We start from the raw sequence: 55,675 nt of genomic DNA, 5'->3' as shown, positions 1-55,675 counted from the left end.
AAGTGTCCGGATCTAGATTCCCTTTGGGCTGTGCGCGTCGTGCGCGTGCGCACAGGAATAGGCAAGCGCAAACTCCTCGCCGCGTTCGGCTATGGCGGCCGTTACAAAGCCGATCTTTACGCTCGCTCCTTCGGTCGGATGGCTGATCTCAGCGCGCTTCATCGATCGTATTGGAAAGGGCATCCGGGGTGCACCGCGCAATGCGCTCGTCGCTGATATCAGCCCGGCTCATCTTCGCGACGCCAGCTTCGGCCTGCGCCAATCCCTCCGGTTCGAGCGGGTGATGGGAGCAAATATACCCCCTCGCCCGTGGAACCATTGCTCGGGCAAGAAATGCCCTTCCCTGCCCGCAGGACCGCAGCGATTTCGTGCCTCCTAGTTCGACGGACCTGCCGAAGTCCCGAGATGGCCGATGGCCAGTCCCCGAACCTTGACACGCCGTTTCCAAGGAGTATCTTGCGACACTTAGACCAACCGGTCTAGTTGCCAGATGGGAGGAGAAAGTCAATGCGAGTCGCCAAGGACGACGTTGATGTCAAACTGCAGCTTCCTGGTGCCATCCTGCGTCAGCGCACGGATTTCGGTGACGTGACCGGCTACGGCAGGATCAGCGGTGAATATTTCAGCCTTGCCGCAGGAGTGGATACCGCACCGCTCTTCAAGGGCCTTGAAGAAAACCTCTGTCAGTGTCCGCACTGGGGCTACGTGCTGAACGGCCGCATAACGACGACCGATGCTGCCGGACGCCAGGAGACCGTCGCCACCAGCGACCTCTTTTACTGGCCGCCAGGACATAATGTACGGGTGGATGAAGATGCCGAGATCGTCATGTTCAGTCCCCAACACGAACACACCCATGTCATCGACCACATGATCGAAAAGACGAGGGCTTAGAACCCCTCGACGGCGCCCGGCCAATTGCGAACCGGACGCCGAAATGTCGACCTCCAGAAGAGGCAGCCTTATCCCCGGGGTATGTGAAGCAGTGCATTCAACCAAGCGACGCCTGATCGATGCGGGACTGCGCATGCTCCTGGAACAGGGCTATAACAGTCTGGGAATCCAAGCCGTCCTCGACGCGACGAACACGCCGAAGGGGTCCTTCTACCATCACTTCAAGGACAAGGAGGACTTCGCCCTCAAGGTGATTGACGCCTATATCGGCGACGTCCACTCGGTTCTCGACGGATGCGTCCAGGACAGTGAACGGCAACCGCTCGACCGTATCCGGCATTTCTTCGAACTCGTGCAGCAGGGCTACAGGCAGGACGGCTATATGGGCTGCCTCATGGGCGGACTGGGGCAGGAACTTTCGGGCGTCAGTGACGTATTTCGGCAGAAGATCGAATGGTGCTTTTCTTCGATCTCGGAGCGTTTGGCGACATGTCTGGAGGATGCGCGGCAGCATGGTGATATCGCAAGGGAATGCAATGTCGGACTAATGGCCGACCTTTTGGTCGATTGCTGGGAAGGTGCGGCTCTGCGCAGCCGGCTGAGGCGAAATCCAGGTTCACTCGATGCAATGATCGACTTTTACCTCGGTTCACTCGCCATTGCCTGAAATGCATCGAGGGCGCTGACCTGCTTTGGTCTTAACCCCCTCGGTCGGCAAGGCGGACCTTGGCCCTGTTTGCAGCGCGAAAGTCCCAAGCCATCGCCTTATGCTGGCAAGCCGACACAGGCCTATTAGCGCGCGTTTCCTGCGCCCGTTGTCCTAGCGGGGAAGTGCTTCGCACGCCTTGGTGCACGCCTATGACTTGGGATTTCGCCGCCACTGCCTGTAGGATCTGCTCTCAGAAAACCTTGGATTGACAGTTCCACTGTGGGTGCGCTGCGTATCGAACATACGGGGATTCCCACTTAGGAGGGATGGGACGCCTTCGAGGACGAGGGCCTGCTGTGCTAGGATGGCCTTGAGCGGTCATTCGTTCGTTGGGAAGACGGCTTTGGGTGGGATTACCCCGAACGCCGGCGTCCGAGAAGGCTGCCAAGCAGTTTCCGCCCGCCCTTGCGTGGGATCAGATCGATATCGCTGACAAGCTTTGCGCCATCCTTGCGTCGCTCCAACGTGATCTTCCGGCTGTGGTAGGCTTCCAGCTCGACCCGGTGCGCCACGCTGATGATGGTAACGTTGGGCAGTTCGCGGACAATGGTCTCCATCATCGTGTCCTGGCTCTTCGAATCGCGGTGGCTTCATCCAGCACAATGATATCGGGAGCATGCAGGAGCAGGCGCGCAAATGCCAGGCGCTGCTTTTCGCCACCCGACAGGGTCTGGTCCCAGGGCGCATCCTCCTCGATCTTGTCACGCAAATGACCCAGTCCCACCTTGTCGAGGGCGGCCCTTCGAACCAGCCGATGAACGTCACAAGCAGCCGGTTTCACTTCGCAGTCCAACGCAAATCTATTGTTGAATCGCACCGATGTTCTGAAACTGACTGAAATCGTCGGCGACTGAAAGCATGCAACTCGGCTCGCGTCGCTCAAGTCCTCCATTTGACCGCCGGTACCCCTCCAGTCGGTCATAGGGCCGAAAGGCCCGTCGCCCGCTGGTTCCCGGCCAGCGGGCGTTTTTGCACAACAGACCCCTATTTGCGTATCCAAGTGTAGAAAGTTCTGCCCCTACAGCTATGGGTCAATGCGGGGCAGTGTGCAGCACATATCGGCACGACGGCGCGCTGATCTTCGAGTCAGCCATTCGGCCCGCAGCGCAACTTCTAGCTCGAATCGATCGAGCACGAAGACTGAACTCCTCCGGGTCCCACTTTCTACCGATCGTCGGCCGTTACCAACCGTAGCTGAAGGTGGCGCCGCTACCGCCATCGCTGTTCTGCACGACATTGGCGTCGGTGTACCTGCCGAACTGAAAAATGCCGTAGGCGTTGTCATTTCCGTTCTGCTGCAGGGTGGCGGAATGGCCGACCCCCTCTTGGCGGATAATGCCCAGATTGTTTCGGCCGTTCTGGGCGATTCCGGCAACATTGCGGTGTCCCGACTGGCGGATGCTGGCGCCGCGCAGGCCGTGATACAGCGAATAGACGCGCAGGCCGGTCGCCAGGGCGCCGGCGTCGCGGGCGTTGGCAGGGGCATAGGTCGCAGAAACCCAGCCTCCTGCGTAGGCCGGTGCGGACAGCGCTGCCTGGCCGATGCTGCCGGCGACGAGAGCAGCAGTAAGAGTGTGGAACATATTGCGGGCCATCTTGATCTCCATTTTCTGGCTGCCTCAGCCTATGGCTAACCTTCTCATTTCGCGGCTGAACCCTACCGGAATCCGTCGTTCAGCTGTCGTTCAGCCATTTTTCCCCTGCCTGGCACACAAACAAAAGGGCGCCGACCGCCGACGCCCTTCGTAAACTTGGCGATGCCATCAGGTTGCGCCACCGACCCGTTCGGCACACCCGATACTCTTGCCGCCGACGGTGACTTCGAGCTTGGCGTCGTAGATGCCGCCCTTCGCGTCGAGCGTGACGACGCCAAGGGTAGCAGGCCGGCCGGGCGCAGCGCTGAAGGCGCCGCCCTGCTCGATATTGGTGCCGCCGGTGCTACCGGCACTTTTGACATGGAAGGAATAGGTGCCGCTCACGTTTGTGTCCGTATGGGCGAGCGCCTCCAGCGAGACCATGCCGCCCTCCGGCGTGGCGCGGATCTCGCAGCGCACCGGCCCAAGAGGCTGGTCGGCGGTGGCCATAGTCGCCAGCGCGCCGGTCGAGACCAGGACCAGGGCGAGTGCCGCCATGACGCGGCGGGGATGTTTGACTATTCGTGGCATGGTTCGTCTCCTGGCGTTCGTTAGCCGCGGACGCTTTCCGCGGCCGCCTGGCCGGTGCTGCCGATTAGGGGCATGCTTGGACGAAAGCGGCAACGTTGTCGCTGCCGCCCTGACTGACATTGGCATCACAGCCATGGCCCACCTGTACGCCGGCAGCGATGTTGCCGTTGCCGTCCTGCGTCAGAATGGTGGTATGGTTCGAGCCGAACTGGCCGACCCCGGCCACGTTCCGGTTGCCGTTCTGATAGGTGGCGCCGTAGTTGCCGACGCCTTCCTGGCCGATGGCCGAAAGGTGGTGACGGCCACGCTGTTGGCCGATCACCTTGTTGAAGCGGCCGTTCTGGTAGACCCGGATACGATTTTTGAAGCCGTTCTGAGCGCCGCCGGCTGAGTTCGACCAGCCATATTGCTCGATGCGTACATCGTTTGCCATGGCCGGTGCGGCGGTAGTGATACCGACAAGAGCGGCGAGCGCGGTTGCGATAAATGAATTGCGGATCATGAGAGCGTCTCCTTTGGCGGACGGGCCGCGAGTTGAACGGCTTCTTTTTAGGCGATGCCGTTCGAACCAAAGCTGAAGACACCGTTCAGCCGGGGTTCAGGAGTGCTTGCGCTTGGGGGGTGGCTGGGATGGCCCGACCGGTATCCGCTAGCTACCTGATGTGCGATTATTAAGGAGCCATCGGGCGACTTACAGATTCGTAAACAATCGCCGCCGCCGTTTGCCTGGTCGTGCTTGGCCGCATGCCCTATTTTGAGTCGGCGATTGCGACATGGGGGACCGGAATGGTGGCCGGCGAACCTGATGACGTGCGAGTCAAAAATGGGGACGGCAAGTGGACTGTTCGCATTGCCGAAGGGGGCAAGGTAATCCTGCAGACGTTTGAGAACCAAGCCGATGCAGAGCACTTTGCCGAAAGCCAACGATCAAGGCTCGGCCTCCCCGGCAAGCCGCCCATTAATGATCGGATCGGTGCCGATTGAGAAGGGAGCTGATTGCCGAGGCGGCCGGCGAAGCGCCCGACTTCATTGTTAACGCCGTTCTCGATCTTGCTGAATATACTGATCTTGGGGTTATAGTTACATTGGCTGATGCGCAATCCGGTGCCTGCGTCTGCACCTTAAAATCGGCATGGGTGAGCTTCTATGCGAGCGAATTGCAAGCGCGCTGGAACGCAGGTACGGCCAGAATTCCTAGACAAGACATCTGGGCTAGCTCATCATGTGACGGCTAGGGGCTGCGGTACACAACCACAGCCGCAGCGTTGAAAGCTTAAACGCGGCATCAGGAATGATGAACCTGGCCTTGGCCCGTGCGCCAAGGACGACCCGCAAAATGGACTCACGTATCAGTCGTCACCGCCACCACCTCCGCCGCTATCGCCACCACCGCTACCGCCTCCGCCACCATTGCTCCCGCTACCACCACTATCGCCGCTCTCGTGATCGCCGCTGTCGCTGCTATCGCCGGCATTGTCACCTTGGTCGCCCTGCTGCGGACCTTCGTCGACGCCATCGTCATTCTGATCGCCGGTGCTGTTATCGCTTTCCACGGCACTATCATCGTTCTGATCGTCGGTGGTGGCATCCTGGCTGTCATCGTTTGGGATGGTCGCCGTCACCGGAGCCCCGTGATCGGAGACCTGGCTTGCAAACGCATTGGCTGTCATGAAAACCCCCAGCACACCGACCGAGGTCGCTACCAGCAAAGGGAACCTTTTCATCGTCGTCTCCGATTTGGGCACGCCAGCCACCGTGACTGACACCGGCTTTATCATCTGGCTAAATTACGACGCCTTAAATGCAGGGCGACAATTTTAGCAGTCTCTAATTTTAGTTAACTTCAGCGGTTGTGCGCCTGGCACTCTACCAGCGCCGGCTGACCAAAAAACGCGGCAAGCTAAACTAGGGTCGGATAGGGACACGATAGGTCTTCTGCAGAGCGCGAATGGGCCAAGGTCCGTTCCGTCTCACGGGAGAAACTGTGGCCGCCCGATCCCTCACCCTCACCCGCCAGACCAAATGCAGTCCTCGTCGCTCAGCTCGACCGACTCTCACGAAGCGGAACAATTGTGGCAGTGGTTAGTTTGGAAAGCGACGGGACACCACACGGAGAATTGAACATGACTTGCCGACCAAGGATTTTGGCCAGCACCGCACTGGGTTTGCTGATCGCTTCAGCACCGTTCGGGGCGTTCCCGTTGCTCAGCAGCGCCGCATTCGGTGCCGCACAGTCCGCCACATCTAAACAGCTGTTTCTGATCAAGTTGAAGTGTAAGGAAGGAGAGTCCTCCGAAGCCTGCGCACTGAGGAATCAGGCTCCGTCCGAAAACGCTGCCCCGCTTCCAGCGACCGAGCCACAGCCTGCTCTGGAACCGGAGGTGCAGCAGCCGACCGAGGCAGCGCCAGCATCTGAGGCAGCTCCTGTTCCTGAACCTGCCCCCCAGGCTGAACCGTCAGCGAAAGAACAGCCTGCTCCACCGCCCGAGCCTACGCCCGCGCCGCCGGCCGAGCCTGCGCCTGCGCCCGCCGACCAGAAGGCGCCAGCCCCCGACAACTCGGCTCCAGTCAAGCAAGTTCAGCCGCCCGCAGATCAGGCGCCTTTGGCGACCCCGCCCGCTTCGGCGCCTGCTGCGACCGATCAGCCTGCTCCTGCCCAGGGCGAACAGCCGGCGGAAACCACAAACAAACCCGAAAAGAAACCTGCCGCCGAACAGCCTGCACCACAGCAGCCCGTGACGGGAGAGCAACCTTCAACCGAGCAGCCTCCCACCAGCGGAAAACCAGCCGTTGGTGAGCCGGCGACACCCGTCCCAAGTGAAAAGCCGGTCCAGGGCGAGGCGCCAACTGATCCCAACGCTGCACCAATCCTGGACAGCCAGAAGGACGCGAAACGTCCAGGCAAGGACGGTAAGCCTGCGCAGCAGAGCGGTAGCGATCAGAGCACCGCGCCTGCGGCTGCCCCAGCTGACACCGGACCGCCGCCTGCCGACGACAAGGCGGCTCAGCAGGAGATCAAGCCGGAGAAGATCGCTCCGGTGACAGACGAAAAGGGCACTCGCCGTGACAAGGCGCCTGACATCCAGGCGCCAGAACGCCCCAAGGGCGCCGATGTCCTTACGGAAATTGGCGGGCGCATCATCATCCAGTTCAACAACCAGACGATAGTCGAAAGCAACGAAGCTCCGCGCATGAACCGTGGCGCTAAGGATGTCTATTATGAGGATCTGCCGGGCGGCCGCACCCGCGAAACGATCGTTCGCGACAATGGCAACCAGATCGTCACCATCCGCAACCGCTATGGCGACGTCATCCAGCGTTCCCGCATCACGCCCGATGGCCGCGAGTATGTGTTGAGCTATGTCGACGAGAGGTACTACCAAGACTTGCACGACTGGCGCGACCCTGGAGATGACTTGCCACCGATCCGGCTCACCATCCCGCGCAACCAATACATCCTGGATTCGGAGCTGGTAGAGGATCCAGGCGACTACTACACCTTCCTTGAACAGCCGCCGGTGGAAAAGGTCCAGCGCCTCTATTCGGTCGACGAGGTCAAGCGCTCGGCCCGTGTGCGCGACATCGCCCGGCGCGTTGATCTCGACACGTTGAATTTCGAGTTTGGTTCGGCATCGATCTCGGATAGCGAAGTCAAAAAGCTGCAAGGGGTCGCGGACGCAATGGAGCGGTTGCTGAAGAAGAACCCGGCGGAAACGTTCTTGGTCGAGGGCCACACTGATGCTGTCGGTAGCGACAACGCCAATTTGGCCTTATCCGACCGGCGAGCCGAAGCAGTCGCCGAGGCTCTCACCAACGCCTTCGGCATCCCGCCGGAGAACCTGACGACCCAAGGCTACGGCGAGCGGTACCTTAAGGTGAACACGACAGAGCCGGAACGCCAGAACCGTCGCGTCGCAATTCGCCGCATCACGCCGCTGGTGGCGCCTGTCGCCAGTTCTAACTGACAACGGCATCTCGCGATTCGGGACAGCGTGCCGAGTTGCGAGACCCTTCGACCCTTCTATCAGTTACGAGGGCCTTTGGCGGGCGTTTTGGGACGTTTCCGCGGCACCTTACCAATGCCAGCGTTGCGGACGGTATCCTTGAACTGCGGCGGTCCCGGATCGGATCAATTCACAATCGCCGCGGCTATCGGATTGGAGTTCGCGCTGCCTGCCGCCCAATGCGAGAGCGAGCTCCTACCATCTCACTGGATAATTGAGAAATTTGGTTTCAATGGAACGACGCTTTGCTTAGAGCGTTTCGCCCGGATAGGGACACTCTCAGGAGAGTCGCTATGATATGGAAACTAGTTCTCTCATCAGTGATTGCGGTCACTTGTGCTGAGGCCGCCATGTCTCCGGCGAATGCGGGTCGGCTCGTTATCGGCGTGGGTAGTGGTTATGGCGACGATTATGGGGACAACTACGACTACTATCGCGATCGATACCCCGATTATGATCGATATCCCGATTATCATGGGCAGGGATACTCTGACGACTACTACGACATGTATGACAACGGCTATCGGCCCCGCTACTATCGGCATCATAGACATCATTGCCGTGTTGCGCTGATCAAGCACTGGCGTCATCACCACCGCGTTATCGAGCGGGTTCGCATTTGCAGGAATTAATCGACTAGGTCCGGCCAATTTGGCCGGACCTAGTTCATATAGATGAGCGCCTTTTCGCCTGGCAGAGTGAACGCTTGTTGACCTACATCTTGGGCAAAAGAACCTTGTCGATGACGTGGATGACGCCATTGGACTGCTCGACATCGGCGATCGTCACATTGGCGACATTGCCGTTCTCGTCGGTGACGGTGACCTTGCCGCCGTCGGCCTTGAGCGACAGCTCGCAGCCGCCAACCGTCTTGACCTTGTGGGTGCCGCCGTCAGCCTTGGCCATCGCGGCCACGTCCGCCCCCATCGCCTTGGCGCCGATGACATGACAGGTCAGGATCTTGGTGAGCTTGTCCTTGTTCTCGGGCTTGAGCAGCGTCTCGACCGTGCCGGCCGGAAGTGCCGCGAAGGCGTCGTTAGTCGGTGCGAACACGGTGAACGGACCGGCGCCCTGCAGCGTTTCGACCAGGCCGGCGGCCTTGACGGCGGCGACCAGCGTCGTGTGGTCCTTCGAGTTCACGGCGTTCTCGACGATGTTCTTGTCGGCATACATGGCGGCGCCGCCAACCATCGGGTTTTCGGCATAGGCGGCGGTGGCAAGAGCGGAAACGGCGATCGTACCGGCGAGCAAAAGGGTGGCGAATCTACGCATGATGTCGAACTCCTCGGGTTATCGTTTCCATCTTTTGGGGACGCGACGGAGTTACGAACTCGATGATGAGAAGTTTCGTGACGACTACCTTTTATACCCTTTTTAGCAGAGCTTCGTTCTGCCCCGTCGCCGTTAAAGCACGTGTCGCATTCCGACCCAGGAACTTGAAACTTTCCCTTCGATGCCTCGTAACTCTCCTCGACAATCGAATGAACAATTGTCGCACCAGAAGGGTTCTCCAATGGCAAAGTCCATCCTCAAAGCATTCTGCATTTCCGCTGGCCTGGCTCTGTCCGGCCTCGCCACCACGACGACCTATACGCTCGCCAATCCCGCCGTCGGCGGCGCCGCGATGCTGACCTCGAAGAACATCATCGAGAACGCCGTCAACTCGCCGATCCACAAGACCCTGGTCGCAGCCGTCAAGGCTGCCGGCCTCGTCGACACGCTGGAGAGCGCTGGTCCCTTTACCGTATTCGCGCCGACGGATTCTGCCTTCAAGAAGCTGCCCGCCGGCACCGTCGCCACACTGGTCAAGCCTGAGAACAAAGCCCAGCTCACCAAGATCCTGACCGCGCATGTCGTTGCCGGCAAGATCTCTGCCAAGCAGATGATGAGCAAGGCCAAGGCGATGGGCGGCAAGTATGAGATGAAGACGGTGAGCGGCGATACGCTGACCGCCGAAGTCAAGGGCGGTTCGCTCTACATCGTCGACGAGTCCGGCGGCGCCGCCAAGGTCACAGTCGCCGACGTGAACCAGTCAAACGGCGTCATCCATGTCGTCAACAAAGTTCTCTTGCCGAAGTAACGGCAAATCGGAAAGGCCAAGTCCGCGGGGCATTCTCGACCTGCCATTCCGACCTACTTGCGGGAGTCGTAACGGGCCGAGCTTCTAGAAATCCGTTTTTAGGATCTCGGCTCCATCTACCCCTTAGCTCTCCAATTTGGTCAGCGCCGCGAGCGCGTTTACCGGATCAGTATTCCGGGTACGCTAGTGATTGGCATCGCGGTAAAAAGCGAAGCATGTTCTCATGGTCGGCCGCAAGAAGCCGGCAGGTCCCGGTGCGCCAATGCGCCATGTGTCACCCTAGGCGCCCGGGCCATTCGACTCCTCCGTTTACAATTGTTAGCGCGGGTCAGTTGATTAGGTCTTGCTTTCCTAGTCACACAACTCCCCGTCCCTTCACACAGCAGATTTGCCCTTGTCCTTCTGGACATCTGCCTGACGAGCCACCACGCCGTGGAATTATTGGCGCGCTCCTGCGGGCAGCGCGGCTTCGACGTCGGCGCGGCCCCGGCACTCTCAAGCATATTCGATGGAACTTAGGCTTGCCTCAAAGCGTATAGAGCTCCACAGACTGAAGGGGCTCCATGAATCAATCCGTCGTTCTACTCGTCGAAGACGAAACACTTATTTTGCTTGACGTCGAGGGGGGGCTCGTCGAAGCGGGATTTGAGGTGGTTGGCGTTGGCAATGCAGCTGAGGCGTTTGCGAGTTTCGACGCCGAGCCAGAGCGATTCAGGGCTTTGATAACAGACATTGGACTTGGAAAGGGAAAGACAGGCTGGGATGTCGCTCGCCATATGCGCTAGGCAATGCCAGCCATTCCGGTGATTTATGTGAGCGGCGACAGTGGCGGCGATTGGCGTGCTCAAGGCGTCCCCGAGAGCATCATGATCACGAAGCCATTGTCATGGCTCAAATCATTACAGCCCTTTCGACGCTGCTCAATCGGCCGCCGGCCGCCGATCTAATTTCTGATGGATCGCCCACATAGGCTTCATGTGATCGAATGCGCGGCGGTTGTCCACCTTCACAGACCCAAGGACGACAAGCAAGCGATCGCCAGCGCGGTTCCTCTGACGACATAAAAAAAGCCCGCCCAGTTAAGAAGCCAACGGGCAGCAGTGCACTTGGTTGCCCAAGGCAGGTACCCGTCGCCCTTTGGGGGAATGAGAGCGACGGGCTGCGTTGCCTGAAAGTGCGGTACTGTAACTTAGCCGCAGGGTGGATGCTGAGGCCGCACGGTAAATGAATCATTAAGAAGCCCGCCGCCTGCGGGCAAAATGGATACGGAATAATAGCAGCTCGAGTGGTCCCCGTGATCCAGCATCTGCTGCCAGCGATAGGCGCGAGCGATGGCCTTGACGAGTGTGTTGTCAACGCGGTCGAGGACAGCCCCTCAATGGCAGCCTGTCAGCTCACGCCAGTGGATTTTACTTGACAGTCCCGCGACATGCCCACGCGACCGAAACGAATGAACGAGGTCCATCTGGGCGGCCCGCTTCGTAGGCGTCACGCACGGCAGCGTCTGCCTTGGCTCGCATCCCGGGTTCCAGGCCCGCAGCGTACTTCCCAAGCGGCCCCTCTCCCGAAATGATTGGTCCCCAATAATCATCGAAGGATTTATAATCCATTCGGATCAAAAGCTGGGTTTGCTCAACATCGTGAAGCCCTTGTTCGATGAAGCTCTGCTTCATTTCATTCGGTTGCATCATGGGTTGGAAGCAATACCGGCTCCGCAACGCCCGCGCGTTTTCATCGAGTACCGCGAGTGTGTCCAACATCATACGCATAACCGGCATGCCGCCTAGATGATCCCACACTGCGGCAGCGACGACTCCTCCTGGGCGGACTACCCTGCGCATCTCACCGATGGCCCGGCCTGCTTCCGGAACGAAGTGCAACACAAGCAGCGCAAGTGCCCGATCGAAATATGCATCTGGGAACGAAAGCGAGGTCGCATCGCCCTGCTGAATGTAAATTCGCGAGTCTGTATTCAGCCTGTTAGCCTCGTCGACGAACACCGGTGAGAAATCGATCGCAGCGACCTCACGTACATTTGCCACTTGCGGTAGCTCGAACGTTAGGCTGCCTGTGCCGCAGCCGACGTCCAGAATGCGTTCTCCATCTGCCAACCCAGCGAAATTGATGAACAGCGGGGCGAGCTGTTTGCTCCACCGGCCCATAAGCTGCTCATAGCCAGCGGCTTTTCCGACATTGAACGTGGAAGTCATGGAAGCTCCCAATGAGGTACAAGTTTTCTCGCCCGACATTCGCGGAGCAAAGGCTATTGGAATGCCTGACGTTTGGATAGTGGCGGCTGCCCAACACTATTTGACCAGCTACTACTGGGGGAACAGCATCATGACGAGCGCTGTCGCCTGCTATCGGGTCTCAACCCGGCGTCAAGGGCGCTCGGGATTGGGCATCGAGGCTCAGCGCGCTGCCGTCGTACGCTTTGCCGAGGCTGAAGGCATGAGCCTCCTCCATGAGTTCACCGAGGTCGAGAACGGAAAAGGGTGCGCGGACGCGCTTGATCGGCCGTATTCGATGACGACGACTCGGCCATTATCCGCTCTTTCTCGGCCAGTGCGGCGTAGAGGTGCAGCATGGACCGGCAGCCCTCGCCCTTACCCGCCAAGCCAAATTGCCCTGTCGTTGTAGCCAAGCTCGACCGGCTGTCGCGTGACGTGGCCTTCATCGCCGGCCTTATGGTTCATCGTTGCCGAACTCGGTGCCGATGGAAGTCCATGGGACGATCCTCGCGACGTTGCCAAGTATGAGAATCGGTTCTTCTCGATCATCGAACTTGAAAACCGGAGGATCACGCACTGGAGAGACTACATGGACTCACACGCGGCCTGGAACGCAGCATCGGGTCACGACCAGAAGTCCGCGGTGACGGCACCGGACAGCACAGCCTACCTCTCCTACTACACATCTATAGGACGCAGTTAGCGAGGTCTCCCTCGCCGAGCCGCAAAGGTGGTCTCCCAAAGGCACGTCCAATTGTGCAACAGACTGCTGCACGTTTGCTTGTCGGCAGGAGATCTCGTGTCGACCCCCGCCGATCTCACACTATCAGGGCGCGCAGCAGACCGCGCAGGCAACCAGAAAAAGGCTGGTCGCTGCGGCCGTCTTGACAAGGTTCATTGCGTATTTCTCCTTATTGCCGGGGAAGCGGCGTGCCAGGCCAGCACGGCCAGGATGACGACCGCAGCGTGAGCAAGCGCCGTCAGCGAGGCCAGACCTGCGACGCTTGCGTTGAACCGAGCGAGTTGCAGGAACACCTCGCGGCCATCGAGAATGGCCGCGACACCCGCTAGCAGAATGGCCAGCAAGAGCGTCGCGTTGCCAAGCGGCGCAACGGCGCCAAAGCGCATGACAGCGGCGGCGAGCAAGATTGAAACGCCGACGAACCCCCATGTCAGCCAGGAGCTTTCGAGATTGATGCCAAGGATCGTTTGCTCGGCGTGACTGCCCGTTTCGCCGGCCTCGATGTGACTGCCGGTTTTGCCGACCTCGGCGCCGTCACCACCTTGTTTGGCATTCGAGCTTTCGGCAGCTTCATCATGGCCGCCCTGCTCTTGGGACCCGGCCGTTTCGTCATGCGCCGCCATGCTCGCAGGCTCCCGATGCCCGCTCCCTTCCATGAAGACGGCGGCAGCGAAGAGAAGCGCCGATATCGCCAGCATTGCCGACGTCCAACGGACGAGGACGACACGATTTGCGAAAAAGCCCATCAATAAGATTTCCCCTTCACACCACCATGAAGAAGCGTACTCCTTCAAGTAACTTGAGGTTCAAGGAGTATTTTGCGATGAACCTTCACGTCCGCGTGTTCACCATCGGGGTGCTCGCCAAGGCCACCGGCGTCTCGACGCCGACAATCCGCTACTACGAGGAGATCGGTTTGCTGCCTCCTGCGCCGCGTACGGCTGGAGGGCAACGCACTTATGATGACGACGATTTGGGGCGGTTGATGTTCATCAAGCAATGCCGGGACTTCGGCTTCGGTATCGATCAGGTGCGTGTACTGCTGGAGCTATCGATCAGCACCGACCGCGACTGTGTTGAAACACGTGACATTGCCCAGAGGCATCTTGACGAGGTGCGCCAGAAGCTCACCGAACTACGGTTGCTCGAACGACGCCTGGAGAACTTTGTGACGCGCTGCAACGTCGCCTGTGCTGGCGGTCCCGGCCAGGACTGCGTGATCTTCAAGGATATGGCGGCGCCATCCAAAGCTGGCGGCTGTTGCGGCTGATAGCCCAGCCGTACGCCGAGACTGGCTAGCCATGCTTCCAAACCTTCACGGCCGAAATCACCAGGATCGCAGCAAGGGCTGGGAGCAGGACCGCGCTCGACACCACACCAAGCAGCAAACCGCCGATGAGCGTACCGACGATGGAGCCCGCCGCCATGACGAGTAAGAAGGCCTTGTTACGACCGAGGACGGAAAAGCTCTGGTCCCGACTGTAGCGGGTGAAGCCGACGAGCATGGTCGGCAGGCTAACCGCAAGGGAGAGGCTCCCAGCCAATTTGATATCGACGCCAAACAGCAGCAACAATGTCGGGATCAGCAGTTCACCTCCGGCTACCCCGAGTAACGACGCCACAACGCCGATGACGAACCCAGCGGCAATGCCGGCCACTGCCTGCGCAACCCCGACAAGCAGAGGGGCACCCGATCTCGCATCATGACCGAACATCAAAACCGCGGCGATCACGACGAGAAGGACGGCAATCACGCGATAGAGATTGTCCGACTTGAGGCGTGTTACCCACCCTGCCCCGAGCCAGGACCCGAGCAGACTCCCGGCCAGCAAGTTCAGGATTATGGTCCAATGCGCGGCGATTTCGGCCAACGAACTGTGCGGGCGCGAAAGGGTAGCGCAGATGCCACCACCACGAGGCTCATGGCTTTGTTCAGGATCACGGCTTCCAGTGCCGCAAATCGAAACGCCCCGATCATGAGCTGCAAAAGAAATTCTGCGCCACAGGCCGATCAATCCGCCTAAGTAGTGCGCCAATGATCGTCCCGCCACCAAAGGCCAACGCCTTGTTTTGTGTCACGCGCAATTTCTATTGTTGGCGCAACATCGCATAGGTCGCAATATTCGACCATACATATCGGTTTAGATATGAGACTGAGAGACTACGCGGCGGAACGATTTGGCGATGCCCGATCGGGCCGCCTCGGCGCGCCGTCTTTCGCCCGGCTCGACAAGGGTGACCCCGTAACCGGCGATCCGGGACTAGTGGGCCGCGAGGTACCCCGTCCGATATCGGCAGCGCCTCGCGAGAACTCATTGTTTTGGTCAACTCTCGATGCGCCCGGTGGGCTGTTGCAGCAATGGTCGGCCCAAGATTAGCAAGCGGAAAGGATTCTACCCCGTCCGCTGGGTGACACTGTTGTCCTGGACTTTGAAAACCTGGAAACGTTACGACACCGCAGAGCTTTCATTTCCAGCGAGAACGGTTAGCGGCAGCCGGACGATGAAGGTTGTGCCGGTCCCGGCCGATGCCTTGGCAAGTGTTCCTCCGAACTGCTGGGCGAAAGCGTTCATGAACCGCGATCCCATGCCCGTTTCAGCGCTTGCCGGATTCATGCCGATGCCGTTGTCCTCGACGGCAAGGGTGACCTCGCCATCACGCCGCTGGAAGCCCAGCGTGATACGGCCCGCTCCTTTTGGAAACGCGTATTTGATTGCATTGGTCGCAAGTTCCGTATCCGTCACTTCTGCATGCAAGCCATGCGCGAGTGTGCATTGCACCACTTGCAGAACCCGATAGCTTCCACTGGTCGGCCGTCTACTCCTCCCAGATGAGACCCGACAGCCCGAAAGCGGTGCACCTCCTCCCGTGCCGCGATCGAAATCAAGCCCGCTGCCACCTCCTCCCGGCAGCGGGCTTTTTCATTTAGCAATCAGTACTCCCATTCAGACACAGCCGTTATTGCGGGGGTTCGTCATGCACAGGGAGCGAACGTTAAGTTCCAATCGCCGAATAGCATCGACAAGCGCGTATGATGCAGTGGGTAAAAATTTAGGGTCCTCACCCGATCCCCCAGCGAAGCGGGCTGGAGCATCGACGATTCGGTTGTAGGAAGTGCCGTGGCTGATCAATCTCGAAGCACCCTCGGCAGTGAGCACGCGCGTTGGCCGAGGCGCGGGGGTCAATTGGACGGCCAGCGGCAAGATCGGTTGCCGCAACGAAGCCGTTTTCCTCTAGCAGCTTCTCCAACTCCTTGACCCAAGTTCGTAGTAGGACGAACCATAGTAATCCGACGGATGCCGGTGCGATGCTGTTGCAGTACGAAGCAGACTTCGTCGCGCGCAAGTGGATTTCTTCAACAGCCGCTAGGCCTGCGACGGACCCAAAGGCGCGTTTGCCACAGGGCTATATAGGAGCAAATTATATACGGACTTGGGGGCCTACCCGTCTCTCCAGTCCAACGGCCCGGCGCCTCGAGTTCCCAAACGCCTGGGTGTCGGGCCGCCCTTAATCGAACCGGCTAGCCGCATAAATGGCTATGCCATTGCCGTCCTGTGCCATGAGGATCATGATTAGAGAGTGCCGTAGGCCCGGCCGCTCTCGCTCCCCCGATGGTCAACAGCGGCCGGGCCGCCCTTAACTAAAACCCGATGGCCGATAATTAATCGGCCTTTCGGGAATTTCCACAGACGCGCCGGGTCGGTTCGTTCCGTCGCCAAAGATTTGCGGATGGGGTACGCGGCGATCGAAGCATGGCCGGCGGATCCCGGTTGAGATGACCTGATAAATCCATTCGCCACTACAGACAATAAGGGAGGAAAGACATGTCGGGCAAAATTCTGCAAATCAACTACAAGCTTAACGGGCCAAGGGCTGAGTATGAGAAAGAAAACTTGCCCTATGCTCAACCCATCGCGGACATACCTGGCCTGCGCTGGAAGGTCTGGATTATAAACGAGGCTCAAAGCGAAGCCGGCGGGATTTACCTGTTCGACGATGACGCCGCCGCGCAGTCCTTCGTGGACGGGCCAATTATTGCGGAGATGAAAGGTGACCCAACGTTGAGCATCAAGGTGTTTGACGTGATCGCGGAACTCACGACCATCACCCGTGGCCCGGTGAAGTAGTATTGCAAATAGCTATCTGAAATCCAACTGGCGGGGCAGTCGCTTGCCCCACCGCCCAGTGGGAAGCTCGGTATATTGGCTTCAAAGGGGATTCGGTCTTAATATATCTGGGAGGGGCGAAGTGTTCGGTGAGCCCATTACCGTTCTCATGGTCAATGAGTATCCTGACTACATTGATGCGCAAGTATGGGCTGCTGAGCTGAAAACCCGCGTGCCGCAGCTGGAGTTCAGGCTTTGGCCAGATGCCGGGAACAAAAGTGCCATAGATATTGTGCTGATCGACAAGGGCGCCAGTCCTGGCTTTTTTGACGCCATGACCGGGCTAAGCGCCGTCGTCTATTTGGGGGCCGGTGTCGAGGGTATTGATCTTCAGAGCTTTCCCAAGAGTGTTCCGCTTATCAGGCTCTCAACGCGTGAGCAGGCTTCGGAAGTGGTGCAGTACATCGTCCTTCGCGTTCTCTGCCAGCAACGGCAAGTTGCGGATTACATGGGTCTGCAAGCCCGGAAGTTTTGGAATCCGATCGCGCCGCGGAAGATCTCCGAGACAAGAATTGTTGTGCTGGGTGCAGGCCGGATCGGTGGTTGGGCCGCAAAGCTGTTTGCGGACTTGGGCTACGATACGGCAGTCTGGTCCCGTCATCAAAAGACGCTTCCTAATATACATAGTTACTTTGGCCGTGCCCAGCTTGCGGACGCACTCACAAGTCGGGACTACGTTATCTGTTCACTTCCCCTGACTGGTGACACTCGTGGGATACTGAACTCCAGTGCCTTTGGAAAAATGAAGCGAGGTGCCTACCTTGTGAATGTCGGCAGGGGCGCGCATGTCAACGAACCCGACCTGATCCGCGCTCTCGATGAAGGTCAGCTTTCTGGTGCTTGTCTTGACGTGTTTGAGCGTGAACCCCTGGAGGCTTCATCGCCGTTGTGGACTCATCCCAGGGTGACCATCACACCTCATGTCGCGAGCTTCTGGGTGGATTCTGGAATCGACCAGACCGCCGATCTCTGCGGTCAAGTCGCAAGAGGAGAGCCTCTGTCCAACAAGATCGACCTCGAACGGGGTTATTGAACTGAAGTAGTAGCGTTACCCGGTGCCTGGAAGATCTCCTCGGTGGGCGTTGAGTCCAGGCGCTGCGAATGTCCGTTGAGTCTCAGGCCCCCGTCAACGCACCATGGACGAGTGCGCGCAGCTCTTTGCGCACAGGAATGGCGCTCGAAGGCAGCAGTTGCGTGAAGAGAATGACAACCAGGTCGTCGACCGGGCTCACCCAGAAGAAGGTGCCTGCCGCCCCGCCCCAGCCATAGTCGCCCACTTGCGCCGAAATTTGTGCCCTAGCCGGATCGAGGATGACGGAGCCCAACAGACCGAACCCGACGCCGTCAAACTGGGTTTCGGCCCAAACTTCGGTTGCCATCGAGGCAAGATCTCCCGGTAGGTGATTGCACGCCGCCAATCTCAAAGTGCGGGGACTGAGGATGCGTTCGCCGTTGAGTTCACCTCCAGCCCGCAGCATTTCGGCGAACCGCCAATAGTCGTCGATGGTTCCGACGAGCCCGCCTCCGCCGCAGAACGTATCAACCTTGCCTTGCCGCCACTCCGAAACCTCCGGCGCTTCGTGCAATGCCATGCCCCCAGCCGTAGCCTCATAGAGCGGGGGAAAACGGCTGATCTCAGACTCCGGGACAGAGAAGCCGGTGTCGGTCATGCCGAGGGGCTCGAAGATGCGAGTCGCGAAGTACTTGTCCAGCGTCATTCCGGAAACGACTTCCACGATGCGGCCAATGACATCGGACCCGGTGCTGTATTGCCATTTCGTGCCCGGCTCCCATTCCAATGGCAGCTCGGCGATCCTGCGCACCATCTTGTCGAGCCCACCGTAGTATATCAACAGCGTGTTTGGACAGGGGAGGAAGCCAGAGGTTGTGGTCCCAACTCTTCCGGAAGCGACGTTCGCCTCTGGCCTAGCGGAAATTCCGGGTCAATCCACTTGAGGCCTGATTTCCGTGCTCAACGGCATCTGCTCCAATTTCCCTCGCCTCTCCACGGCGACATGAGTGACGGCCTGGTGCGGGGGATGCGGGCGCTCGTGGAGGCGCATTCCCTTTGCCCAGAGAAGCAACGCCTCCCAGTGAATACCGACTATGACCTTCAGTGTCAGAAGAGGGTAGGCCAAGAAGGTCGCCGCCAGCGTCGCGTCGCTTAGCGAACGCCGCTTGCCTGAGAAACTGGCGACGATCAGAGGTCCCTGACCGTCGCTGCCGGTTATGTGAAGCGATACGGCCTCACCGGGCAAGCCGATCCGGAAGCGATATTGCATGCCCATGCCAATGAAAGGCGAGACGTAGAGGCGCTTAGCACAATGCTGCTCCACGACGCCTTTGCGTTCGCAATCCTCGACAGGGATGAGATAGGTGTGGCGCTGCCCAAACGTATTATTGACTTCATAAAGGATGGCGGCGAGGTCGCCCTGCCGGCGGTGGCAGAAATAGACGCTGAGCGGGTTGAAGGCATAGCCGAGCATCCGCGGCATCGACAGAAGCCGCACAGCACCACCGTCCGTCTCGATGCCCGCCACGGCGAGCTGCCTCTCGACATACGCCTTGAGCGACCCGCCGGAACCGTCGCCGTGGTCGCGGTCGACGAAGCCGAAGAGATTGAAGCGGTTGCGCGAAAAGAGCCACAGCCTTGCAGCGAGACTGTCGGTTTCGTCGAGGTCAAGCAGCAGAAAGAACATACGGTAGGACAGCCTGTGCCGGCGCGGTTTTAGCCGATGGTGCATCACCCTGCCGGTATAAAGGGCTGATTGAAGGTTCGGCATCAGGCGGCTGCGAGATCAGGCCGCTCGACGGCTGCCGAAAGGTGAACCCTGCCCGATTCGTCTGCAACATCCCAGGGGCGCCGCATACCAGCCAGCGCCTCGGCCACGGCAAGGCCGGACTGCAGCCCGTCCTCGTGGAAGCCGGCGCCGAAATAGGCGCCGCAGAACCAGGTATTGCGAACCCCTTGAAGCGACCAAAGCTTCTTCTGGGCGCGCATCGCCGTCGTGTCGAATGCCGGGTGCTCGTAGACCACGCTATGTTTTACCGCGCGGGCCTCAGGTTCCACAGCAGGGTTGAGCGTGACGAACAGCGGCTGTTGGTCCGGCAGGGACTGCAACCTGTTCATCCAATAAGTGACTGAGAGCTGGCGGGTTTCGCCTCTTGTCTCGGCAATGTAATTCCAGCTCGACCAAGCCCGCTTCCTGCGCGGCATGAGGCGGGGATCCGAATGCAGCACAGCCTCGTTGCGACTGTAGCCGAAACTACCCAGCAACTGCTGTTCGTCGTGGCTTGCATCTGAGAGCATGCGCAGCGCCTGGTTGGCATGGGTCGCGACCACCGCCTGGTCGAAGCGTTGCTCGATGCCGTCAACATCGGTGAGCCATACCGCTCCCGAGTGCCGCGTAATGCCCCGCATGCCACGCCGGAGGAATATCCGGCCGGTAAGTCGACCAGCCAAATTCTCGACGTAATTGCGACTGCCGCCATCAACTGTCCGCCACATCGGGCGGCCGGCAAACTTCAGCAAGCCGTGATTGTCGCAGAACCGGATGAAGGCGGCGGCCGGGTAGTTTCCGACCTCCGCCGCCGGTGTCGACCAGATCGCGGCTGCCATCGGGTATAGGTGGTCCTCGCGAAATGCTGCGCCATAACCTTTGGCATCGAGATACTCGGCAAGGCTGCTCTCGCCGATCCGTGAAATGTCGTAGGGCGCTTCGCGATAGAGATCGAAGCAGCTCCCGCAGCATCTGCCAGAACCGCAGGCGCGTGACATTGCCGGGATGTGCGAGAAGCCCGCCCAAGCCGGTCCCGGAATATTCCAGGCGGCCGCCGTCCAGCGAAACCGCAAAGGACATCTCGGATGGCTTGGTGCGCACCCCGATATGGGCAAAAGAGCCGTCAGATTTGGATAGGTGACCTCATTGTAGACGATGAATCCGGTGTCGACCTGGGTTCCGCCGACATCGACGGTGTTGCTGTGGCCACCAAGGCGGGTATCCGCCTCGAACAATGATACGTTGTGGCGCTGCGAGAGCAGCCATGCCGCCGACAGTCCGGAAATGCCGCTGCCGACGACCGCTATGTCCATCGGCCGTTCCGTGACCGGGCGTTTGCCTGCTGCCATCATACCCACCCCTGCAGTTTCCAGTGGAAGGGGTTGCCCTCCTACCCTAACTTCAACTTCTACGCGGCTGTGGGCTGCATGGATCACAGTTGGGCGGAATGCCGCATGGGCTTGTGATCCGAACGACCGCGCCGCGCGTAACAGGGCGCATGGATGCATCGGGATACGAGTTCATTGCCGGCACGGTTTCGCGTACGTTCGATCGCACGAGGATCGAAATAGCGATGACCATGCGCACTGATGCGGGGGCGCTATCGGCTGAGGAAGCCAGGCGTCTGCTCGCCGCGGTAGCGGAAGGACGCGATCGCGCCGCCTTTGCCTTACTCTTTGGCTTTTACGCGCCGCGACTGAAAGCCTTTATGATGCGCTCCGGCATGGCGGTTTCCACCGCCGAGGACATCGCTCAGGAAACCATGCTGCTGGTCTGGAAGAAGGCCTCATACTTCGATCCGGCGCGCGCCGGGGTCTCGACGTGGATATTCACGATCGGCCGCAACGTGCGGATCGATCGGCTGCGCCGGGAAAGCCGGCCCGCGGCCGTTGCCAGCGCCTTCGACCCCTCGGACGAGCCCGACAGCCCGGTTTCGGGTGAGGCGGCCGTGATGGCGGCCGAGCGCGAAGAGCGCGTGCGCTCTGCTGTTGCCCTGTTGTCTCCCGAACAGGCCGATATCCTACGGTTGTCCTTCTTCGGCGACAAACCTCAATCGGAAATAGCAAGCCAGCTTCGCATCCCGCTCGGCACCGTTAAATCGCGCGTGCGGCTGGCTCTCAGCCGCCTTCGCCTGATCCTGGACGACCTCAAATGATCAATCATCATCCAAGCGACGAGACGTTGCTCCGCCAAGCCAATGGCTCCCTGGAGGCCGGACCGCGAATTGTCGTGGCCGTTCATGTCGGCGGCTGCCCGGCTTGTGCCGAACGAATTGCGCAATTCGAAGCCACAGGCGGGTTGTTCCTTGATGTAATAGAACCGCAAGCGATGAGCGAAGATGCCTTGGACCGGCAGATGGCGAGGATAGAAGCGGACGGCGAAAGGCGCGAGGAGCATTCAAGGCCCGCGCGCGCCGATATCGGCATCCGCCTGCCCGAGGCTCTGGATGGGTGCGGCGTCGGCCCATGGCGCTGGATCGGTCCCGGAGTGCGCTGGAGCCGCGTGACGGTTCCGCAAGATGCTGGCGCAAATGTCATGCTGCTGAAGGTGGCGGCCGGGCGCAGGATGCCGGAGCATACCCATTCCGGCTACGAGTACACTCAAGTACTGAAGGGCTCGCTTTCCGACGCGCGTGGCCGCTACGGTCCTGGCGACCTGGATGAGGCTGACGATGAGGTTCAGCATCAGCCGGTCGTTGACGAGAGCGGGGAGTGCATATGCATCGCCGCCCTGGAAGGGCAAATGAGGCTGCGAGGCTTCTTTGGACGATTGATCCAGCCTCTGCTTGGCGGTTGAGACGTTCCATGAGCGTCGCTACCCCCTCGTCCTTGCCGCTATCGGTCTTTCAGTGACAATGGCGGCGGCTTGGCATGTTGCACTGATGACCGCTCGGTCGGGGTGGATCGATGCAATCTGGTCGTTCGCCGTCGGCATCTTCGGCTCTTTGGCGGCGCTGCTTGTATCGGCCGGTCACAGCTCAATGCACCGGCAGTGGCTCGTTGCCATTCTCGCGCTTGCCTGGTCGCTGAGGCTAGGCCTGCATATCTCGAACCGGACGGCACGCAGCGGCCAGGACGATCCGCGCTATCGCCAGCTCAAGCAAGAATGGGGCTCCAGCTTCCGCGACAGGCTGTTCTGGTTCCTGCAGGTCCAGGCCGCGGCCGCTTTTTTGCTTGTGCTGTCGATCATGGCCGCTGCCCACAACCCCGCTTTTGCCTTCGGTTTAAATGATTGGGCCGGTGTCATGCTACTGCTGCTGGCGGTAGGCGGCGAGGCGACAGCCGACCGCCAGTTGACGGCCTTTCGGGCGGACCCCGCCAACAAAAGCCGGGTCTGTGATGTGGGCCTTTGGCGCCTGTCGCGCCACCCCAACTATTTCTTCGAATGGCTGGCATGGCTCGCCTATGTGGTGATCGGCATCGACCCTTCAGGTCGCTATGCATGGGGATGGATGACGCTGGCCGGCTCTGTCCTGATGTACTGGCTGCTTGTCCGCGTTTCGGGCATCCCGCCGCTTGAGGCTCATATGCTGCGCTCGCGTGGCGAGCCCTTTCGCCGCTACCAGGCGCGCGTCAATGCGTTCTGGCCAGGCCCGTCAAAGGCGGCAGCCGTCAATTGAAGGAGATGAAGTGAGCCTGATCGCATCCGCAATCCGCGCTGTAGAGCGCGCTCCGCTTCCAGACTCCGCCACCCGCTACGGCATCGAGGTTCTCGTCGGTCGGACACGGCGGCGGCTGGCGGCGGGGCCCTCGGTCGACGACGGGCGCTTTGCCAAAGACATGGCCGGCCGCTCCATAGCCGAGCACACGGCAGCCGCGAACGAGGCAGCATTACGAGCTGCCGCCGGAGTTTTTCGCGCTGACGCTTGGTCCCCGCCGCAAATATTCCTGCTGCCTGTATCCGACGGGCAGCGAGACATTGGCCGAGGCAGAGATCGCCGCGCTGGAGCAGACCGTTGACCACGCAGGTCTTCGCGACGGTCAGTCGATCCTCGAACTCGGCTGCGGCTGGGGTTCGCTGGCGCTGTTCATGGCGGGGCGTTTCCCGTCGGCCCGAGATCGTGGCGGTGTCGAATTCGACTCCGCAGCGACTTTACATTCAGGCAGAGACGGCAGCACTTGGGCTGCGCAATATCGAGGTCATCACCGCCGACATGAACGAATTTGAGCCGCTGGCGCGGTTCGACCGCGTGGTGTCCGTTGAGATGTTCGAGCACATGTCCAACTGGCGCGACCTGCTCGCCCGTATCCGAACCTGGCTCGAGCCCGAAGGCCGGCTGTTCGTCCATGTCTTCAGCCATCGCCACAGTCCTTACCGCTTCGACCATCGCGATGACGCCGACTGGATCGCGCTGCACTTCTTCACCGGCGGCATCATGCCGAGCCACGGCCTTATCGGCCAATTCCCGGATTGCTTCTCGATCGAGTGCGACTGGCGTTGGAACGGCTTGCACTATGCACGCACCGCGCGCGACTGGCTCGCGCGGTTCGACGAGAACCGCGGCCAGATCGACACCATCCTATCGGCTGTCTATGGCGCTGATGCGTCGCTCTGGCGCCGGCGCTGGCGGCTGTTCTACCTCGCCACCGAAGGCCTGTTCGGCCATGCCGGGGGCAAGGAGTGGGGCGTCAGCCACTACCTGCTGCGGCCGGCTGGCTGACATGCAGGGCCTCGCGCGCCCTTGGCGGCGGATCGCCGCCTATGCCGCACATGACGATCCGCTGACGGGCCGCTAACTGGATTGCGCTGATTGTCTTCTGGAACCAGCCCTTCTACCCGCTCTATCTATGGGCGGTGGTCGGCGCCGATAAGGTTGCACCGTCATTTCTCACTTTTCTTTCGACGCCCTTCTTTCTCGCCGTTCCGGCTGTTGCGAGGCGGCATTCGCTCGCCGGGCGCCTCATGCTGCCGCTGACGGGCATCGCCAACGGCATCCTTAGCACCAAGGCGTTCGGTGTCGGGTCGGGGGTCGAGATATTCCTCGTCCCGTGCGCGTTGATCGGCGCTGCCTTGTTCAGACCTTCCGAACGGGCAATCGGGCTTTTTGTCATCGCGCTCAGCGCTGCGGCCTACTTCATACCTGTGCGCGTCTTCGGTCAGCCACTGGCCGACTATAGCGCTGCCGACAACAATGGCATGGTCGGGCTGAACGCCCTGAGCGCCGCGACATTGATCGTCTTTATCGGCTTGCTTTTGTCGGGCGCCGTCGCAACGTCCGAGGAGCGCAGCATCATGCGCCGCGCAGAAGATAGCGGGTCAGCAGAAAGCCAAGAACTGCCGCCACCGCGCTGAGCAGGGAACCCCAGCAGATATCGGCCACCGTGATGATTGTCGGCCAGCCGCGTACCGTTGCCTGGTTGGTAAGGTCGTAGGTCGCGTAGGCGAAGAACCCATAGAGCGCGCCATAGACTGCCGCTGTCGTCCACTTGCCGGTCGAGAAGGCGGGCACGGTAGCAAAGACGATGATGCCCCCGATATAGATGAGGTAGAACAGGGCGGCCGGCGCGAGACTCACGTCGTGCGCCAATATGTCCGCGAGATAGCGGCGGTAGAGGCGCTGCGACATCGTGGTCAGCCAGACCGCGTCAATGGCAAGGAAGATGACCAGGGTGGTTGCATAGGCGACGATATAGCGGATCATGAAGCTGTTTCCTTGAGGCTCGATACCTTGGCCTTCTCTTTTATGGACTGATAAAGGATCAATGCCCGGTCTCGTGCGGCGCCATGATCAATGATCGGATTTGGGTAGGTCTTGCCGAGCTCGATTTTCGCGTGTGCCAGCGAGGCAGGCGGCGCCTCCCACGGCCGGTGGATGTAGCGGTCGGGCAAGCCAGCGATCTCCGGAACATAGCGGCGCACATAGTTGCCATGCGGGTCGAACTTTTCGCCCTGAAGGACAGGGTTGAAGATTCGAAAGAAGGGCGCGGCATCCGCGCCTGATCCGGCCACCCACTGCCAACTTGCGGGATTGTTCGCCAGGTCCGCGTCGACAAGAGTGTACCAGAACCATCTCTCGCCTTCCCGCCAGTCGATCATCAGATCCTTGATGAGAAAGGAGGCGGTGATCATGCGCACGCGGTTGTGCATCCACCCAGTTCGCCAAAGTTCGCGCATGCCTGCATCCACGATCGGGTAACCCGTAATCCCGGTCTGCCAGGCCTTCGTCGCTCGGCGGTCGCGGCGCCACGTGAAACCCTCGAATTCGGGGCGGAAGCTGTGCTCGTGCAGGTGAGGATTGTGAAAGAGAAGATGATAGGAGAATTCCCGCCAGCCGATTTCCTTGCGGAATTTCACCGCCCCAGCTTTGTCCAAGTGTCGAAGTGCGGCAAATATCTGAACTGGCGTGACTTCGCCGAACGCTAAATGGGGTGAAAGGCGCGAGGTGCCCTGAATGGAAGGTATATCGCGCCGATTTTCGTAATCAGCCAAATCCTCATTCTTGAAGGCCTGCAGTCGTTGCCGAGCGCCGGCTTCGCCAGGGGTCCATCGATCTGCAAGCCCTTCCGCCCAATCGGGCGTTTTGGGAAGGAGGTCGAGATCGTCCAGGGACAGGCCGTCGAACTTGCCCTCCCAGCCATTGATTGATTTCGGGGCATCGATCGGATCGCGTAGGTCGCCTCCGCTATTCAGCGCCTTCCAAAATGGGGTGTAGACCCTGTAGTATCCGCCTGAGCCAGTCTTGAGTAGGGAGGGCTCGTGGAGCAGCGCGCCATCGAAGCTTTGCGCAATCAGCCCGGCTTCGCGAAGCTTCGTCTTCAGTGCCGCGTCTACTGCCGCTTCGGCCGGCTGGTAACGGCGATTCCAGTGCACACAATTCGCACCGCTCGCCGCAATGGCCGTTGCGACGACATCTCGCGTTCTGCCCCGAGCAAAAATAAGCTTCGCGCCATAATCGTGCAGCTTCTGGCTAAGGGCGTCTAGCGAATGGTGTAGCCACCAGCGGCTTGCTGCCCCCATCGGCCTAATGCTCTCGCTTTCTTCATCAAAAATGAAGAGCGCCAGAACAGGTCCCTTGCGGTTGGACGCTGCCGCAAGGGCAGCGTTGTCGTTAACGCGCAGGTCGCGCCGAAACAGCACAATGGTCGGCGCCGAACCTGACCTGCCGTTCATTGTCTGGCTCGATTCACTTTGCCGGCGTCCAACTGGTATTTTTGCAGATCATTCCGCCGATGACACAGCCGCGCGTCGTCAACCCTTTGCTGGCGACCCGTAGGGTCATCGAAAAGGTGAGCTTTCGCTTGGGGTCATAGGCGGTCCCCTTCAACGTGCTGCCGGAATTCGGCTTGAGCGTCATGATCAGCTTGTCGCCAACGTCTTCGCCTTTGCTGGTATCCCTGATCCACAGATTGGTCGCGCACAGTTTCTCTCCGCATGGAGCAATCTTGACGCGGGCATTGCCGTCGTCCCTCAACGACACGCCACCGGCGTCGGATAGAACGTCGGCATGTGCCATTGCTGAAACAAGCGTAGCCGCTGCGAATGCAGTTATCCCTTTCATTGGCAAGGTCTCCGTACGCCCAATTCGCATTGTACGTTGTGACGCTCGGCGCGGATCACCATGAGGAAACGGCGGGCAGGTCCGTGTCACGCAGACATCCGCAATGACCGCTTCGGACCGTATAGCGACCTCCAGTTCAGTCACCAACGATGTCTGCTTCTGGCAACGGCACAGCTGGCTTCAACGGCCGCCATGAGGCGAAATGCTGCCGTTCGCGTGGTGGAAAAACGTACGTCGGCTTCGGGTCAGACTTTCCGTTCCCCAGCGGTCTTTGCAGCACCGAGACAGGTCCATCACGCCCAACACCGTAGAAAATATCGCAGGGTTTCCGAATGTGGGGAACGGCGGTAGCGCTCTTCCGACTCGAACCCGCTGACACTTTTGCGAATTGGTTGCGTATCCGACAGGACTCTGAGGCATAGCGAAGATTGCTATAGCTCACCACACATGGCATCATGAGTTATAGAAAGGTGCTCTATAACTCATGCTATGGAATTGGGAGCAGGATGACTGGCCGCATTTTACCTACGATAAGAAGGCATTGGAACCGCTGGAAAGCGAGTTCCTGCTGCGATCGGGCGAGTTCCTGGGCGTCTTTCGTCATGTCGATGCCAACGACCGCGACCAGATCCGCATCGACCTTATCAGCGAAGAGGCCTTGAAGACATCCGCGATTGAAGGCGAGTACCTCAACCGCGAGAGCTTGCAATCATCCCTGCGCCAGCAGCTTGGGCTCGGCAGCGAAGCCAGGCGCATCCCGCCTGCCGAGCGCGGCATCGCTGAAATGATGGCCGATGTGTATTTGCATTTTGCAGAACCGCTCTCGCACCGCGTCCTCTACGCATGGCACAAGATGGTGATGTCGGGTGAGCGGCGTATCGAGACCATCGGCAACTATCGCCAGCATGCCGACGCCATGCAGATCGTTTCCAATCGGCTGGATAAGCCTAAAGTGCATTTCGAGGCGCCGCCCTCGGCGCGGATGAAACCCGAAATGGACGCGTTTGCTGCTTGGTTCAACGATACATCGCCCAAAGGCAAGACGCCGCTTCCCGCATTGACGCGTGCCGGTATCGCGCACCTCTATTTCGAGAGCATTCACCCATTCGAGGATGGCAACGGCCGCATAGGGCGTGCCCTCTGCGAAAAGGCGCTGGCGCAAAACCTGGGTGAGCCCAGCCTCATCGCTTTGGCGTACACGATCGAACGCCACCGCAAGGCCTATTACGACGGCCTGGAGGCCAGCAACAAGAGCAATGCGGTTACGGATTGGCTGCTCTACTTCGCCAACACGATCCTTGAAGCGCAGCGCGTAACACTCGCCCGTGTCGAATTTTCCGTCACCAAGGCCAAGTTTTACGAACGCTACCGGGGTCAGTTCAACGAGCGGCAGGAAAAGGTCATCGCACGGATGTTCCGCGAAGGTATCGACGGCTTCAAGGGTGGTCTCAGCGCCGAAAACTACATCGCCATCACGCAGGCATCACGCGCCACGGCAACCAGAGATCTACAGGATTTGGTTACCAAGGGCGCGCTTACAAAAACCGGAGTGCGTAGGCACACGCGCTACGCACTCCAAGTTTCGGATCCCGTTAGATAGATAACGACAATGGTGGCCCGGATGGACGCCGTCTTTTCAAGAAAAACAATCCGTCAGCGTGCGGATCAATCTTCAAGTGTCGTGTTTTGGGCCGGAGAACGAACCCGCTGCGCGGGAGGGGTGCCTGCGGTTGAGGTAGAGATGAAGAACCGGTCGTCGCGCTCGCGTTGAGCGTCGTTCGGCTGGAGCAGAGCATGGCGGGCCTCTTCAACAAGGAGCCTGACCATGCACCATCCTATTCTCGATGCACGGATCAGCCCGCTGCGCCAGCGGCTGATCGACGACATGAACATGCGGCGTTTCTCACGGGAGACGCAGCGCAACTATCTCCGCGATATCGGACGCCTGGCGACATTCCTCGGGCGTTCACCAGACACGGCGACCGCCGACGACCTACGTCGGTTCCAGATCGAGCAGCAGGAAGACGGCGTTCCCGTGCCGACGATGAACAGCATCGTGTCGGCGCTACGCTTCTTCTTCACCCAAACGCTCGACCGCCCGGACCTGGCGCGCCGGCTCGTCCGGCTGTCGCATCCGCGCAACCTGCCCGTGGTGCTCAGTCGCGACGAGGTCGCCCGGCTGCTCAACGCCACCACCTGCCTTAAGCACCAGGCCGCACTTTCGGTTGCCTATGGCGCGGGCCTGCGCGTCGCCGAGGTGTCGATGCTGAAGGTCGCAGATGTCGACAGCGAACGCATGCTGCTGCGCGTCGAACGCGGCAAGGGCGGGCGGTATCGCAACGCCATGCTCTCGGAGGACCTGCTCACTCTCCTGCGGCAATGGTGGAGGGTGGGGCGGCAGCAGGGCGTAATGCATCGCGACGGCTGGTTGTTTCCCGGGCAGCACGCGATGAAGTCGATCAGCACGCGGCAGCTCTATCGCATAGTCGTCGAGGCGGCGCAGGCCGCCGACATCGCCAAGCGGGTGGGGCCGCACACGCTGCGTCACAGCTTCGCCACCCACCTGCTGGAGGACGGCACCGACATCCGCATCATCCAGGTCCTGCTCGGGCACGCCAAGCTCAACAACACCGCACTCTACGCCAAGGTCGCGACCCGAACGGTGCGCACGGTGACGAGCCCGCTCGACAAGCTCGGCCTGTTCAAGCCGGGAGAGATCTCGCCTGACGGTTGAGCCGTGCGTGTCTCGATCGAGGTCGCCGACATCTTCCGTGCTGCCGGGCCACCCTACCGGGCCGCCCATGCAGGTCATCTGAGCCTCGCCCAGCTCAAGGTCATGTCGGCGATCGAGCATTGCCGCACCGCCGCCCTCGGCGGTCACGTCGAAGCCTGCGAGGACTGCGGCCAATGGCGGATCGCCTACAACTCCTGCCGCAACCGGCACTGCCCGAAGTGCCAGGGCGCGGCGGCGCGGACTTGGCTGGCCGAGCGCGAGGCCGACCTGCTGCCGGTCGGCTACTTCCATGTCGTGTTCACGCTGCCAGCCGAGGTCGCTGACATCGCGTTCCACAACAAGGCGCTGGTCTATCATGGGCAACCTGGTGGAGAATGCGGCTCGCTTCGCAAGATCCTCGGTACACGTCAGCGCATTTGCAACGGTCGGCGAGGTGAGCATCGCCGTCGCCGATGACGGCCCGGGCATACCCGATGCGGACCGGGAATCCGCCCTGTCGCGTGGCGTGCAACTGGACAGCAAGGGCGGCAGCAGCGGTCTCGGCCTGGCCATTGTTACAGACATCATCGAAGCCTATGGCGGCCGCCTGACGATGGCCAATGCCGATCCTGGCCTGGTCGTGACCATCGCCTTACCCCGGCACGGCTAAGCGGCGCTCAGGCAAAGCCGGGGAAGTAGTCGACCTTTATCCTGGAGCGACGAACGCCCATGGCCAGCAGCTTCTTGCGCAACGCCTTGACCATGGCCTGCGGGCCGGAAATGTAGAATATCCGGTCCAGATAGTCCGGAATGGCGAGGCGCACCAGCCGCGCGTCGATGTAGCCAGGATACTGCCCGCGCTCGGCTCCATTGGCGACGGCGAACACCGTCTTTACGCCCAGTTCTCTTTTTGCGGAGTCGAGGACGTCGCGATAGGCGATGTCCTGCTGGGTCTCGGCTCCGTAAAGGACGACGATCGGTCGCTTTTCGTGGACATCGACGAGATATTGCAGCATTGAGCGGAATGGCGTTATGCCGATGCCGCCGGCCAAGAAGGCAATCTTGGTTTCGGGATCGGCCGGTAGGGTGAAGTCGCCGGCGAGCTGAGAGGCGTGGATCGTGCCGCCCGGCTTCAGTTCGCCCAGCGCCTGCTTGAAGGCGCTCGACCGCGGATAGAACTTGACGCCAAGTCGTACGGATTGCTCCGTGGGGGCCGATGCCACCGTGAAATAGCGACGGTTGCCGCGATTGTCCGAACGGCCGAGACCAAGTGTCCATTCCAGATACTGGCCTGCCTCGAAGGCGAGCTTCCTCGGTGAGCTGAAGATGAAGTCGTAGCTGTCGACGGCCGATCGCTCGATGCGTTCGAGCGTTAGCACCAAGCGTCCCTTGGGGCTCACGGCGTATGCAAAGAGATTGCCCGTCAGAAGCGCCAACTCCGGAGTAAAGTAGAACGAACCGACATGGATGTTGGGCGCAAACAGGAAACCGACGATCGCGGCGAACGCGATGCGTGGCCAGCGCGTGGTCGGCGCCGTAAGCGGCTCGGTCAGCATCACGAAGGCGAAGAACAGCAGCGGCGACGAGCCTAGCGTCTCAGTCAGTGCGGTCGCATATTGCGACGGCTCGGTCGTCGAGAGGGTCATCGCCAGCGCGACGGCGACGAAAGTGGCGACGAGATCAAGCCGGCGCAGCTTGCGCACGATGAGCAGGCCGCCGGCAAGTACGACGGGAAGCATTGGCAAACTGCCTCCGACCCACCAGGTGGCCGGCTGGTCAAGAAGCAATGCGGTCAACGCCACGCCCAGTGCCGCCGGATTGAACAAGTGCTTCCTGCCGATGGCAAGGATGAACTTGGATGAGATCGCCCAGACGCAGGCGAACACTATCGCGCCGATCCCCTTGAGGTCAGTGGCTGCTACAGGATCGAGGATAAGCGCCAGGATGAGGGCGGTGATGTAGACGGACTCGCTGTTGGCCGGAACCTCGAAGACCGCCGCGAAAACCTTGTTTGTGATCCAGCAGGCGGCCAGCATCAATCCTGTCGTGAAGGCGAGCGTAAGCGTTTCATGCGGCACGAGCTTGAAGAAGCCGAGCACAAGGGCCGTACCCAGCAAGGCGATCAGGTGGTAGAGGACCAGCCGATACATGGTCTGGTGGTCGAGAAATCGGTCGATGGCCTTGATCATGATTGGCAAAAGGCTCCGAAGCCGCTTGTCGGCGTGGCACGGCCGTTGCTGCCGACAACGTAACCCTCAAGGCCCGCCGTCTCTTCGAGAAAGAGAATGCCATCCCGCCCCATGGCGAAGGCAGCGGTGGCAAAACGGTCGGCTTCGAACACATCCGACCCGATGACGGTCAAGCTGACGATCTCGGTGATCGGATCGCCAATCCCAAGCGGATTGTAGATATGTTGCCCCCGCGCATAGGTGCCGGAGGTGGCGACGCCGTGTCCGCGCGGATAGACGATCTTGATGATCTCATCGGCATTGAAGGGATTGCGGATGCCGACGCTCCAGTCGAGGCCCGAAGCATTTCTGCCGCAGGACTGGATGTCGCCGCCCGCCTCGATGAAGAAATCGCCGACGCCGGCCTCGCGAACGATCCCGGCGGCATTGCGGATGGCCCAGCCCTTGACGATGCCGGACGGGTCCAGCGAGCCGTCGGGCTTGCGGATATCGAAAAATCCATCCGTCTCAGTTTTCGTCTGCGTAGCGAGGGCCAGAACTTCCATCATCTCGCCGCTCCAGTCGCGGACAGGAAGTTCGCCACGGTTGATGGCCGAAATCTCGCTGTCTGTCCTGTAGGTGCTGAAGCGTTGGTCGATGCGCTCGAAGTAATCGAAGACCGTGTCGACAAGTGCCCCGCCCGAGGCGCCGCCAATGTCGACGGTGATGGGCATTCCCATCAAGATCCTGGTGTCGCGCATGGAACTAGGACGATGCTTGCTTCAATGCGCCAGCGAGCGACTGCCTGAAGGCCCTGCTGGTCAACGTTGCGCCCGAAATGATGTCGACATTGGCGCTCTGCGCGGTGATCGCTTCGTCACGCAGCATGGGCAGTGCTTGTCTGTTGATGTTGATCGAGGTGCGGCGGTCACTCGGGTATTTAAGTACCTTCAGGGATATGAGACGGCCGCCTTGGATGGATGCCTGAATCTGGATGAGGCCGTAATAGGCATCGGTTACAGGGCCGGTAAAGGTGCCATCAGCAAAGCTGTGCACTAGCTTCATGCCTGCCTTAATGACGAGGGTTGGCGCTTGCGGATAGTTTGGCCTTGGCTGGGGAACGGGAATGTAGACCGCTGGCGTTATGGCAAAAGAGGCTGCCTGAAGGGGGGCATCGTCGACAAATTGGGGCGGCGTCAGCTTTGGCGGCGGAATGGGCGTCTCCGAAGCCCGGGGACCGCTGACGGCAAGCGTATGAACTTCGGCGACAGGCGACTTCGAGGCTTCGGGGATGGGCGTGGCGATCGCAGTCTTGGGTTCACTTCCAGACGGGCCTGGTCGGGTTGCGTGCGGCTCGATCCGCTCGCCCGGCTGATTAATCGCGGGCGCGGACCAGGCAGGCAGCACAGCGGCTGCTGCCGCAGCAGGCACCGGACCGCCGGGATGCAACACGTTGATCTCGGCGGTATTAGCCGAACCCGCCGTATCAATAATCTCGCCGGCGGGGCCGTCGCCAGGTTTGTCCAAGACATAGGCGCCTGAAGACGCGATCACGAAAAGTGACAAAGCGATCTGTTTCATGGGCTTCGTTTCCAATTTTGTCCGTCGCAGGCGAGCCAGCTTCCCGGAAATTTTGCACAATGTCTCACGGCGCAGCTGACAATTGGCTGTCAGTCCTGGGTTTCTTCACTTCTGGAATCGGGAGAGCAGAATTGGCACTCTGATAGGCCACTTTTTGCTGACTTGGGGGCCGTCTGAAGCTCCTCTGGAGCCATTGCAGGCGATTGAGGTTGGATTCGCACAAAAGCGTACCTGTTGACACGACAATCATTATACATTATATGTAATTGTATATTGATGCAGACGCAGGCGACCAATATGAATATGATCCGTGTAAATGACATGCTGGCCGTGGGCCCCCAACCCTCGATCTCCGAGGTGCGGTCGCTTGCCGACCATGGGTTCGTGGGACTGGTCAACGCTCGCCCTGACAGGGAAGAGCTCGCCCAGCCCGGAAACGACGCTGAACGGGAGGCTGCCGGTCACGCCGGTGTTTCCTACACCTTCATACCCGTCACAATGGCGACCATCACCGAGGCGGACGTGCGGGCCTTTCAGGCGGCTATGGTCGATGCCGGCGGCTCGGTCTTTGCACATTGCAAAACCGGCGCACGTGCTCTGACCCTGCATGTACTGGGCGAGGCACTCGATGGCCGCATGTCGTCCGTGGAAATCACGAATCTTGGGCAACGGCTGGGAATCGACCTGGGGGCTGCGTCCCGATGGCTCGAAGCGCACAGGCAACTCCGACCGGAAGTTAAGGGGTTCTTCGACCCCCGAACATGGAGCGTGCAATATGTGGTTTCAGATCCTGATACCCGGAAATGCGCCATTATCGATCCGGTTCTTGATTTCGACGAGAAGTCCGGAGCGACCACGACGCGCAGCGCCGACGCGGTCCTGTCCTATGTCGCGGAGAACGGGCTGAGCGTTGAATGGATCCTCGACACTCATCCTCATGCCGACCACTTTTCGGCCGCGCACTACCTCAAGCAGAAGACGGGCGCTCCGACCGCGATAGGAGCGCGGGTGGTCGATGTCCAGCGCTTGTGGCAAGGCATCTACAACTGGCCAGAACTTCGTACCGACGGTTCGCAGTGGGACAGGCTGTTTTCGGATGGCGACACTTTCAAGGTCGGTTCCATCGCGGCGCGCGCGATGTTTTCGCCCGGCCACACCCTGGCGTCGATCACCTACCTGGTCGGCGATGCGGCTTTCGTCCATGACACCATCTTCATGCCCGACAGCGGCACGGCCCGCGCCGATTTTCCCGGTGGGGACGCTCGTACCTTGTGGAAATCGATCCAGAACATTCTGGAGCTTCCAGACGAAACCCGCCTGTTTACAGGCCATGATTACCAGCCGGGCGAACGCGAGCCGAAGTGGGAAAGCACGGTCGGCGAACAGAAGCGCGCCAATGCACACCTGGCCGGCGTGACCGAAGAGACCTTTGCCCGATTGCGTGCAGCGCGTGACCGTACGCTGCCGATGCCGAAACTGATCTTGCATGCCTTGCAGATCAACATTCAGGCGGGGCGTCTGCCAGAGCCGGAAGCAAACGGTAAGCGCTATCTGAAGTTTCCCCTCGATGCACTACAAGGAGCAGCGTGGTGAACGGGATCCAGCTTGATGCAGTGAACATGTCGCCTGCCGCCATGGAATCCCGCGCCGGCGAAGTAGCGGCTTTGTTGAAGACACTGGCACATCCAATGCGGCTGATGCTCGTCTGCACCCTTGTCGAAGGGGAGCATTCGGTCAGCCAATTGGAAGAAATGCTCGACATCCATCAACCGAACCTTTCCCAGCAGCTGACGGTGTTGCGCGACGCCAAAATTGTGGAAACGCGGCGTGACGGGAAACAGATATTCTACCGGTTGACCGCCGAGAAGGCTGCTCAATTGGTTTCAGCGCTTTACACGATCTTCTGTTCGGAAGGTCGGTCATGACCTCTTATCTCGTTTCCCTTCTGGGTGGGGCTCTGATCGGCCTTTCATCGGTGATGCTCCTGATCCTGAACGGCAGAATCGCCGGCGTAAGCGGAATCCTCGGCAGGCTGGTCCAAGGCATCAATACTCGGACAAACTCTGCCTTCGTCGTCGGATTGCTGCTTGGCCCGGTCGTGTACTTCGCAGCTTTTCATCATTGGCCGACAGTGACCATGACGGCGTCGCTGCCGTTGATCATGGTTGCGGGATTGCTGGTCGGCTTCGGATCCCGGATGGGTTCGGGTTGCACCAGCGGTCATGGCGTCATGGGACTGGCACGGCTATCGCCGCGTTCAATCGTCGCCGTTTTGACGTTCCTTGTGAGCGGCATCCTGGCTGTCGCGCTTCTCCACGGAGCAGTCTTGTGAAACACGAACAACTACAGGTTCTGGCCGCTTTGGTCGTGGGCACCATCTTTGGCCTGGGTCTGGCACTGTCGGGGATGCTTGATCCTGTCCGGGTTCAGGGCTTTCTCGACGTTTTTGGCACGTGGGATCCGAGTCTGGCATTCGTGCTGGGCGGCGCCGTGGCCGTTGCAATGGGAGGCATGGCCTGGATCCGGCGAATGTCGCGACCGCTGCTGGCGGATCGCTTCCATTTGCCAATGAACTCGCGGATTGACGCCCCTCTGGTCATCGGCTCGGCGATCTTCGGCCTTGGATGGGGCCTGGGTGGGTTTTGCCCTGGCCCGGCGATGGCTTCGTTGTCGCTTGGGCTGACGCCAACGCTGGTCTTCGTAGCCTTTATGCTGGCGGGGATGGTCGCCCATGACCGCTTCCTTGCCGGGAGAACATCATGACCGATACCTTGTTTGCCGCCGTCGGCTCTGGCGGTCTCGTCGGTTTCACTCTTGGTCTGGTCGGCGGCGGCGGATCGATCCTTGCCACGCCGCTCCTGCTCTATGTTGTCGGCGTCGCCCAGCCGCACCTCGCCATCGGCACAGGCGCGCTTGCAGTGGCCGCCAACGCATTTGCGAACCTCGCAGGCCACGCCCTGAAGGGCCACGTCTGGTGGCGTTGTGCGCTTGTCTTCGCGGCATTGGGCTCCGTGGGTGCCCTGGCGGGATCGACTTTGGGAAAATCGATCGACGGCACGCATCTGCTTTTCTTCTTCGGGCTGCTCACGATGGTGGTTGGCGGATTGATGGTCCGTCCGCGGCGCAGCACCTCGTCGGCAATCCGGCCTGTCGATGCCAAAATGTGTGCCATGACAGCCGCGGTCGCCATTGTCGCCGGCGCCACCTCCGGCTTCTTCGGCATGGGCGGCGGCTTCCTCATCGTCCCCGGACTGATCCTGGCCACCGGAATGCCGACGATCAATGCCATCGGCACGTCCCTGCTCGCTGTCGCGGCCTTCGGCCTCGCGACCACCTTCAACTACGCCCAGTCAGGAATGGTCGATTGGCAGCTGGCTGCCGAATTCATCATCGGCGGTATTGGCGGCGGCCTGATCGGCATGGTGGCGGAGACACGCCTGGCGTCCTACAGGAATGCGCTCAACCGGATTTTTGCCGCACTGATCTTTGGTGTTGCGGGCTATGTCCTATACAGGAGTATCGGTGAGTTCGCCGGCGGAACTCTCTCTGTTGCAGCCGACGGCGATCACTTCGCCTTCCTGGGGCTTTTCCTTGGCGGTGTCGGGAATGATGATTCCGCCCTTGGATTTGGTATCGCCGTCCGCGCGCCGAATGACGACGCGGTCGTGGAGTGGTCGGAATTTCATTGGGGGTTCTTTCTGCCGCCGCACATAGAGCGACTGCAACACTTAACATAGCCCCTTTGGCACTCGAATGATAGGAGTGCCAAATTTTCCAGGCTTGCCTGGCGACGCGTCGGCGCGTTCATTCACCTGCCGGCAATCGCCCTGCAGAGTTCGACGCAACAGATGGTGCAGCTCAGCCCAGCAGACCTTGCCGCCGCTTTCGAAAAGGACCTTGGATAATCATGACCGCACCATCCCTCATGCAACGCAGCCAGATCCCGGCGGGCGGAAGCAACATCCCGTTCCAAAGTGGCCTGGATCTCGGGCAAACCCGAATGACGATGACCGACGGACGCGAAGTGTTCGCCAAGGCTGTCGAGATGATGACCGATTGCTCGACAAGCGCACTCGCCGCTGCCGGAGTGCGACCAGAGGATGTCGGCCGGTTCGTGCCGCATCAGGCCAATGCCCGCATTTTCGATGCGGTCGGGAGAAACCTCGGCATAGCGGATCAAGCAATCGTCAAGACGATCGCCGACTACGGCAACTCTTCCGCAGCGACGATCCCGCTCTCCCTGTCGCTTGCCAATCAATCGGAGCCGTTTCGGCAGGGCGAGAAAATCCTGCTGGCGGCGGCAGGTGCGGGTCTCAGCGGCGGTGCGCTCGTCGTCGGAATTTAGCCGGGCAACCAGCTGCGAGCAGGACTGGTCATGCAATGATGGATAGGGCAACAGACCAATGCGAAAAATGGTCGCCGGCAAGCTGCACGGCATCCACGTCACCGAAGCGAACCTCAACTACCATGGTTCGATAACGCTCGACCCTGACCACTGCGAGGCAGCCGGCATGCTGCCGATGGAATTCGTGGAGATATGGAACAAGAATTCCGGGGCGCGGATTTCGACCTATGTCATTCTCGGCGAGCGTGGCTCGCGATGCTGCATCCTCAACGGAGCGGCCGCTCGCACCTGCCAGCCCGGCGACCAGATCATCGTCTGCAACTCCATCTATCTGGACGAAGCGCAAATCACTTCCCTGAAGCCGCGGATCGTCACGTTCGACAAGGAGAACCACATACGCGACCGCTTGAGCTACTCGGTCGATCTTGACGCGCACGGCCGATACAGCTTCTCCATCCTTGACGAGGCGAATGCGTGTTTGGCCATTCCTGCCCTGGTCTCCGGGGCGTGACTTGTTCCCGACGTATGCGCGAGCTTTTCTGCCCGGTCTGATTGGCCGTCGACCACCCCCGTGGCTCGAATGCGCTTGACAAAATAGCGCCGGCCAATTGTATTCGACGCATTCACCAGGGGAGTCCCGGCAAGGGGCTGAGATACTGCTGGCTTTCGCGGCGCAGTGACCCGTTGAACCTGATCCAGTTCATACTGGCGTAGGGACGGTGCAAGCGCTTTGCGGGAGTTCACGCCCGAAGTCCTGTTTCGAACAGGCCGGCCAAAGCGTCTTTTCATCCTTCCGGCACAGAACTGGGTCTCCAATGCATGAGCAAAGGAGCCTCAAGATGAATGCCCTCACCCCCGCCGTCTCAACGGGACCGCTGCCCGCCTCACGAAAAATCCACAAGCCCGGTGCCATCCACCCGCAGATCAGGGTGCCGATGCGCGAAATCTCCGTGCATCCGACGGCAGGCGAACCGCCCGTCACCGTCTACGATCCGTCTGGGCCCTATACAGACCCGACTGTCGAAACCAGCATCGAAAAGGGCCTTGCCCGGTTTCGCCACCAATGGATTACCGCCCGCGGCGATGTCGAAGCCTATGTCGGCCGCCATGTCCGGCCGGAAGACAATGGATTCGCGGCGGGCGAGCGCCTGACGCCGGAATTTCCCGTTCGCAACCAGCCGCTCAGGGCCAGGTCAGGCAATGCGGTGACTCAGCTTGCCTACGCGCGCGCCGGCATCATCACACCCGAAATGGAGTTCGTCGCTATCCGCGAGAACCTCGGTCGCGAGATGCTGCGCGGCAAACTGCAACGCGACGGCGAAGCCTTCGGCGCATCGATACCGGATTTTGTCACACCCGAATTCGTCCGCGACGAAGTGGCGCGCGGCCGCGCGATCATCCCAGCCAACATCAATCACCCAGAGAGCGAGCCGATGATCATCGGGCGCAATTTCCTCGTCAAGATCAACGCCAACATCGGTAACTCCGCCGTCACCTCCTCGATGGCCGAAGAGGTCGAAAAGATGGTCTGGGCGATCCGCTGGGGCGCCGATACGGTGATGGACCTGTCGACCGGCCGCAACATCCACAACATCCGCGACTGGATTGTGCGCAATGCACCGGTACCGATCGGCACGGTGCCGCTCTACCAGGCGCTCGAGAAGGTCGGCGGCATCGCCGAGGATCTGACCTGGGAGGTCTACCGCGACACGCTGATCGAACAGGCCGAACAAGGCGTCGACTATTTCACCATCCATGCCGGCGTGCGGCTGCACTACATCCCGCTGACCGTCAACCGGGTCACGGGTATCGTCTCGCGCGGCGGGTCGATCATGGCCAAATGGTGCCTGCATCATCACCGGGAAAGCTTTCTCTATGAGCATTTCGCGGAGATCTGCGACATCTGCCGCGCCTATGACGTGTCCTTTTCGCTCGGCGATGGCCTTCGTCCCGGCTCGATCGCCGACGCCAACGACGCGGCGCAATTCGCCGAGCTGGAAACGCTCGGCGAACTGACGAAGATCGCCTGGGCCAAGGATTGCCAGGTGATGATCGAGGGGCCCGGCCACGTGCCGATGCACAAGATCAAGGAGAACATGGACAAGCAGCTTGCCGTCTGTGGCGAGGCGCCCTTCTATACGCTTGGACCGCTGACGACCGACATCGCGCCGGGCTATGACCACATTACCTCAGGCATCGGCGCGGCAATGATCGGTTGGTTCGGCACCGCCATGCTCTGCTACGTCACGCCAAAGGAGCATCTCGGCCTTCCCGATCGCAACGATGTCAAGATTGGCGTGATCACCTACAAGATCGCTGCCCATGCCGCCGACCTTGCGAAGGGCCATCCGGCAGCGAAAGTCAGGGATGATGCCCTTTCCCGCGCGCGCTTCGAGTTCCGCTGGGAGGACCAGTTTAACCTGTCGCTCGATCCTGAAACGGCGCGGTCGTTCCACGACCAGACCTTGCCCAAGGAGGCGCACAAGGTGGCGCATTTCTGCTCCATGTGCGGACCGAAATTCTGTTCCATGCGTATCTCTCACGACATCCGCGCCGAGGCACAGAAAGAGGGCATGGCGGCAATGGCGGCGAAATACCGCGAGGGCGGCGATCTCTACATGCCAGCTGACGAGACCGGCGTACCGCTCATGCCAGAGGCGCCGGAACGGTCATGAGGGTGCTGGTCAAAGGGGCCGGCGTCGCCGGCCTCACCGCGGCCTTCGAACTCGCCGCCCGCGGCGCGACGGTCACAGTCGCCGAGATCCGGCACGGCCTTGGCGGCAATGCGTCGTGGTTCGCCGGCGGCATGCTGGCGCCGTGGTGCGAGCGCGAAAGCGCCGAGCAGCCGGTGCTGGATCTCGGACGCGACGCCGCCGACTGGTGGGATGCGGTACTGCCGGGTCAGGTGACGCGGGCCGGAACGCTGGTCGTTGCGACACAGCGCGATGCTGGCGAGCTTGATCGCTTTGCAAGCCGCACGTCGGGGCATCGGCGTGTCGATGAAGACGAAATTCCGATCCTGGAGACCGACCTCGCGGGTCGCTTCCGGCGCGGATTGCTGTTCCCCGATGAGGCTCATCTCGACCCGCGCCAGGCGATCGCAGCACTTCATGACAAGCTCGCTGCCATGGGTGTCGAATTCCACTTCGGCAGCGTCGCCCGGCATGTTACCGGTTTCGATCGTCAGATCGACTGCACGGGAATGGCCGCCGTCGATGACAGGCTGCGCGGCGTTCGCGGCGAGATGCTGATCCTGCGCACGCTTGATATCGCGCTGTCACGCCCGGTCAGGCTGCTGCATCCGCGCTTTCCGCTCTACATGGTGCCGCGCACCGGCCACCGTTTCATGGTCGGCGCGACGATGATCGAGAGCCAGTCCGCCGGACCGGTCACGGCGCGTTCCATGATGGAGCTTCTGAGCGCCGCCTATGCCGTCCATCCCGCGTTCGGCGAGGCCGAGATCGTTGAAACCGGTGTGGGGGTTCGTCCAGCGTTTCCCGACAATCTGCCGCGCGTCGAGGCACATGGAAGCACCGTCGCGATCAACGGGCTCTATCGCCATGGCTTTCTTCTTGCGCCCGCCATGGCGCGTAAGGCTGCCGACCTGGTTTTCAATCAAGACAGAACCAAGGAGCTTGCTCATGAGACTGACCGTCAACGGCGAAGCGCATGAGATTGCCGCCACCACGCTGGCGGACCTGCTTGCAGTGCTCGACTACGAGGGCGATTGGCTAGCAACGGCCGTCAACAGCGACCTCGTGCACAAAGCCAACCGGGCGGAATTCCAGTTGAGCGAAGGCGACCGGATCGAAATCCTCTCGCCCATGCAAGGAGGCTAGATCATGTTCGATCTTCTAGGAACAAACCTTTCTTCCCGCCTGCTTCTTGGCACGGCTCAATATCCTTCTCCGGCAATCCTTGCCGATGCCGTCAAGGCTTCGGGCGCCTCGGTGGTGACCGTCTCGTTGCGCCGTGAGATGGCAGGCGGCAGGGCCGGCGAAAAATTCTGGTCGTTGATCCGCTCGCTGGGCGTCAGAATCCTGCCCAACACTGCCGGCTGCCACTCCGTCAAGGAAGCGGTCACGACTGCGAAAATGGCGCGCGAAGTCTTCGGTACGACCTGGATCAAACTCGAAGTGATCGGCAACCACGACACGCTGCAGCCGGACGTGTTCGGCCTGGTCGAAGCCGCCCGCATCTTGTGTGAAGACGGTTTTGCGGTATTTCCCTATACCACCGATGACCTTGTTGTCGCCGAGCGGCTGCTGGAGGCGGGCTGCAAGGTCCTGATGCCGTGGTGCGCACCGATCGGTTCCGCCCTCGGGCCGATCAACATTATGTCGCTGCGCTCGATGCGCGGACATTTCCCTGGCGTCCCGCTGATTGTGGATGCGGGGCTCGGGCGACCGTCGCACGCGGCAACCGTCATGGAACTCGGCTTTGACGCCGTGCTCCTGAACACTGCGGTCGCCAGGGCGGCTGATCCGGTCGGCATGGCGCATGCGTTCGGCAAGGCGGTCGAAGCCGGTCGTGAGGCTTTTTGCTCGGGAATGCTCGAACCGCGCGACGTCGCCGTGCCATCGACCCCGACGATCGGCAGGGCGGTTTTCTCATGAAGCTCGATCCCTTCTACCTGATCGTCGACAGCGCTGCCTGGATCGAGCGGCTGGTGCCGGTCGACGTGAAGCTAGTTCAGCTTCGCATCAAGACCATGGGTGAGGCCGGGTTGCGCGCGGAGATCCGCAAGGCGAAGGCTTTGTGCACCCAGCACCGCTGCCAGCTCATCGTCAACGACCACTGGCGCCTGGCAGTCGAGGAAGGCTGCGACTTCGTACATCTCGGCCAGGAGGATCTGCAAACTGCCGACCTCTCGCGGATACGGGCAGCCGGCGTGAGGCTCGGATTGAGCACGCATGATCATGTCGAACTGGAAACAGCGATGGCCGCCGAGCCCGACTACATCGCGCTTGGTCCGATCTACCCGACCATCCTGAAGAAGATGAAATGGGCGCCGCAAGGGCTCGAACGGATCGCCGAATGGCGGACACGCGTAGCTCCGATTCCATTGGTCGCCATTGGCGGCCTCAACCCAGAACGGCTCGATGGCGTCTTTGCCGCTGGCGCGGACAGCGCGGCAGTGGTGACCGACATCACCCTGAACGACGACCCCGAAGCGCGCACGCGAGAATGGATCGAAAAGACAGACCAATGGCGCTGAGGCGGGAACCGCACGTGCTTGTGGTCGGTGGATCGGACTCCAGCGGGGGTGCCGGAATTGCACGCGATATCGAGACGATCTCTTCAATTGGCGTGCGTACCTGCCTTGCTGTCACCGCGCTGACGGTGCAGACGCACGAAGCCGTGATGGAAATCCATCCTTTGCAACCCAGTCTGGTGGCCGATCAAATGCGCGCGGCGCTGCAAGCCAACAAGGTGGCGGCCGTCAAGATCGGCATGCTCGCAACGGCTGAGATCATCGTTGCCGTTGCCGCCGTGCTGCGCGAAAATGCGCAGGTGCCGGCAGTACTCGACCCGGTACTGGCCTCCACGTCAGGCCGGCCGCTGCTGGAAGCAGGCGCCATCGCCGCGATGAAACGTGATCTGATGCCGCTTTGCCGTGTCGTCACACCCAATCTCATCGAGCTGGCGCTCCTTGTTGGCTCAGAACTGGCGGCCGATGAGGACGGCGCGGTCAGGCAGGGCAAGGAATTGCTAGCCGGTGCAGCGCAGGCCTTGCTGATCAAGGGCGGCCACGCTGCGGGACCTCGATCGGCCGACATTCTTTTGGGCTCCGATCAAGAACCAATCCGCTTCGACACACCGCGCCTTGCCGTTTCGATGCGCGGGACGGGATGCATGCTGGCCAGCGCGATTGCGGCGCATCTGGCGAAAGCGAGCTCATTCGAAGACAGCGTGCACAAAGGCAAGCTGTTTGTGTTCGAGAAGCTTCAAAAGATCTCGACCGAATGGCCGTAGCTTTTCTGCATCCAGGCCCAGCCGCAGTCCGTGTTGTCGTTGGGAAAGGTCCGACGACATCGCCGCGCCCGCTCGCGTCTTCGATCATGCGCTCGCGCGGGACGCTGTCGGATGGACGCGAACGATGATGAGCCGTCATGGGGAGGTTCCTGGGGCGGGTTAGTTCTCCGGCGCAGATCGGACGTTCCGCGGTAGAGAACAATCGTAGCCAGGCGGTCTTGGCCTGCGAGCCATGGACAGGACAGCCATGCCAGAAACATCCGTCGAGAAAGATGGCGATCCTTCTCTTGGGAAATGCGACGTCGCACGTTCTGCGCGGCATCCCAGGAAGCGAAAAGTGAACTCGATGTCTCAAACCGCCTGCGAAGAGGAGTGAGCGAACCGATCGTTCGAAGGCGTTGTCTCGGCTCGGTGTCCGGCTCATCCTGCGACTCGCTGGGCTCGACATTCGATCTCCTCGGTGGTGCTAAGCGCCGCCCAATACGCACCCGACAAGATTCGAACCTGTGACCTCGGCCTTCGGAGGGCAAGCCCTGCCTCCCCAAATTTGTAGTTGGAATGGGCTCTCTACTGCGCGAATGGCGGATCACGTGTTCGTGTTCGGAGTAACGTTCCGGCTTGCATTTGCGAACCCCGAAGGGGGTAACCATGCCCCTACCAAATGGGAGTAAAGTAAATGCAATCGATCAAACTCGTTGCCATTATCGGCCTCCTCGGTCTTTCCGCCTCGCAAGCTCTTGCCGAAGACACGATGGGCAAAATGTCATTGATGAAGGGCGGAGAAGTGACGGCAATCATGCCCGATGGGCACATGGGAACGATGATGCCGGATGCAAAGATGAGCGCCGAAATGATGAAGATGGCCAAGCCAATCAAGCACTGCATGATGATGATGACCGACGCCAAGGGCAAAGCCTACATGATCGACACTTCGACAAAGAAGGCTCAGGCCGAATGTGAAAAAATGGCGATGTAAAAAGCTGCGCCATAACAGCCAAGCCCCGCCGGCACGCTCGTCGGCGGGATTTTTATTTCTTCACCTTCGGCCTGATCGTCTCGACCCGAACCTTGTCGCCGATCTCTCTCGCCCAGGCCAGCGCCTTGGCCTTATCCTCGGTGGTCAACACCCTGCGGCCAGTGCGGCGCCTCGAACACGCTGACAACGTAGGTTGGGGTCTCTGGCTTGTCGGTCATGGGTCTTATCCCCTGCTCGCCTCCCAAATTACCACGAGCATATTTATAAGGAATTGCTAATATTGCCACCAGCCGGCAGTGACAGAATGCCGGTCAGGCCCGGCAGCCAGTAGGTCACCCCCGAGAGACTGTCGGGCCGCTATCACCTTCACCTTCGATCGAAAGTCGGCTTCCCTCCCAATGCTGCGCGAACCCCGATAACACGATCTTGCGCAAGAGCCTTTGCTGCCTCGACCAGCGCGCGGCGGCAGAGTTTGCCGTTGCGTTTCGTTGTGCCTTATTGCTGGCGAGCGCTCAAGCTCAAGCTTCTACTGGCTGAATACTTTCACGGCATCTAGCGCTTCATCCCCGAGAATTGCGGCGGAAGGCAAAGCTAGCGAAACGTCCTGTCCTTTCGCAGCGAAAGAACCGCCAGCATCGCCGGAACCATGCCGCCGCCTGCCATGCGTGGCACTCGCATCGAATGATTGAAGCTGTCGACCACGCCGCCGATCTTGAAGCCGAACTCTCTCGGCAACGATATATTCATAAATGCTGATGTATGTTGACGTGTCGCAGGCCAGTTTTGAGTAGTGCGACACTCTCCTACAACGAAAAGCCCGGAGCTCCCCCGCGCCGGGCTTTTTTCTAATCTTGAGCCCAGAGCTTATTTGAAAGAGGAGATCCCTTGCGCCCAACAGGACTTATGACGCGCAAAAACGGGACCAAGGTCCGTCTAGCTGGCCCGCCAAGTGTTTGCATATTCTTGCTAACTGGGCCCGACAGCCGATCGCCGGAGAGCCAATGCAGAAGTCAGCCGAATTGCTATCAGCGCTGGGCGACCTCATAGACGAGACCAAGGCGCACATTCGCAGAATGGACGACCTGACGCTTAAAGCTCTAGCTGCAAACCTTCCATCCAAAGCGCCTCCCGGAACAGCCGAAATGTTGATGCTCCTACTCGTCTACCGCGAGATGGAAAGCCGCTCGCGGCGGAGCCAGGACACCAATGTTCTGCCGTTCCCATCTGCACAAGCCGAACTACACTAGCGACGTATGTGGCGGCAGGCTTGCCGAACAATTTATCGGCCGCCTCGTGATGAAACACCGCCATCTCGACGAACACGGCTGACCGGTTCCGGTTTTGCGGCGGGGCTTTTCGTCGAGCGCCTATAGAAAAGCCCTAGTGCCAGCAGGAAATATCCAACTTGCAGAATAATCAGCGTGACGACGATCCAAGCGAGCGCCTTCCAGACGGAACCGGTTTCTATGCCGGCACAGATCGCCACGATGAATGACGTCGCGAACATACCCACCAAAAATTGCGGAAAATACATTGCTGCCCGCACCCGCTAAAGAGCCCGCCGCTCCATTTGCGAAGCGGCGGGGTCCCCCATTTAACCCCCGATTGCCGGGGGGGAGATTTCCCTCGGCATTGCTGACAATGCAATAGCGGTGCCAGCCACAGTGACCCATTACGGGACTCCTAAGCCAGTGACGCAAGGGCGGATTGCCGATTAACATTACCTGTGGCTAATATGCCACCTGGTGGCCGGGAGGGGATGAGCGAGACCGGCCAGCGCGCGTTTCCGCCGACCGCTCTCCTACAGCGCCGAAGCGCCTCGCGCGTCCCAGCGGGCGCGCCCGCGCGATCTACGTTGTTGCCGCCAGGGGCGCTGCGGTACGCAAAACACAGCCGCAGCATATTGAGAACTTAAAGTGGTATGGTGAACGACAAGTTAAATCGGCGCATGGATCAGCCGGCCACGATTCTTGCTCCAACAAATAGGTATCGGCTGTTGAACCAACAGGCGTGTTCGGCGTTTAGCCACTATGGACGATCGGCAACCTAGATTTAGCTGCGTCCCTGAGCCGTCTGGTACCTGGACGGTATGGGACGACGTTGCTGGTGCGCCTGCGTCCTTGGGGGGAAGAATACTCGTCGGCTGCGTACGGGAGCGGGCCGACACTGGCCGCGACGTGCTAGCGCGGATTTACGAAAATGGGCTCGACGCTCGATCGGCTGGCCGAGTCGTGAAGCCGTAGGCGTTCGGCCTGGTGTCCGCAATGGCAACCGGAAAAATAAACGTCTCGGAAAAACAACTCCCGAGAGCCTGGTATCAGAAACTCAAGCGCGCCGGGACTTTCTCCAAGAAGGCGGGGCGTTTCGCTGCGGTGACACCGCCGGCCATAACACTTTTGCTCGGCACAAGCTTGAACTCGAAAGCTATCGCCAAGTCGAGCGGTTCACGTCCGGGCAATGCGTGGGGGACAAGAACCACATGCGCCAGTACGGCTTATCGAAGACGCTGACGATGTAGGTTGTGGCGGGGCTTGTCCGTCATCTTTTCCTCTGCGTGCGAAAGCCCGCGCCCCTCTGAGAGAGCGCGGGCCGATCGGTGGTGCATTGTCCGATCTTCGGAAGATGACGGGGTGTGTGACCATCACCTTGCCGCAAGCACCAAACTTTTAGGGACAGCTAATGTTCCGTCAATCACTACCTTCGATCGAACGTCGGCTCCGCTACCCAGCCATAGGCGGTCGCGCCGGCCCTGTCAGGTTCCACCTGATGAACGACGCATCCCTGCCGGTGATATCCTTGATGGATTTCAGCAGCACCTCGTGCACAGCCTGGAGCGACCGATAATGATCACAGGTTGGCGATAGGAGCGGTTGCACTATGCTTTTATGAAGCCGTTCCGCCTCGACCATGAAGCGGTCGATTTCCGACTGTGAAAGCTGTTTTGCTGGTTTAGTCCTGGCCATTGGCGATCTCCGTTGAAGGGGGTTCGCCGCAACGGGAGGACTATATTCCTTGCCTGTCGCCTAGCAAGAGACTCAGCGCAAATCCCGCATGATGAATTTGTAGATCGTACCAATTTCCTCATCGATCTCTTGGCCGGAAATGCCTTGGATTTCGGCCGCCCGTTTTGCGTCCACAGCCATATCAATCACCATTAGGACCGGGTCGATGATCGGAGCGTCCGGTAAATGGTCCGATATCCAATGGTAGAGGAAATCGCTGCCGCGCTTGCTCATTCTTCTCGGAAATCCTGCAGCGAGGCATGACGAAGGTCGTCCTCGCCCCGTAGATGCTTCACGCGACCGATCAGCCCCGGCTTGACCCATTGCGTTGCCGGCCGCTTCATGCCCCTTGGCGCCGTCCCAGGGTGCTCCTGGACGCGTTTCCACAGCCGCTCCCGCATTTCCCGGTTCAAGGTGACAAACGCGCTGCCGACATAGCGCCCGGTGCCGCGCTCGGCCATCAGAGCGAACGCCGGCTTGCCCGCCTCACGCTCGACGCCGAGCAGCTCGTATTCGTCGATCGAGTAGCATTTGGCCTTCAGCCAATTGGTCGACGGTCCGCTCCGGTATTTGCTGTCCCGCCGCTTCGACACCATGCCCTCGAGCCCGGCTTGGTCGACTAGGTGATAGATGGCATCGGCTTTGCCCGGCAGCGCCTGGCTGAACTGGATCCGGATGTCGGCCGGAATCATGTCGGCGAGGATCTCGCGCCGCTCCTCCAGCGCCATGTCGCGCAGATCGTGGCCATTGAGGTGGAGCAGATCGAAGGCAACGAAATAGAGGTCATGCTGCCGGCGCGTGATCGCCTTGCGCAGTTCGCTGAAGTCCGACAGTCCCGCCTCGTTCAGCACAATGATCTCGCCGTCGACGATAGCGCTTTCGGTGCCAAGGCTTTTGGCCTCTGTCACCAAGTCACGGTATTTCGCCGTCCAGTCGTGGCCGTTGCGCGTGAAGATCCTGATGCCGTCTTCATCGATGATGAGTTGCGATCGATACCCATCGAACTTGACCTCGTGAATCCATCCTTCGCCATCGGGAGGCTTCTCCACCAAGGTCGGCATCAACGGGGGGAGGAACCTCAAACGCATGCAATGACTCGCGAAACCGCGATTCAATTAGCGTGCGCTTAATTAGTTCCGCAACATTTTAACGGATCGTTGACCGCGCTGTCCCAGAATAGGACGGCGCGGTCAAACCCCAACCGGACTGCGCTGGCGGCTCCGGCACTCAAGCGCCCGCCCACTGTCGGAGCCGCTACTCACACTCCCTAATATACCAGTGATGGTTGAATCAACTGTTACCGCACGTGCTTTCCAGTGCGCTTTTCCAACTGTTAGATTTTGATGGAACAGGGACTCACATCAGAGGCGCTGATAGGCGCGCCTGCTTGCGCGTTCTTTTGGCCGGTGGCCAGGGGTGCTCACGGACGCGCAATTTGCGTCCTATTGGACCACGTCGTTACTGTTCAGGCTACACATGCGGATCAACCAGCCTGCTCCAGCATGGCGCTCAAAGACGCTGAGTGAAGTTCCGTTCCCGGTTGGCTCACCTTCCGAATAGGCCGCGAGTGACCAGGCCAGATCCCCGGAGGTGCCAGCCGCTATCACGGCAAGTGTTTTGTCCGGCCCGGCGTGTTGGGTCCAAGCGCCATGCAGCGCCTCTATAGCCGCGCGGCCGCGTGCTGGCGGCGCATACGGAGAATGCAATTCCGCGTCATCCGTGATTATGGACGCGCAACCCGCAGCATCCCCGGCGCGGTATGCGGCGACGTAAATGTCCCATTGTTTCTGAAGCTCGTCGCCGATCGACATCATCTCCTCCGTCGCAACACCCTTACTTTAGCAAGGTCTTGTGGAGCCGACTAGAGAGTGTTCTCGGGCGTCCGCCAGAGCGCGTTTCCCCCGGCCGCCCTCTTACAGCGGTGAAACGCCCCGCCCGTCCTGGCGCCCGCCAGTGGCCAGCGCCATGCACTGCGAAGCCATCCCGCGAGACAGCCCTTCCTGCTTGTCCAGCCACGGCCCGAAATGCCCATGAGGCAGAGCAGCCTTGTTGCGCAGGAGCCAGCGGCCGATGGCCATCTTCTGATCGATCGATAGGTGTCCGCGAGGGATGACGCGCGTCTCGGCCGGCGCCGGGTCAGCCATAGACGCGACGTTGCTTGACGACATCAGCGCCAAGTAGGCCCGGTGCACCTCATGCTGTCTTTCGGCCGGCAGCTTGTTGAACTGGTGCACTGTCATCCCGCACCCGATCGCCAGCACAGCGGTATGGGGCTCCTCGCCGCGAAGGCGCCTCAGCCGCTGGCCTTGCCATTGGTTTGGCAGCCGATAGGTGCCGACGCCGTCGACCTCGATTTCGGTGAATGGGGTTCGGGCTAGCATTCGGCTCGCCCCGCGATTGCAGGCCCTGTGAGAAGCGCCAGCAGCGCGCCAGTTATGATCACAAATGATGATCGCGATGAGCTACTGGCAAGAAAAAAGTCGCTTTGGCTAAAAGATCGGAGATTCGCCAAATTGGCCGAAAATCCGTCAGAAAGTTCGCCACAACCTAAAGCCAGACCGCGCGGCTAGGCGTACACCAAAGTGGCAGGAAGTAAAAAATTGACGATCAAATCAGCAGTAAACAACTTTCATGGGAAAGAGCGATGACGTGTGAATCTTCATGATGGGATGCGCTTCACCGTGGATCCTCCGCTTACTAATCTAAAGCCAAACGATGCGATCCTGATGAGTCTGCCGGCTGGGAAGCAATTCACCTTACAGGTCCTGGAATCCGGAGAGGAATGGGTACCGGCTGTTGGGTCAGCCCGGCATTTTCATATCCACCGCGTGGCTGATCGAGAATGGAATGGCATTGGGCGATGACTTTTCCGTTTCGGCGTGATCTCTCGATCCTCACCGATCTCCCTGAAGCGCGCGGCGATGGTTCAACAGCCCGCAGCTGTCTTTTCCATCTGGCCAGGGGCGGCGCCCTTCCCGTCGACTGTCGCCTGACCAGGCGCGGAGGATTGTGCGGTGCCGGTCTGCTGGCCGGTGGCACAATCTTTTGCCGCATTCGGTTTCGATGTGCCGCCCGTTATAGTGGGGTCAAGCTTCATGCCGCCGGCCGCACCATAATTCGTTCTGATACCGTGTTTATGTTGAACGGGCGTGGCGGCTTGTGACACCGACAGGCCAGCCGACAAAGCGATTACAACTGATGTGAACATAAGCCGTTGCATGATATTTCTCCCGGTTTGAGCGCCGTGCGATTAAGCGGAATTGATCACAACCGCCAAAACCTTTGTCTGGTTCCGTCTCCCGGCTTCTGCCAGTCGACTTTGTCGTGGGCATCGGCCTCGCTGAAAGAATGAAGAATAACCGTGGGATCATTATCGAGGGCGATCGACGCCTCCACGCCTTTTCTGGCTGCGTCGGAAATGACCGATCGCCAGGGTCGGCAGTCGGAAGTGGGGAAGGATTGGCGCGTCGTCAGCGGTTTGTCGGTCATTGCTCCGTCCTCCAGCGATGTAAAAAGACCCGCCGCTCCATTCACGGCAGCGGCGGGCCGCCCCTAGGGATCGCGGGCTTGCGGAGGCGTTGGTGACCCCTGCCGTTAGGGTAACTATTAGAGATGCCTAATGTTCCATTGCCTCGCGCCAGACGGGCCGTTAGCGCCTCCTCACCTTCGGCGTATCTCCTCGACCCGCCCCTCTGTCGCCGATCTCCTTTGCCATCGCGAAGGCCTTGGCTTTGTCCTTCGTGGTCAGCACCGTACGCCAGTGAGGCTTCTCGAACCGCGCTTCCTCATGCCAAAACAGGCTGCCCGACGATATGAGGTTCCGCTGATCTTGACGATGGCTCCCCCGCAGGCGCGGCGATTCAGATTTGGTGGTCACTCAGCGACCTTGCCAAGACTATCGGCAACCACCGCCCCTCGCTGGCCCATCGGCAATGGCGGCCCGGTGGTTGAATCGCGTGATGTCTGATGTTCCATTTCAGCGTTGATCGCGGCCCCGACAATGAGAATGACGACCGAAATCCAGGTCCACATCATTAAGCCGACGACTGCGCCTAACGATCCGTAGGTCACATTGTAATTGGCGAAATGCTGCAGATAGAACGAGAACAGCCACGATGCGACTAACCAGACCAGCGTTGCCATCACGGCGCCCCAGCTCAGCCAGCGCCATTTGGCTTTCGCCCGGCTCGGGCCGAACCGGTAAATCAGCGATATCCCGGTGAGTACGGCCAGCATGAGAATAGGCCACCGTCCTAAGACGAAGAGCACTTCTGCCCATTTGTCGAGATACAAATACGACAAGACGGCGGGAACCACACCGACGGCCAGGAGCAAAACGATGCCGATCATCAAAGCACCAATGGTGAACCCGACCGACATGATGTTAAGTCTGAGAAAGCTGCGTTTTTCAGTCTCCGCATAGGCGATGTTCATGGCGTCGAAAAGCGCTTTGATACCGCTGTTGGCGCTCCACAATGCAATAGACAGGCCGACGAAAAACCCTACGCCAAGGGCGCTGGTGTTCTGTTGTGCCAGCGCTTGCAGTTGCTGACGAATGAGATCGAGTCCGGTCGAAGGAAGCAAGCCGGCGAGATAGGAAACGTGATCGGCTACGGTTATTGGATCGGCTACAAACCCGTATAGAGACATGAAGGCCGCCAAAGCCGGAAACAGAGCAAGTAGCAGGTAGAAAGTGGCACCAGCGGCCACGAGCAGCATGCGATCCTTGTTGAATTCCTCCCACACGCGCCAAGCGATATCCTTCCACCCTAGAGCGGGAATCTGGGATGGCCATTCGGCCTCCCTGCCTCGCTCTTGCCCGGCCTCACCTGCAGTCGTTAAGCGAGCCTTGGAGGAATTTGCCGCGTGGCGTTCCGCCTCGCGGTCAATCAGAGATTTGCTTTCTGCGTACTTGGGTGCTTTTGCTGGCATTTCGAACAGTTCACATCGACCGTTAATCGGGCACTGAGGCTTCGACACTGGACCGCCCTTAGCGCAGACGGCGCGGTGACCAAATGGGAGGCTGCAAGCGTGTCCTGATAAATTCCTCTATGATGTAACGCGTCAAAATCCACCGAAGTTCCAGGAATAAGACGTTGGGTTCGATCCGGAACTTTCCAGCTCGGGCCAAGGAGCGCGGCGAACAACGATATGTAGGATGGAATGTGCAGCCAAGGCGGACGATAACCTAATCTCGTCGAATCATTAGGTGGCGAGGTGCCTGTAGCCTCAGCAAGAAAATCCGCCTCGGTCGCCGCGTTATCCCCGGGCTTACAACTTCTCTGACTGGGGAGGGTGTGCAGTGCGAACGGGCCTTGGAACATTAGGGGTTTTGAACTGTTGAGGTGGTGCTTCGGATGCCGCTTCTTGGCGTAGGAAGCGGTCCATTGGCCGGCCGTGGCATCGGTCCCTAATTGGCGGGGCTTCTTGAGCAGGAAAGAGAGAGACGATGAATCGGATTATTTGGGTTGTTGGCGCGATCGTAATTGTCCTTTTTATCTTGGGCTTCTTAGGACTGCGATAAGCCTATAGGTATACGCGCCCGCGCGGCAGCCCACCAACTGCGTTCACGCTGCACTTGCGAGCCTCCTGCCACCGTCGCCTTTGGGCGGCAAGCAGCTTGTGCTTTAGAAGTCGCTAGCGTCTGCGGATTATCGCATCCCCACCTTGGCCGCACCTGACGTTCTGGCGACGCCAGTGGCGCATCTCAATTATTCAGATGCCAATCCGCTCATACGACGCCTATTTGCATTGGACGCCGCCAGGCACCGCTGGTTTATCCGGTTCGGATCGCCGTATCGGCCCAGCGCACGATCTGTCTAGCAGCGTCGCCAAACGCGGCGTCGAGCGCGCCGACAAAGGCGGGATTGCCGCTGCCCGAGACAGGCGCGGAAGCGGTGAAGCTCTTCGAGGCACGCACCTCGCCATTGCGGTCGTTCAGGATGCGCACGAACAGGTCGACCTCGGCATGGTCGCCGCCATCGACCCGCACCTCGAAGGAACGGATCTCGACGATCACCTGAAAGTCGATCGCCAGCCCCTCGCCCGGCTTGCCGACGCCGGCAAAGCTGCCGGAGCGCTGGAAGGTTTCGGCGAGCCTCGCCTGCACGATCAGCGGCAGCCGGTCTGCCCATTGCGCACCCTTGAGATACTGGATCGAGCGATCGGCCGGCTTGATGACGATGTTCTGGCTGTCCAGCGCCTTGAGCGCGGAAGGCTGGGCGATCAGGATCTGGCGGCGGCTGTGGCCATGGGAGTCGATCGAGGGGGCGGACAGCTCGAAAGTATCGAGCGGCGCCGGCTTGCCTCCCAATGCCGCGCAGCCGGCGAGCGCCAGGGCAAGCAACGCCGAACTAGCTTTGAGGGAGTCCGATTTGACCCTAACCGATTTCACACGCGATCACCCTTATTACCCAATATTTTCTAAACCTGACAAACCGGAACAAAGCAACGCAGCCCGCGTTTTTTTAGAGCCGATTTCATTCCGGCCGACAAGTCCCGCGGCGTTGGTGGAGTTAGGAACGAGAGTGCTCTTTCGACGCCGGCACCCTGATGGTCTCTTCGAGCGCTTACGCACCTATATGTGGCCGCGCAGTTCCTTCTCGCGCTCGTTCCAGTACTTTTCAAAGCGCATCCTGCGGCTGAACGCCACTCCACACGCCGTGGCGGCTGGGGTCGCGGCGGGGGTATTCGCCTCATTCTTTCCGGTGGGTTTCCACTTCGCCATTGCCGCCGTCCTGTGCTGGCTGATCGCAGGAAACCTGGTGGCGGCAGCACTTGGCGCAGTTGTTTTCGGTAATCCGTTGACGTTGCCCCTTTTGTGGGGTGCCTCCTGGGAGACCGGCAAGATCATGTTGCACGACCGCCTGCCACGTCACGGCCCGCCTGCGCATCTCAGTGAGATGTTGCATAACCTTTCGTTTTCGCAATTGTGGGTACCTGTGCTGAAGCCGATGCTGATCGGCGCGGTGCCGCTTGGGCTGATCTTTGGCCTGTTGTTCTATGGCATCACGCGCTGGTGCATGACTGCCTTCCGCGAACAGAGGCGCAAACGACTGGCCGAAAAGGCGAGTCGGCTTCTTCAGCAAGAAGACAACGCGCTACTGCCCACTCTCCCTAGGCCGCCTGGAAGGCTATGATGGAAGAGACCCCCGCCGGCTTGATGCAGGAAAGCGGCGACGAGGCTCTTGCTAACCTGAAAAATTCATGGGGGTTGGTGGATGTGGCGCAAGCCGTTGAAATGACTTAGGATTTGGTTGCTTAAGCCGATCCGAACCATTTCCCGGAGACCACACCCACCATGAACGATCTTACGCTGCCGCTGAGCGGTTTGTCATCAGTCGGCGGCAAGTCCGTCGTCGCCCGTTTCGACGGCGGCATGCTGTCGTCCAACAGCGGCGTTCTGGCTTTGGCCGAGGTGGAAAAGCGGTTGCGGGTGGCCGAGCGTCTGGCGCGTTGCATCGACGATCCGCGCTGCCCGGACCAGGTCGTCCACAGCCTGGCGGACATGATCGGCTTTCGCATGAAGATGATTGCCGCCGGCTACGAGGACGGCAACGACGCCAACCGGCTGCGCCGCGATCCGGTCTTCAAGATGGCCCAGGATGCGCTGCCGTCGGGTCGGGATCTGGCGTCGCAATCGACG

At 60.2% G+C, this 55,675-nt stretch carries 55 protein-coding genes, 14 pseudogenes and 1 riboswitch (1 of these 70 only partly in view); of the genes and pseudogenes, 37 read left to right on the top strand and 32 right to left on the bottom strand.

Translation table 11 applies throughout. The features are described from left to right. The first annotated feature begins 57 nt into the window (after nt 1-57). The 3 genes and pseudogenes from HB777_12480 (at nt 58) to HB777_12470 (ending at nt 1,561) form a co-directional block, all read left to right on the top strand. Nucleotides 58-268, top strand: a pseudogene (locus HB777_12480) (MFS transporter). A gap of 239 nt (nt 269-507) precedes the next feature. Beyond that, a complete protein-coding gene (locus HB777_12475) occupies nt 508-894 on the top strand; it encodes a cupin domain-containing protein (protein QND64631.1) in 387 nt (128 codons plus the stop codon). A 43-nt stretch (nt 895-937) separates the two neighbouring features. Further along, nucleotides 938-1,561: a TetR family transcriptional regulator gene (locus HB777_12470; GenBank protein ID QND64630.1), complete on the top strand. Its 624-nt coding sequence runs from the start codon at nt 938-940 to the stop codon at nt 1,559-1,561. A 395-nt stretch (nt 1,562-1,956) separates the two neighbouring features. Here the strand turns inward: HB777_12470 and HB777_12465 are convergent. From HB777_12465 to HB777_12450, 4 genes and pseudogenes are all read right to left on the bottom strand, one after another. Further along, nucleotides 1,957-2,345, bottom strand: a pseudogene (locus tag HB777_12465) (ATP-binding cassette domain-containing protein). A gap of 439 nt (nt 2,346-2,784) precedes the next feature. Continuing rightward, a complete protein-coding gene (locus HB777_12460; GenBank protein ID QND68755.1) occupies nt 2,785-3,198 on the bottom strand; it encodes a curlin in 414 nt (137 codons plus the stop codon). Between the two features lie 168 nt (nt 3,199-3,366). Next, complete coding sequence (locus tag HB777_12455; protein ID QND64629.1) at nt 3,367-3,768, bottom strand: hypothetical protein; 402 nt, start codon at nt 3,766-3,768, stop codon at nt 3,367-3,369. 64 nt (nt 3,769-3,832) lie between these two features. Beyond that, a complete protein-coding gene (locus HB777_12450) occupies nt 3,833-4,270 on the bottom strand; it encodes a curlin (GenBank protein ID QND64628.1) in 438 nt (145 codons plus the stop codon). Nucleotides 4,271-4,554: 284 nt separating this feature from the next. Here HB777_12450 and HB777_12445 point away from each other — a divergent pair, with 284 nt between their 5' ends. Beyond that, entirely contained in the window at nt 4,555-4,752 is a 198-nt protein-coding gene (locus HB777_12445; protein QND64627.1) for a hypothetical protein, read from the top strand. A 365-nt stretch (nt 4,753-5,117) separates the two neighbouring features. Here the strand turns inward: HB777_12445 and HB777_12440 are convergent, their stop codons facing one another. Continuing rightward, a complete protein-coding gene (locus tag HB777_12440; protein QND64626.1) occupies nt 5,118-5,492 on the bottom strand; it encodes a hypothetical protein in 375 nt (124 codons plus the stop codon). A 399-nt stretch (nt 5,493-5,891) separates the two neighbouring features. Between HB777_12440 and HB777_12435 the strand changes: the two genes are divergently transcribed. Next, on the top strand, nt 5,892-7,733 hold the full coding sequence (locus HB777_12435) for an OmpA family protein (GenBank protein QND64625.1): 1,842 nt from the start codon (nt 5,892-5,894) through the stop codon (nt 7,731-7,733). Between the two features lie 335 nt (nt 7,734-8,068). Beyond that, nucleotides 8,069-8,404, top strand: a complete 336-nt coding sequence (locus HB777_12430; protein ID QND68754.1) for a hypothetical protein — start codon at nt 8,069-8,071, stop codon at nt 8,402-8,404. Nucleotides 8,405-8,486: 82 nt separating this feature from the next. On the opposite strand, the gene HB777_12425 is transcribed toward HB777_12430, so the two are convergent. Beyond that, the gene (locus HB777_12425) at nt 8,487-9,044 is read right to left on the bottom strand and encodes a fasciclin domain-containing protein (protein ID QND64624.1); all 558 of its coding nucleotides are present in this window, start codon (nt 9,042-9,044) and stop codon (nt 8,487-8,489) included. A gap of 241 nt (nt 9,045-9,285) precedes the next feature. Between HB777_12425 and HB777_12420 the strand changes: the two genes are divergently transcribed. After that, nucleotides 9,286-9,852 (top strand): fasciclin domain-containing protein, encoded by a 567-nt coding sequence (locus HB777_12420; GenBank protein ID QND64623.1) that lies wholly within the window; start codon nt 9,286-9,288, stop codon nt 9,850-9,852. A gap of 563 nt (nt 9,853-10,415) precedes the next feature. Beyond that, nucleotides 10,416-10,822: pseudogene (locus HB777_12415) on the top strand (response regulator). Nucleotides 10,823-11,261: 439 nt separating this feature from the next. On the opposite strand, the gene HB777_12410 reads toward HB777_12415, so the two are convergent. Together HB777_12410 and HB777_12405 are read right to left on the bottom strand one after the other, a co-directional pair. Further along, complete coding sequence (locus HB777_12410) at nt 11,262-12,062, bottom strand: class I SAM-dependent methyltransferase (GenBank protein ID QND64622.1); 801 nt, start codon at nt 12,060-12,062, stop codon at nt 11,262-11,264. Nucleotides 12,063-12,977: 915 nt separating this feature from the next. Beyond that, entirely contained in the window at nt 12,978-13,448 is a 471-nt protein-coding gene (locus HB777_12405; protein QND64621.1) for a hypothetical protein, read from the bottom strand. A 200-nt stretch (nt 13,449-13,648) separates the two neighbouring features. Between HB777_12405 and HB777_12400 the strand changes: the two genes are divergently transcribed. Then, nucleotides 13,649-14,095 carry a helix-turn-helix domain-containing protein gene (locus HB777_12400; GenBank protein ID QND64620.1) on the top strand — a complete coding sequence of 149 codons (447 nt, stop codon included), beginning with the start codon at nt 13,649-13,651 and terminating at the stop codon, nt 14,093-14,095. Between the two features lie 25 nt (nt 14,096-14,120). On the opposite strand, the pseudogene HB777_12395 reads toward HB777_12400, so the two are convergent. Then, a pseudogene (locus HB777_12395) lies at nt 14,121-14,803 on the bottom strand (sulfite exporter TauE/SafE family protein). A 469-nt stretch (nt 14,804-15,272) separates the two neighbouring features. Further along, complete coding sequence (locus HB777_12390; GenBank protein QND68753.1) at nt 15,273-15,737, bottom strand: sensor histidine kinase; 465 nt, start codon at nt 15,735-15,737, stop codon at nt 15,273-15,275. A gap of 912 nt (nt 15,738-16,649) precedes the next feature. Here HB777_12390 and HB777_12385 point away from each other — a divergent pair. Both HB777_12385 and HB777_12380 read left to right on the top strand, forming a co-directional pair. Then, nucleotides 16,650-16,952 carry a YdhR family protein gene (locus HB777_12385; protein QND64619.1) on the top strand — a complete coding sequence of 101 codons (303 nt, stop codon included), beginning with the start codon at nt 16,650-16,652 and terminating at the stop codon, nt 16,950-16,952. Between the two features lie 121 nt (nt 16,953-17,073). Then, complete coding sequence (locus HB777_12380; GenBank protein ID QND64618.1) at nt 17,074-18,024, top strand: glyoxylate/hydroxypyruvate reductase A; 951 nt, start codon at nt 17,074-17,076, stop codon at nt 18,022-18,024. A gap of 82 nt (nt 18,025-18,106) precedes the next feature. Here HB777_12380 and HB777_12375 read toward each other — a convergent pair. From HB777_12375 to HB777_12365, 3 genes and pseudogenes are all read right to left on the bottom strand, one after another. Continuing rightward, nucleotides 18,107-18,835 (bottom strand): annotated as a pseudogene (locus tag HB777_12375) (beta-lactamase family protein). Nucleotides 18,836-18,934: 99 nt separating this feature from the next. Beyond that, a complete protein-coding gene (locus tag HB777_12370; GenBank protein QND64617.1) occupies nt 18,935-19,774 on the bottom strand; it encodes a DUF1365 domain-containing protein in 840 nt (279 codons plus the stop codon). Further along, a pseudogene (locus HB777_12365) lies at nt 19,774-21,084 on the bottom strand (NAD(P)/FAD-dependent oxidoreductase). Before HB777_12365 ends, HB777_12370 begins: the two are co-directional and overlap by 1 nt. 185 nt (nt 21,085-21,269) lie before the next feature. Between HB777_12365 and HB777_12360 the strand changes: the two are divergent. The 5 genes and pseudogenes from HB777_12360 (at nt 21,270) to HB777_12340 (ending at nt 24,994) form a co-directional block, all read left to right on the top strand. Then, entirely contained in the window at nt 21,270-21,926 is a 657-nt protein-coding gene (locus HB777_12360; GenBank protein ID QND64616.1) for a sigma-70 family RNA polymerase sigma factor, read from the top strand. Then, nucleotides 21,923-22,567 carry a transcriptional regulator gene (locus HB777_12355; protein QND64615.1) on the top strand — a complete coding sequence of 215 codons (645 nt, stop codon included), beginning with the start codon at nt 21,923-21,925 and terminating at the stop codon, nt 22,565-22,567. Before HB777_12360 ends, HB777_12355 begins: the two co-directional genes overlap by 4 nt. 58 nt (nt 22,568-22,625) lie before the next feature. Beyond that, nucleotides 22,626-23,390, top strand: a complete 765-nt coding sequence (locus HB777_12350) for a DUF1295 domain-containing protein (protein QND64614.1) — start codon at nt 22,626-22,628, stop codon at nt 23,388-23,390. A 10-nt stretch (nt 23,391-23,400) separates the two neighbouring features. Next, nucleotides 23,401-24,431, top strand: a pseudogene (locus tag HB777_12345) (class I SAM-dependent methyltransferase). Nucleotide 24,432: 1 nt separating this feature from the next. Then, a pseudogene (locus HB777_12340) lies at nt 24,433-24,994 on the top strand (hypothetical protein). 7 nt (nt 24,995-25,001) lie between these two features. On the opposite strand, the gene HB777_12335 reads toward HB777_12340, so the two are convergent. From HB777_12335 to HB777_12325, 3 genes are read right to left on the bottom strand one after another with little or no spacing between them, the layout of a single operon-like run. Next, complete coding sequence (locus HB777_12335) at nt 25,002-25,412, bottom strand: DUF2177 family protein (GenBank protein ID QND64613.1); 411 nt, start codon at nt 25,410-25,412, stop codon at nt 25,002-25,004. Further along, nucleotides 25,409-26,881, bottom strand: a complete 1,473-nt coding sequence (locus HB777_12330) for a deoxyribodipyrimidine photo-lyase (protein ID QND64612.1) — start codon at nt 26,879-26,881, stop codon at nt 25,409-25,411. Before HB777_12330 ends, HB777_12335 begins: the two co-directional genes overlap by 4 nt. 13 nt (nt 26,882-26,894) lie before the next feature. Beyond that, nucleotides 26,895-27,269, bottom strand: a complete 375-nt coding sequence (locus HB777_12325; protein QND68752.1) for a DUF2147 domain-containing protein — start codon at nt 27,267-27,269, stop codon at nt 26,895-26,897. A gap of 484 nt (nt 27,270-27,753) precedes the next feature. Between HB777_12325 and HB777_12320 the strand changes: the two genes are divergently transcribed. The 4 genes and pseudogenes from HB777_12320 to HB777_12305 all read left to right on the top strand — a co-directional run bounded on the left by HB777_12320 (nt 27,754) and on the right by HB777_12305 (nt 30,652). Then, nucleotides 27,754-28,869 (top strand): Fic family protein, encoded by a 1,116-nt coding sequence (locus tag HB777_12320; GenBank protein ID QND64611.1) that lies wholly within the window; start codon nt 27,754-27,756, stop codon nt 28,867-28,869. A gap of 225 nt (nt 28,870-29,094) precedes the next feature. After that, nucleotides 29,095-30,003: a tyrosine-type recombinase/integrase gene (locus HB777_12315; GenBank protein ID QND64610.1), complete on the top strand. Its 909-nt coding sequence runs from the start codon at nt 29,095-29,097 to the stop codon at nt 30,001-30,003. 3 nt (nt 30,004-30,006) lie between these two features. After that, a pseudogene (locus HB777_12310) lies at nt 30,007-30,357 on the top strand (IS91 family transposase). After that, nucleotides 30,356-30,652, top strand: a pseudogene (locus HB777_12305) (GHKL domain-containing protein). Before HB777_12310 ends, HB777_12305 begins: the two co-directional pseudogenes overlap by 2 nt. 7 nt (nt 30,653-30,659) lie before the next feature. Here HB777_12305 and HB777_12300 read toward each other — a convergent pair. From HB777_12300 to HB777_12290, 3 genes are read right to left on the bottom strand one after another with little or no spacing between them, the layout of a single operon-like run. After that, nucleotides 30,660-32,171: a hypothetical protein gene (locus HB777_12300; GenBank protein QND64609.1), complete on the bottom strand. Its 1,512-nt coding sequence runs from the start codon at nt 32,169-32,171 to the stop codon at nt 30,660-30,662. After that, nucleotides 32,168-32,911, bottom strand: a complete 744-nt coding sequence (locus HB777_12295; protein ID QND64608.1) for an FAD:protein FMN transferase — start codon at nt 32,909-32,911, stop codon at nt 32,168-32,170. Before HB777_12295 ends, HB777_12300 begins: the two co-directional genes overlap by 4 nt. Nucleotides 32,912-32,915: 4 nt before the next feature. Continuing rightward, complete coding sequence (locus HB777_12290; protein QND64607.1) at nt 32,916-33,731, bottom strand: FMN-binding protein; 816 nt, start codon at nt 33,729-33,731, stop codon at nt 32,916-32,918. A 297-nt stretch (nt 33,732-34,028) separates the two neighbouring features. On the opposite strand from HB777_12290, the gene HB777_12285 reads away from it, so the two are divergent. The 5 genes and pseudogenes from HB777_12285 to HB777_12265 all read left to right on the top strand — a co-directional run bounded on the left by HB777_12285 (nt 34,029) and on the right by HB777_12265 (nt 37,255). Continuing rightward, the gene (locus tag HB777_12285; protein QND64606.1) at nt 34,029-35,324 is read left to right on the top strand and encodes a TIGR01244 family phosphatase; all 1,296 of its coding nucleotides are present in this window, start codon (nt 34,029-34,031) and stop codon (nt 35,322-35,324) included. A 26-nt stretch (nt 35,325-35,350) separates the two neighbouring features. After that, complete coding sequence (locus HB777_12280; GenBank protein ID QND68751.1) at nt 35,351-35,656, top strand: helix-turn-helix transcriptional regulator; 306 nt, start codon at nt 35,351-35,353, stop codon at nt 35,654-35,656. Then, on the top strand, nt 35,653-36,063 hold the full coding sequence (locus HB777_12275) for a YeeE/YedE family protein (protein QND64605.1): 411 nt from the start codon (nt 35,653-35,655) through the stop codon (nt 36,061-36,063). Before HB777_12280 ends, HB777_12275 begins: the two co-directional genes overlap by 4 nt. Then, a complete protein-coding gene (locus tag HB777_12270; protein ID QND64604.1) occupies nt 36,060-36,494 on the top strand; it encodes a YeeE/YedE family protein in 435 nt (144 codons plus the stop codon). Before HB777_12275 ends, HB777_12270 begins: the two co-directional genes overlap by 4 nt. Next, nucleotides 36,491-37,255, top strand: a pseudogene (locus tag HB777_12265) (sulfite exporter TauE/SafE family protein). The gene HB777_12270 and the pseudogene HB777_12265 overlap by 4 nt, the downstream one beginning before the upstream one ends. A gap of 30 nt (nt 37,256-37,285) precedes the next feature. Here the strand turns inward: HB777_12265 and HB777_12260 are convergent. Continuing rightward, a pseudogene (locus tag HB777_12260) lies at nt 37,286-37,417 on the bottom strand (co-chaperone GroES). 251 nt (nt 37,418-37,668) lie between these two features. Between HB777_12260 and HB777_12255 the strand changes: the two are divergent. The 8 genes and pseudogenes from HB777_12255 (at nt 37,669) to HB777_12220 (ending at nt 44,052) form a co-directional block, all read left to right on the top strand. Next, a pseudogene (locus tag HB777_12255) lies at nt 37,669-38,076 on the top strand (3-oxoacyl-ACP synthase). 58 nt (nt 38,077-38,134) lie between these two features. Then, on the top strand, nt 38,135-38,587 hold the full coding sequence (locus HB777_12250; protein QND64603.1) for an aspartate 1-decarboxylase: 453 nt from the start codon (nt 38,135-38,137) through the stop codon (nt 38,585-38,587). A 107-nt stretch (nt 38,588-38,694) separates the two neighbouring features. Beyond that, nucleotides 38,695-38,811: riboswitch (TPP riboswitch) on the top strand. 104 nt (nt 38,812-38,915) lie between these two features. Next, complete coding sequence (gene thiC / locus HB777_12245; protein QND64602.1) at nt 38,916-40,751, top strand: phosphomethylpyrimidine synthase ThiC; 1,836 nt, start codon at nt 38,916-38,918, stop codon at nt 40,749-40,751. Then, nucleotides 40,748-41,749 (top strand): glycine oxidase ThiO, encoded by a 1,002-nt coding sequence (gene thiO / locus HB777_12240; GenBank protein ID QND64601.1) that lies wholly within the window; start codon nt 40,748-40,750, stop codon nt 41,747-41,749. The genes thiC and thiO overlap by 4 nt, the downstream gene beginning before the upstream one ends. Beyond that, entirely contained in the window at nt 41,718-41,915 is a 198-nt protein-coding gene (gene thiS / locus HB777_12235) for a sulfur carrier protein ThiS (GenBank protein QND64600.1), read from the top strand. The genes thiO and thiS overlap by 32 nt, the downstream gene beginning before the upstream one ends. A 3-nt stretch (nt 41,916-41,918) precedes the next feature. Then, complete coding sequence (locus tag HB777_12230) at nt 41,919-42,692, top strand: thiazole synthase (GenBank protein QND64599.1); 774 nt, start codon at nt 41,919-41,921, stop codon at nt 42,690-42,692. Further along, nucleotides 42,689-43,294: a thiamine phosphate synthase gene (locus tag HB777_12225; GenBank protein QND64598.1), complete on the top strand. Its 606-nt coding sequence runs from the start codon at nt 42,689-42,691 to the stop codon at nt 43,292-43,294. Before HB777_12230 ends, HB777_12225 begins: the two co-directional genes overlap by 4 nt. After that, entirely contained in the window at nt 43,285-44,052 is a 768-nt protein-coding gene (locus HB777_12220) for a hydroxymethylpyrimidine/phosphomethylpyrimidine kinase (protein QND68750.1), read from the top strand. The genes HB777_12225 and HB777_12220 overlap by 10 nt, the downstream gene beginning before the upstream one ends. 226 nt (nt 44,053-44,278) lie before the next feature. Here the strand turns inward: HB777_12220 and HB777_12215 are convergent. After that, nucleotides 44,279-44,476, bottom strand: a pseudogene (locus tag HB777_12215) (very short patch repair endonuclease). A gap of 252 nt (nt 44,477-44,728) precedes the next feature. On the opposite strand from HB777_12215, the gene HB777_12210 reads away from it, so the two are divergent. Then, nucleotides 44,729-45,028, top strand: coding sequence for a hypothetical protein (locus HB777_12210; GenBank protein QND64597.1), 300 nt, complete (start codon nt 44,729-44,731; stop codon nt 45,026-45,028). Nucleotides 45,029-45,619: 591 nt separating this feature from the next. On the opposite strand, the gene HB777_12205 is transcribed toward HB777_12210, so the two are convergent. Further along, nucleotides 45,620-45,763 (bottom strand): hypothetical protein, encoded by a 144-nt coding sequence (locus tag HB777_12205; protein QND64596.1) that lies wholly within the window; start codon nt 45,761-45,763, stop codon nt 45,620-45,622. Between the two features lie 266 nt (nt 45,764-46,029). On the opposite strand from HB777_12205, the gene HB777_12200 reads away from it, so the two are divergent. Beyond that, nucleotides 46,030-46,275, top strand: coding sequence for a hypothetical protein (locus tag HB777_12200; protein QND64595.1), 246 nt, complete (start codon nt 46,030-46,032; stop codon nt 46,273-46,275). Between the two features lie 32 nt (nt 46,276-46,307). Here the strand turns inward: HB777_12200 and HB777_12195 are convergent, their stop codons facing one another. The 10 genes from HB777_12195 to HB777_12150 form a co-directional block, all read right to left on the bottom strand. Next, nucleotides 46,308-46,562 (bottom strand): hypothetical protein, encoded by a 255-nt coding sequence (locus tag HB777_12195; protein ID QND64594.1) that lies wholly within the window; start codon nt 46,560-46,562, stop codon nt 46,308-46,310. A gap of 1,186 nt (nt 46,563-47,748) precedes the next feature. Beyond that, the gene (locus tag HB777_12190) at nt 47,749-47,991 is read right to left on the bottom strand and encodes a hypothetical protein (protein QND64593.1); all 243 of its coding nucleotides are present in this window, start codon (nt 47,989-47,991) and stop codon (nt 47,749-47,751) included. Nucleotides 47,992-48,063: 72 nt separating this feature from the next. Next, nucleotides 48,064-48,264: a DUF768 domain-containing protein gene (locus HB777_12185; protein QND64592.1), complete on the bottom strand. Its 201-nt coding sequence runs from the start codon at nt 48,262-48,264 to the stop codon at nt 48,064-48,066. Next, nucleotides 48,261-49,118 (bottom strand): ATP-dependent DNA ligase, encoded by an 858-nt coding sequence (locus HB777_12180; protein QND64591.1) that lies wholly within the window; start codon nt 49,116-49,118, stop codon nt 48,261-48,263. Before HB777_12180 ends, HB777_12185 begins: the two co-directional genes overlap by 4 nt. Nucleotides 49,119-49,472: 354 nt before the next feature. Next, a complete protein-coding gene (locus HB777_12175; GenBank protein ID QND64590.1) occupies nt 49,473-49,844 on the bottom strand; it encodes a SnoaL-like domain-containing protein in 372 nt (123 codons plus the stop codon). A gap of 99 nt (nt 49,845-49,943) precedes the next feature. Continuing rightward, nucleotides 49,944-50,411, bottom strand: a complete 468-nt coding sequence (locus HB777_12170) for a hypothetical protein (GenBank protein QND64589.1) — start codon at nt 50,409-50,411, stop codon at nt 49,944-49,946. A gap of 545 nt (nt 50,412-50,956) precedes the next feature. Further along, nucleotides 50,957-51,250, bottom strand: a complete 294-nt coding sequence (locus HB777_12165) for a hypothetical protein (GenBank protein QND64588.1) — start codon at nt 51,248-51,250, stop codon at nt 50,957-50,959. Nucleotides 51,251-51,294: 44 nt separating this feature from the next. Further along, nucleotides 51,295-51,519, bottom strand: coding sequence for a hypothetical protein (locus HB777_12160; GenBank protein QND64587.1), 225 nt, complete (start codon nt 51,517-51,519; stop codon nt 51,295-51,297). A 384-nt stretch (nt 51,520-51,903) separates the two neighbouring features. Next, nucleotides 51,904-52,962 carry a YihY/virulence factor BrkB family protein gene (locus tag HB777_12155; GenBank protein QND64586.1) on the bottom strand — a complete coding sequence of 353 codons (1,059 nt, stop codon included), beginning with the start codon at nt 52,960-52,962 and terminating at the stop codon, nt 51,904-51,906. A gap of 844 nt (nt 52,963-53,806) precedes the next feature. Beyond that, nucleotides 53,807-54,424, bottom strand: coding sequence for an ABC transporter (locus HB777_12150; GenBank protein QND64585.1), 618 nt, complete (start codon nt 54,422-54,424; stop codon nt 53,807-53,809). A 133-nt stretch (nt 54,425-54,557) separates the two neighbouring features. Between HB777_12150 and HB777_12145 the strand changes: the two genes are divergently transcribed. Beyond that, nucleotides 54,558-55,169 carry a DUF2062 domain-containing protein gene (locus tag HB777_12145; protein ID QND68749.1) on the top strand — a complete coding sequence of 204 codons (612 nt, stop codon included), beginning with the start codon at nt 54,558-54,560 and terminating at the stop codon, nt 55,167-55,169. 161 nt (nt 55,170-55,330) lie between these two features. Beyond that, on the top strand, nt 55,331-55,675 hold the 5' end (the start) of the coding sequence (locus HB777_12140) for an IS1380 family transposase (GenBank protein ID QND64584.1). It continues 996 nt past the right edge of the window; the window shows 345 of its 1,341 coding nt (coding positions 1-345); it begins with the start codon at nt 55,331-55,333; its stop codon lies beyond the right edge, outside the window.

This window comes from Mesorhizobium loti, from assembly GCA_014189435.1.
Lineage (GTDB): Bacteria > Pseudomonadota > Alphaproteobacteria > Rhizobiales > Rhizobiaceae > Mesorhizobium > Mesorhizobium loti_G.
The sequence above is the reverse complement of the archived record's forward strand: the minus strand, read 5'-3'. Positions and strand labels throughout refer to the sequence as shown.

Excerpts from the sequence above, each read along its gene's own strand:
- HB777_12475 (QND64631.1), top strand. The coding sequence starts at position 508 with ATGCGAGTCGCCAAGGACGACGTTGATGTCAAACTGCAGCTTCCTGGT.
- HB777_12470 (QND64630.1), top strand. The coding sequence starts at position 938 with ATGTCGACCTCCAGAAGAGGCAGCCTTATCCCCGGGGTATGTGAAGCA.
- HB777_12460 (QND68755.1), bottom strand. The coding sequence starts at position 3,198 with ATGGCCCGCAATATGTTCCACACTCTTACTGCTGCTCTCGTCGCCGGC.
- HB777_12455 (QND64629.1), bottom strand. The coding sequence starts at position 3,768 with ATGCCACGAATAGTCAAACATCCCCGCCGCGTCATGGCGGCACTCGCC.
- HB777_12450 (QND64628.1), bottom strand. The coding sequence starts at position 4,270 with ATGATCCGCAATTCATTTATCGCAACCGCGCTCGCCGCTCTTGTCGGT.
- HB777_12445 (QND64627.1), top strand. The coding sequence starts at position 4,555 with ATGGTGGCCGGCGAACCTGATGACGTGCGAGTCAAAAATGGGGACGGC.
- HB777_12440 (QND64626.1), bottom strand. The coding sequence starts at position 5,492 with ATGAAAAGGTTCCCTTTGCTGGTAGCGACCTCGGTCGGTGTGCTGGGG.
- HB777_12435 (QND64625.1), top strand. The coding sequence starts at position 5,892 with ATGACTTGCCGACCAAGGATTTTGGCCAGCACCGCACTGGGTTTGCTG.
- HB777_12425 (QND64624.1), bottom strand. The coding sequence starts at position 9,044 with ATGCGTAGATTCGCCACCCTTTTGCTCGCCGGTACGATCGCCGTTTCC.
- HB777_12420 (QND64623.1), top strand. The coding sequence starts at position 9,286 with ATGGCAAAGTCCATCCTCAAAGCATTCTGCATTTCCGCTGGCCTGGCT.
- HB777_12410 (QND64622.1), bottom strand. The coding sequence starts at position 12,062 with ATGACTTCCACGTTCAATGTCGGAAAAGCCGCTGGCTATGAGCAGCTT.
- HB777_12405 (QND64621.1), bottom strand. The coding sequence starts at position 13,448 with ATGGCGGCGCATGACGAAACGGCCGGGTCCCAAGAGCAGGGCGGCCAT.
- HB777_12400 (QND64620.1), top strand. The coding sequence starts at position 13,649 with ATGAACCTTCACGTCCGCGTGTTCACCATCGGGGTGCTCGCCAAGGCC.
- HB777_12385 (QND64619.1), top strand. The coding sequence starts at position 16,650 with ATGTCGGGCAAAATTCTGCAAATCAACTACAAGCTTAACGGGCCAAGG.
- HB777_12370 (QND64617.1), bottom strand. The coding sequence starts at position 19,774 with ATGCCGAACCTTCAATCAGCCCTTTATACCGGCAGGGTGATGCACCAT.
- HB777_12360 (QND64616.1), top strand. The coding sequence starts at position 21,270 with ATGGATGCATCGGGATACGAGTTCATTGCCGGCACGGTTTCGCGTACG.
- HB777_12355 (QND64615.1), top strand. The coding sequence starts at position 21,923 with ATGATCAATCATCATCCAAGCGACGAGACGTTGCTCCGCCAAGCCAAT.
- HB777_12350 (QND64614.1), top strand. The coding sequence starts at position 22,626 with ATGGCGGCGGCTTGGCATGTTGCACTGATGACCGCTCGGTCGGGGTGG.
- HB777_12335 (QND64613.1), bottom strand. The coding sequence starts at position 25,412 with ATGATCCGCTATATCGTCGCCTATGCAACCACCCTGGTCATCTTCCTT.
- HB777_12330 (QND64612.1), bottom strand. The coding sequence starts at position 26,881 with ATGAACGGCAGGTCAGGTTCGGCGCCGACCATTGTGCTGTTTCGGCGC.
- HB777_12325 (QND68752.1), bottom strand. The coding sequence starts at position 27,269 with ATGAAAGGGATAACTGCATTCGCAGCGGCTACGCTTGTTTCAGCAATG.
- HB777_12320 (QND64611.1), top strand. The coding sequence starts at position 27,754 with ATGCTATGGAATTGGGAGCAGGATGACTGGCCGCATTTTACCTACGAT.
- HB777_12315 (QND64610.1), top strand. The coding sequence starts at position 29,095 with ATGCACCATCCTATTCTCGATGCACGGATCAGCCCGCTGCGCCAGCGG.
- HB777_12300 (QND64609.1), bottom strand. The coding sequence starts at position 32,171 with ATGATCAAGGCCATCGACCGATTTCTCGACCACCAGACCATGTATCGG.
- HB777_12295 (QND64608.1), bottom strand. The coding sequence starts at position 32,911 with ATGCGCGACACCAGGATCTTGATGGGAATGCCCATCACCGTCGACATT.
- HB777_12290 (QND64607.1), bottom strand. The coding sequence starts at position 33,731 with ATGAAACAGATCGCTTTGTCACTTTTCGTGATCGCGTCTTCAGGCGCC.
- HB777_12285 (QND64606.1), top strand. The coding sequence starts at position 34,029 with ATGAATATGATCCGTGTAAATGACATGCTGGCCGTGGGCCCCCAACCC.
- HB777_12280 (QND68751.1), top strand. The coding sequence starts at position 35,351 with ATGTCGCCTGCCGCCATGGAATCCCGCGCCGGCGAAGTAGCGGCTTTG.
- HB777_12275 (QND64605.1), top strand. The coding sequence starts at position 35,653 with ATGACCTCTTATCTCGTTTCCCTTCTGGGTGGGGCTCTGATCGGCCTT.
- HB777_12250 (QND64603.1), top strand. The coding sequence starts at position 38,135 with ATGCGAAAAATGGTCGCCGGCAAGCTGCACGGCATCCACGTCACCGAA.
- thiC (QND64602.1), top strand. The coding sequence starts at position 38,916 with ATGAATGCCCTCACCCCCGCCGTCTCAACGGGACCGCTGCCCGCCTCA.
- thiO (QND64601.1), top strand. The coding sequence starts at position 40,748 with ATGAGGGTGCTGGTCAAAGGGGCCGGCGTCGCCGGCCTCACCGCGGCC.
- thiS (QND64600.1), top strand. The coding sequence starts at position 41,718 with ATGAGACTGACCGTCAACGGCGAAGCGCATGAGATTGCCGCCACCACG.
- HB777_12230 (QND64599.1), top strand. The coding sequence starts at position 41,919 with ATGTTCGATCTTCTAGGAACAAACCTTTCTTCCCGCCTGCTTCTTGGC.
- HB777_12225 (QND64598.1), top strand. The coding sequence starts at position 42,689 with ATGAAGCTCGATCCCTTCTACCTGATCGTCGACAGCGCTGCCTGGATC.
- HB777_12220 (QND68750.1), top strand. The coding sequence starts at position 43,285 with ATGGCGCTGAGGCGGGAACCGCACGTGCTTGTGGTCGGTGGATCGGAC.
- HB777_12210 (QND64597.1), top strand. The coding sequence starts at position 44,729 with ATGCAATCGATCAAACTCGTTGCCATTATCGGCCTCCTCGGTCTTTCC.
- HB777_12200 (QND64595.1), top strand. The coding sequence starts at position 46,030 with ATGCAGAAGTCAGCCGAATTGCTATCAGCGCTGGGCGACCTCATAGAC.
- HB777_12195 (QND64594.1), bottom strand. The coding sequence starts at position 46,562 with ATGTATTTTCCGCAATTTTTGGTGGGTATGTTCGCGACGTCATTCATC.
- HB777_12190 (QND64593.1), bottom strand. The coding sequence starts at position 47,991 with ATGGCCAGGACTAAACCAGCAAAACAGCTTTCACAGTCGGAAATCGAC.
- HB777_12185 (QND64592.1), bottom strand. The coding sequence starts at position 48,264 with ATGAGCAAGCGCGGCAGCGATTTCCTCTACCATTGGATATCGGACCAT.
- HB777_12180 (QND64591.1), bottom strand. The coding sequence starts at position 49,118 with ATGCGTTTGAGGTTCCTCCCCCCGTTGATGCCGACCTTGGTGGAGAAG.
- HB777_12175 (QND64590.1), bottom strand. The coding sequence starts at position 49,844 with ATGATGTCGATCGGCGACGAGCTTCAGAAACAATGGGACATTTACGTC.
- HB777_12170 (QND64589.1), bottom strand. The coding sequence starts at position 50,411 with ATGCTAGCCCGAACCCCATTCACCGAAATCGAGGTCGACGGCGTCGGC.
- HB777_12165 (QND64588.1), bottom strand. The coding sequence starts at position 51,250 with ATGCAACGGCTTATGTTCACATCAGTTGTAATCGCTTTGTCGGCTGGC.
- HB777_12160 (QND64587.1), bottom strand. The coding sequence starts at position 51,519 with ATGACCGACAAACCGCTGACGACGCGCCAATCCTTCCCCACTTCCGAC.
- HB777_12155 (QND64586.1), bottom strand. The coding sequence starts at position 52,962 with ATGCCAGCAAAAGCACCCAAGTACGCAGAAAGCAAATCTCTGATTGAC.